Genomic DNA, 46,431 nt, shown 5'->3' on the forward strand with positions numbered 1-46,431 from the left:
AGCGTGCCGGCCAGCACCTCATCGTCGTAAATCTTGTCGTACGGAATCTCGGCGTAAGTCAGCACCATCGTCACGGCATCGTCCCAGGGCTGTTTGCCCTTGGGCGTGTACACCGCTATTTTGGGCACCTTCTCCAGCTTCATCACGTCCATATTGGCATTAGGGTCAGCTATTTCCGACAAAATGCCGGTGTACTGCGCCTCCGAAATGGTTTGAAACGTGATGCCGCGCACCGCTAGCTCGCTTTCTACCGCCGGCTGCGCCTCCAGGGCAAACGCGCCGCCTTTATAATTAAGCAGCCAGTCCACCTCAATCTGCTTGCTCAACGCCCAGTAGCACAGGCCATAGGCCTTGAGATGCTCCTTCTGGGAGTTGTCCATCGGGATAAAAATATGGTTGGCCCAGGCCGGCAGGGTAGGGGCGAGCAGGGCCAGTAGTAGGGCAAGACGCTTTATAAACATACTTTTGAGGGCAGAAGACCAGCCAGGCAAACGAGCCCGCCGCTACCGTAGTTCAAGGTACGGGCGCGACTGGTACAGATAGATGAATCACCCGGAATTTATGCAAACTGTACTATGTATTCCTGGGCCTTGGGCCAACCGGACTGAGCTTTTAACGGCATTGATACAGGCTCGAAAGGGTGAGTACATGTTTGCCGGCGGCATACTTGCCCAACCTTCTGCCAACACGCATTTCCTGCTAGAGCTTGAGGAAGCAGACCCCAACTTGCCCGGTGCTTTTCAGCGGGCTGGCCTCTTTTCGGCCATGCGAGATGAAGCACTAGCCGCCGTGGCCAGCCACCGAATGGTAGTTTATCTGCTCACGCAGCCCGACCAGCCCGCCAGCCTCGCCAGCGCCCGGGCCATAGCGCAAGCCGCGGCTGCCCTGCTCGACGCGGGTGGCCTAGCGGTAAAAGTTGAAACGGCTGGCAAGGCATTTGAGGCCGCCAAGTGGCGAGAATTGCTCGCTTTCGAAGAGGCCGGGCCGCTGTGGGAGTTATTTGTAGCAGTAGCCATCAAGTCGGCGGATGGCGCTTCCTTCACCTGCGGTATGCATAACCTAGGTCTCAAGGACGCCTTGGTGCGCAATCTGCCAACCGCCGAGGCCATTCAGCTGCTACGCGAGTTCACCTATTTTGAGGCCACCGAGCAGCCTAAACTAGCCGTTGGCCATACATTTAGCTTGGCGGTCGATGCACCCGTGTATCACCTAGCCGAGGTGATAGCACAGCCTTATGCCGACCATCCAGATTTTGTAAATCCATACGGAATGTGGGAGCTACTTGCCAAGAAGCCATAGCAAAAGGCTTGGAACAAATGGTTTAGCAAAAATTGATGATATATCTGCGGCACCTATTACAACCTGCAACTCTATGAGCTTTTTAGAAAATATCCGCGAAGCCCTGCGCTCCATCAAGGGCAATTTGCTGCGCACCATCCTCACCGCGCTCATCGTCAGCATTGGGCTGATGGCGCTGGTGGGCATCCTCACGGCCATCGACGCCATGCGCAGCTCCCTAGGTGACACCTTTGCCAGCCTCGGGGCCAATGCCTTTGAGATGAAAGCCAAGGGCTACACTAACCGCTCGCGCCGCGGCGGCGTGCAGGGCAAGCAGTACCCCGCCATCACGTACCTACAGGCCAGCCTCTACAAAGACGAGCTGACCCAGCGCGAGCCCGCCGCCATCGTGGGCGTGTCGGCCTTCATCAGCGGGGCCACCGAGGCCAAGGCCAACGGCCAGAAAACCAACCCCAACATGCAGGTGATTGCCGGCGACGAAAATTACCTGCGCATCCAGAGCTACGCCCTCACCCAAGGCCGCACCTTCTCGCCCGCCGAGCTGCAAACCGGGGCCAACGTGGTCGTCATCGGTGAAGAAATCAAGGACAAGCTCTTCCCTAATTTAAACCCCGTGGGCCAGTACCTCTACGCCCTAGGTCGGCGTTTTCAGGTGGTGGGGCTGTTTGAGAAGAAAGGCAGCAACGCGGGCGGCGGCGGCGCCGACCGCCTGCTGCTGGTGCCCCTCGAAACCGGCAACCAGCTGCCCCGCCAGGCCGCCCTCACTTACGACGTCAAAACCGCCACTACCAACGCCCAGGGCCTGCACTACCTGCAAGACCAGGCCACCGGCGTAATGCGCGCCGTGCGCCACGACCGCCTGGGCCAGGAAGATTCTTTTGAAGTCGAAAGCTCCGACTCAGCCTCCAAAACCCTCGACGAGCTGGCTGGCAAGATGCAGATGGGCGGTGGGCTGGTGGCCTTCATCACGCTGCTCGGGGCCAGCATCGCGCTCATGAATATCATGCTCGTATCAGTAACCGAGCGCACCCGCGAAATCGGAATTCGCAAGGCCCTAGGGGCTACCTCGCGTCAGGTGCGCCAGCAATTCCTGCTCGAAGCCATTGTGATTTGCGTGCTCGGCGGCTCGCTGGGCATCCTGCTCGGCATTGCTATGGGCAACGGCGTGGCGCTGCTCGTAGGCAGCTCGTCGTTTCTGGTGCCGTGGCTGTGGGTAGGGGTGGGGCTGGCCATCTGCGTATCGGTGGGGCTGCTGGCTGGCTCGTACCCGGCGGGTAAGGCCGCGGCGCTCGACCCCATCGAAAGCCTGCGCTACGAATAAATCGCAGATTTAACGGATTTAACTGATTTCGCGGATACGCCTGCTGCGCAGGCTGACTACTTAAGGGGCCGGTCGGATATTTATTCGGCCGGCCCTTTTACATTTGTGTATACTAACATTTGGTGTAATGGAAGATTCATCCGTGGGGCAGCGTTTTATGCAGCTTATTCAGCAGCTGGGCATGAGTAAAAATGCTTTTGCTATGTCGCTGGATAAGACGGCTACGGTCATTCAACATTTGGTTGATGAGCGCAATAAGCCGGGATTTGACCTTATGTGTAAGGTATTTGAAGTGTACCCAAATGTATCTAAGGATTGGTTGCTGATGGGCCAAGGACCCATGATGCAGCATGAGACGCTTGCGCCTGTGCTTGCCGCTGCTACTCCGCCACCCGTGGTTCCGCCAAGTGCCGCCGCTCCGCCGCGTGCAGCCGCTCCAATGCCGGTGCCAGCCACTCCTAATTTTCCTGCACCGCTTTTCGCTGTTTCGGCGGCCAAGCCGGCGGCCCCGGAAGCCTTGCCCACGTCCCCCGCCGAGCCTATGGTGACCGCTCTGCCGCCCGCCCCGCCTGCTAGCCAGCCAGTGCCTGCTCCGGCAGTTGTGCCATCGCCACTGGCAAGCCCATTGCCCGCTGCTCCTTCTGCCATGGTAGCTGCGGCGCCGGCCGCGCCCGATGCTGCTGCGCTCACGGCCGCCCTGCATGCCCAGTACCTCCAGCATCAGCTGGCCCTAGCTGAGCAGCGCAACCAGCACCTGCTAGCCCAACAAGCACTGATGCAGCAGATGCTGGACCTCATGCGCCGGCCTGTCTAACCACGGATTCGTCGGATTCTTCGGATTCGTCGGATTTTGTAGACGTAAAAAAGGCAGCCTTACGGGCTGCCTTTTTTATTAAATCTGATACCTAGGAAGGTATAAAAAACCAACGCTAATCCTTCTTCAGCCAAGCAAACGAAAGCCGTCTACAAAATCCAACCCATCCGAAAAATCCGACGAATCCGTGGTTAGACAAGAATGCCTACTTCCTCGGCTTCCATCAGCCCTAGGGCGTTGACTTGGGTGAGGCGCAGGGGCCGCACCTCGCCCACCAGCAGCGGGTCGTACTTGGCCGCCACCCGGATGTAGTTGGGCGTGTAGCCCTCCACCCGGCCGTCGGTCACGTCGTCCTCGAATAGTACGTTGGTTTCGAAGCCTGCGTGCTGCTCGTAGAAAAAGCGCTTCTTCTTCTCAGATAGGCTGCGCAGTTGCGTGGTGCGCTCGGTGCGCACGCGCTCGGGCACGCGGCCTTTGAGGGTGGGGGCCAGCGTATTGGCCCGCTCCGAGTATGGAAATACGTGTAGGTAGCTGATGGGCAGCTCGTTGAGAAAGTGGTATGTTTCCAAAAAGTCTGCCTCCGTTTCGCCCGGAAAACCTACAATGACATCGACCCCGATGCCCGCGTGCGGCATCAGTTCCTTGATGCGGGCCACGCGGTCGGTGTAAAGCGCGCGGCGGTAGCGGCGGCGCATGAGGCCCAGGATTTTATCGGAGCCGCTTTGCAGCGGCAGGTGAAAGTGCGGCATAAAGCGCCGCGAGGCCGCCACCGTCTGGATGACCTCGTCGGTGAGCAGATTAGGCTCGCAGGAGCTGATGCGGAAGCGCTGCATGCCCGCCACTTTATCTAGGGCTTGTACTAGCTCGGTAAAGTTTTCTATCCGTTGGCGGTCGGGTCCTTGCACCCCAAAGTCGCCTAGGTTAACGCCCGTGAGCACAACCTCTTTCACGCCCTGCGCCGCCAATTTCTCCACGCGCTCGACCACCGAGGCCACGCTGCCCGAGCGGCTCGCGCCCCGCGCCAAGGGAATGGTGCAAAACGAACACGAGTAGTCGCAGCCGTCCTGCACCTTTAAAAAGGTGCGCGTGCGCTCGCCCAGCGACTGCGCCGGGTGAAACTCGGTGGCCTCCGAAATGGGCGAGGCAAACACCCGCCCGGCCGATGGTCGCGCCGCGCCGCCGGCCAGCGCGGCAGTTGGGGTTTCTACTTCCAGCTCGGTTAGAATTTCAGCCAGCCGGAATTTCTCGGCCGCGCCCAGCACCGCGCCCACGCCGGGAATCTGGGCAATCTCCTGGGGCTTGAGCTGCGCGTAGCAGCCCACGATGGCCACGAAGGCCTGCGGGTTGTACTTCAGGGCCTGCTGCACCACCTTCCGACACTTGCGGTCGGCGTGGTCAGTAACGGAGCAGGTATTCACCACGTACAGGTCGGCGCCCTGCTCAAACTCGACGCGGCGCACGCCGCGCTCCTCAAACTGCCGCCCTAGGGCCGATGTTTCGGAGAAGTTGAGCTTGCAGCCCAGCGTATAAAAGGCAACGGTTTGGGGAGTCATAAGCCTGCAAAGGTACGGCCGCGTCCCCGTAGTGCGGCGCCCCTGGCAGCTAACACTAAGTGCGCCGCGCCCGCCAAATCTGGCTACAGCAGCTCGGCCGCCGCGGCCAGCACCCGCACCGGGCTAACGCAGCTGATGTCGGGGTCGCGGTCGGGCGGGCGGAAGTTGCCGGCGGCGAAGCGGGCCTCCATCTCGGGCGGAAACAGGCACTGGCACGGCGACCGCAGCAGCTCGGGGGGGTAGGGGAAAAACTTGCCGTAGTTTTCGCCCATCAGCACCACTAGGCAGGGCGTGCCAAGCTGCGTGGCCAGGTGGGCCGCCACCGTGTCGTTGCTGATGAGCAGCCGGGCCTGGCTGAGCAGCGCGGCCAGCTCGGGCAGCGTGGTTTGGCCGCACCGGTTTTCGAGCGGCACGGCGCCCGCCGCCGCCTGAATACGGCTCGCCAGCGCGGTATCGGCCGGGCTGCCGGCCAGCACCAAGCGGTACCGCCCGCCGTAGCGCTGGTGCAGCCCCAGGGCCAGCGCGGCAAAGTGCACGGCCGGCCACTGCTTCTGGCGGGCGCTGGCCCCCGGAAACAGCACAATGGCGGGCGGCGCGCCCGGTGGCTGAAACCGGGCTGCCTCGTCGGCGCGCACCGGCAGGTGCAGGGGCGGGCGCGGCGGGGCCGGTAGCGCCTGCGCGGCCAGCCAGTTAGTGAAAAACTCGCCGTTGCGGTCGTACTCAAACAACGTAGCCGGCGTGGTAGGCAATAGTAAGGTATAGCTTTGGTCGAGCAGGCTAAACCAGGCATCGGTGCGGTGCTCGCCCTGGCTGGCTACCCGGCGCGGCGCCCGCAAAAACCGAATGAAATTCTCCACCGCCGGCTCGCGCACGTGCAGCGGGTAAATGACCTCGCCGTAGCCGCCCGCGCCGATGGTGCCCAGCACCTCGGTCCGGTACCCTAGGTCGTGCTGAAACCGTCTAAAGTCCACCACTAGCAGCTCGTCAAACAGGTCAGCATCCCAGGCGCGGGCCAGCGGAGCCCACAGCGCATTGGCCGCCAGCGTGAGGCGCTGGCCCCGCCCGCGCACCTGCTGCGCCAGCAGCCGCAGCCACGGCCGGTACAGCAGATAGTCGCCAATGGAGTCGTTGCGCACCACTAGCACCCGGCCAGGGTCAGGAGTGGCTTGCTTAGCTAAAGCAGCTTGGTCAACCTGGCTTAGCCGCGCCAATTGGCGCTGCCGCCGGCGTAGGCGGCTAAACTGACGAACGCGGGCAAACAAAGCTCCAAGCATAACGGCAAAAATACGGTTGCCGGCCAGTGGGCGGGCCGCGCCCCGAGCCATGGCCCGCCCACGGCTCCTAGGTGCTGGGTAGAAGTTGCTGGCTAGTTTACATTTAGCTGACTGCCGCCGCTGCCCAGCGCCCAGCGCTCCTCCCACAAGGCATCCCGATTAAGTTTTAGCTCAATGTTACCGTTAGCTTGACATTCAGGGTACTTCGCCGAGAAAATGGGCTCGTTAGCCCAAGAAAGGCAGTTTTTTAAGGGTAAAATCGCAAAACTCGACGTTACAAGCGTACTTTTGCCCTGAAAACTGACACCCATCTCTTTATTTCATGGCCATTCTACGCTTCAAAGCCCTCGAATTAGTCGACAAGCGTCAGCCACTGACGGTAACGCCCGCCAAGGGCCGTCGGTCCGACTCTTTTGGGCAAAATGTCTTCAATTTGGAGGCAATGCGGGCAAACATGCCCGGCGAGTATTTCAAGAAGCTGCAAGCGGCCATCAAACAAGGCACACCCGTTGAGCGCTCAGTAGCCGATGCCGTAGCGTCGGCCATGAAAACCTGGGCCATGGCCAAGGGTGCCACTCACTACACGCACTGGTTTCAGCCCCTAACCGGCGCCACGGCCGAAAAGCACGACTCATTTTTCGACCTCAACTCCGACGGCCGGCCGATTGAGAACTTCAAAGGCTCGGCGCTGGTGCAGCAGGAGCCCGATGCCTCGTCGTTCCCCAACGGCGGCATCCGCAACACCTTCGAGGCCCGCGGCTACACCGCCTGGGACCCCACTTCGCCCGCTTTTATCATCGAAACGGTAGGCGCTAAAACGCTGTGTATTCCCACAATTTTCGTGGCCTACACCGGCGAAGCGCTCGATTACAAAGCCCCGCTGCTCAAGTCGTTGGCCGTGCTCGAACGGGCTGCTGTCGACGTGTGCCAGTACTTCGACAAGGACGTGCAGCGCGTAAACACGACCCTCGGTATCGAGCAGGAGTACTTCCTGGTTGACAAGGCGCTCTTCGACGCCCGCCCCGACCTCGTAATGACGGGCCGCACGCTCTTCGGCCACGCTTCGGCCAAGGGCCAGCAGCTCGAAGACCATTACTTCGGCTCGATTCCGCCCCGCGTGCACGCCTTTATGCTGGAGTTTGAGGAAGAAGCTAACTCCCTAGGTATCCCGCTGCGCACCCGCCACAACGAGGTGGCGCCCAATCAGTTTGAGTGCGCCCCGACTTTTGAGGACGCCAACCTGGCCATCGACCACAACCAACTCCTGATGGATGTGATGGACCGCGTGGGCCTCAAGCACAACTTCAAGGTGCTGCTGCACGAGAAGCCCTTTGCGGGCGTCAACGGCTCGGGCAAGCACAACAACTGGGCGATGAGCACCGACACCGGCGTAAACCTGCTCGCCCCCGGCCGTCGGCCCAAGGAGAACCTTCAGTTCCTGGCCTTCTTCATCACCACCGTAAAGGCCGTGCACCGCTACGGCGACTTGCTGCGCGCCAGCATCGCCTCGGCCAGCAACGACCACCGCCTAGGTGCCAACGAGGCGCCGCCCGCCATCATGTCGGTGTTCCTCGGCTCGATGCTCGATGGCGTGCTCGACGAGTTGGAGCGCACCGCCAAGCTGCCGCTTGACAAAGGCGACAATATTTACCTGAAGCTCGGGATTGATAAGATTCCGGCCATCCTGCTCGACAACACCGACCGCAACCGCACCTCGCCGTTTGCCTTCACCGGCAACAAGTTTGAGCTGCGCGCCGTGGGCTCCAGCGCCAACTGCTCGTCGGCCATGACCACGCTCAACGCCATCGTGGCCGACCAGCTCATCGACTTCAAAACGCAGGTCGACGCGCTCATCAACCAGGGCAAGAAGAAGGAAGTGGCCATCGTGGACGTGCTGCGCGACTACGTTATCTCGTCCAAGAACATCCGCTTTGAAGGCAACGGCTACTCGGACGAGTGGCGCGACGAGGCCGCCCGCCGCGGCCTGGCCAACGTGCCTACCACGCCCCAGGCCCTCGACGCGCTGGTGCGCGACGACGCGGCCGAGCTGTTTAAGCGCCACGGTATTTTCTCGGAGACCGAGCTGCACGCCCGCCACGAGATTTTGCTGGACGAGTATATCAAGAAGATTCAGATTGAAAGTCGCGTCTTGGGCGACCTCGCCGTCAACCATGTTATCCCCACGGCCGTAGCATACCAAACCAAGCTGATTCAAAACGTGCGCGGCCTGCGCGACCTAGGCCTCGACGACGAGAATAGCCAGGTAACCGTAGAGATGATTAAGTCCATTTCGGGCTACGTTTCAACTATTAAGAGCACGGTAGATGCCATGATTGAAGCCCGCAAAGTGGCTAACCGCGTGGAAGATGCCCGTGAGCGTGCCGTGGCTTACTGCGACACGGTGAAAGAAAAATTTGCGGCTATTCGCCGCGCTGCCGACAAGCTCGAATTGCTTGTGGCGGATGAGGACTGGCCCCTGGTGAAGTACCGCGAATTGTTATTCCGGCATTAACTTTGGGTTGGAGCCACGGACCAGCGCTGGGTGGGAATTCTCGCTGCGTCCGGGTTTGGAAAGGGTCGTGCCGGGTGGCGCGACCTTTTTTTTTGCCCGTTGGGGGCTGACTGGCTCTAAATATGTCCCAGGGCAGTTCCCGCTAGGGCCTTACCCATTAGCCCCAGCCAAGTCCAGTTAGCATGCGGGTCAGTCTGCCCCACAATTTGCCCCCCCCAAAGCTAATTCACTTAGGCGCTCTGCTTGGGTAGGTGCCGGGCCGTCTGCCGGTGCGAGGCAATTAATTCCTCCTAGAGCAGCACCTCGGTAGCACTGGCATTTTCAGTTCGCGCGGCAAACGATAGGTTAGTGAGCTACGTCGTCGGCCGCCGGCCCGGTGCTCAGGCCCAGCTTCTTCACCAGCGGCCCGATGCTAAGGCCCTGCCCAATGATGCTGAAGATAACCACCACGTAGGTGACGCCCACCAGCAGCTCGCGCGGCATCGACTCGGGCAGCGACAGGGCCAGGGCCACCGAAACGCCGCCCCGCAGTCCGCCCCAGGTTAGCACCCGTAAGGTCTGCCGGTCGAAAGGGTAAAAGCGCCGCAGCAGCACTAGCGGTAGGCCCACCGACACCCAACGGGCTACCAGCACCACCCCAATGGCCACCAGGCCCACCAGCAGGGTCGTGCGGCTGATGTCGAGGACCAGCATTTCCAGCCCGATGAGCACGAACAGCACCGCGTTGAATAGCTCATCCAGCAGCTCCCAGAACTTGTCGAGGTACTCGCGGGTAGTGTCCGACATGCCCAGCGCCCGGCCCTTGCTGCCCACAATTAGGCCCGCCACCACAATGGCCAGCGGCCCCGAAGTGTGCAGCGCCGTGGCCAGCGCCGTGCCGCCCATCACCAGGCCCAGGGTTATCATCATTTCTACCTGGTAGTTATCGATGGTGCGCAGGGCCCAGTACGTGGCGTAGCCCAGCGCGAGCCCGAGGCCGACGCCCCCCACTGCCTCCATCAAAAACAGGTGCCCAATAACGCTGGCCGTGGCCTTCTCGGCCCCAAACTGGGCAATCTCCAACAAGCTGATGAACACCACCACCGCAATGCCGTCATTAAACAGTGATTCGCCCACTATTCTAATTTCCAGCGACTTGTCAATGCGAGCGGCCTTGAGAATGCCCAGCACGGCAATGGGGTCGGTGGGCGAGATGAGCACACCAAACAGCAAGCAGTAGAGGTAGTCGATGGGCCGCCCAAATAAGGGCAGCAGGTAATAGAACGCCGTGCCTATCAGGAAGGTAGACAGCAAAATGCCGACCGTGGCCAGCACCCCGATAGCCAGGCCCTGCCGACCTAGGGCGCGCACGTCCACGTGCAGGGCCCCGGCGAAGAGCAAGAAGCTCAGCATCACGTCCATGAGGATGGTGTGGAAGTCGAGGCCGCGCACCAACTGGCCCGCTTTCACAACCCACTCTACGCCGAGCTTGCCTAGCCCAATGGCCCCCAGCGACGACACCAGGGCCAGTACCATGAGCCCGATGACGCCCGGCAGCTTCAGCAGGCGATGATTGAGGTAGCCAAAAATGGCGGCCATCACTACGAGCAGGGCCAGGGTATTATATAATTCCATCGGGGTAACGGGGCTAGTTGGTGCCCGGCCAACTACCGCCTGCAAAGCGCGCTAAGCCGGCTGGTAGCCAGAGGCAGGAATAATAAGCAGGCGCTGCTTGCTGTATGAAATCAAACATTCAAACAAGCCTGTGCTAGTACCAAAGCCGGCATTCTCTAGCAAGCGGCTTTTAGAAAAATAGCGGGCTCACCCCCCGCTTTTTTTGCCCCGTAAGTAACGAGAACCTTTGCATCAGGGTAAGGCAGGCTGGAAACGACACTACCTAGCCTTGTAGCCCCGAGCCGTGTAAGTAACACCTAGGGTCAAGCCCTGGCTGTACTGCACGGCCCGGTCCTGGTCGTAATCGTAAAGTAGAATCCCCGTCAGGGATACGTTGACGAAGCGGTTTACTTTGGCGCTGAGGCTGGCATCGACGCGGTGGTCGACGCGCCGCAGGGCTAAGTCTTGGCCGTAGTTGACAAAGAGCACGTAGCGCGCTTTCAGGTTGACGTTCGTGGCGATATTTTTATCAAATTCGGCCAGAATCTGGGCCGCCAGCACCTCCCAGCGCGTGGTGTGGCCAAGGTGCACGCCGTAGGGCGTATCGCCCAGCGCGGCCACAAAGCGCTCTGGCCGCCCGACAAATGTCAGGCGCGGCGCGAACGGCGCGAGGCGCACCTTGAAATACGTTGTCGGGTGGTATTCAAAGCCATAGGCCATCGTGAGAAAGGCCGGGGCAAACGTGGACGAGAGCAGTTGCGCCTGCTGCTGCCCATTGGCGTCGTCGTTGTACCGGTAGCCGGGCGCGAACTGCGTGAGCAGATTCAGCGACACAAATACGTCCCAGTGGGGGTTGAGCGCCCGCCCGTATTTGGTGTCTAAGAACAGGCGGTCGAGGCTTTTGCGGTAGCCCTGGCCCTGATTGGCTACGAAAGCATAGAGAAAATCCGCTTCGTTGTCCCAGCTGTGAATCCCCTGCCGATAGTTGGCGTGCGCGTTGAGCAGTGCGTTGAGTCCAAAGGAATTGACGCCGCCCCCGCGCCAGTTGGAGGAGAGCGTCGCTTCCTGAAAACTTAGGGCAGTGCTAAGGCTTTTTCGCCAGAGGGTATCTGCCGGCGCCAAAGGGGCGGCGGGGCTTACGGGTAGGGCTTGAGCAGCAGTTCGATAAGAGCCTACCGCGGCGAGTACTAGCAGGAGGGCGGTAACGAATTGTTTCATAGTGAACAAGTTGAAAAATGAGGACGGGCAATACTGCACTCGCCAGGCAGCGCAGGGTAAGCACGCCCTGCGCAATGCAGCGGGGTTATTCTGGTAAGCAGTAAGGAGCGGCCGCAGCAGCAAGGGCAACTGGCTGCCTACCCCTAGCGGTAGCCAAAAGGGAACCCAATGTTGAAATAGGGCAGCAGCTTTTTCGTTGCGTTCGAGTACATCAGGCTCACGTCGATGGGGCCCAGAAACGAATTCAGACCTAGGGTGAGCGAGCCGCCGTAAACCATCCGGGCCGGCTGCGGCCGGGCAGCGTTGGCGATAAAATCGTAGTAGAGGGCGTTGGCCTTGGCGGTGACGAAGATTTTGGGTTTCACCGCGTACTGGTAGCCCACGAGCCCCGCCACTGCGCTACCGGTGTAGAGGCCAGCTTCGGGCAGCCCGGCGAACGTAATCTGGTTACGCAGTCCGCTGGTGAGGCCACCCACCACGAAGTCGTTGGCAATGGCCTGCTGGTAGTTCCAGTTGATACCGGCCTGCGCCTGAACCAGCAGCGTGGCGCGTTGGCTGAGGGGCAGGTACTGCTCCGCATAGAGGCGCGAGTGGCCGTAAGGCCGGAACGAAAAACCCGGCGACTGCTCGGTGCCGATAACGGTGGTATCGCTGAGGACCCGAAAGCTGGGCCGCTGGGCATACGCCACGCCGATTTCGGCATCGATGCGGCGGCCGTGGGTGGGGTAGGCCACCGCGTTAAGCGTGTTTCCTTCGTAAAATAAGTAGCTATTGAGCAGCCGGATGCGGCCATCGAGTTGGAGGCGCGAAGTGATTTCGGGGCTGAAGCGGCCGTACTCGTAGCGCGTGCCCAGGCCCAGCGCCCGGTTGCGGTCGAGCAGGTGAAACAGCTGCGCGTTGGCCAGCACGTAGCTCTGCGTGTAAAGGCCGGCTTTCTTAAAACTCGTGCTGTAAGTGGTGATGCTGACCCGTTCGCCCTGCGCCAGCAGGCGCAGCACCAGGCGCTGGTGCTGCGTGAAGTACTGCACGTGCTTGAGCCGCAGGCGGGGGTTCTCGCCGATGTTGATGGCCACTTGGCTGGTGGAGGCCGACGCCAGCTTGTTTTGCAGCGTCACGCTGCCGATGAGGCCGATGCCAGTCGATGAGTTGTAATTCAGCCCTAGGCCGATGCGCGCGGCCGGGCTGCGCTCGGCGTCGAACACCAGCCGGGCCGAGGAGTCGGAAGCCGGCAGCAGCGAATACGTGATTTTGCGAAACGCCCGCGTGCCAAACGCGTCGCGCACGGCTGCCGACAGCTGCGGGGCCGAGTAGTAGCGCTGGGGCCGCAGCCGCAGCTGCCTCAGCAAGAGCGCCTCGGAGGCCGGGGGCAGGCCCTGCACCTGGTACCCCTCGACGTACACCGAGTCGGCGCGCCGGGCCGCGGGGGGGTAGGGCAGGGCCGGCCCGTACCGCGCATCCAGCGAATCACGCAGGGCTTGCAACTTCGGAAACACGGCCCGGCCTTGCTGCACGCCCAGCGCCGTGATAGGCCCGGCCGCCGAAAAGCTGCCGGCGGAGTAGTCGCCCAGCGGGTAGTCGACGTAGACGTTGCACAAGGCTTTTTGCCCCTTAAAGTCCGCGTTGTCTTTGAACGAGGAAATCTGGAGCAGCACATCTACGGGGCTACGCAGATTGGCTTCGGTGTAGGCCCCGGCCGAAACGTTGCTGCCAATGACGACGCCCGCGCCCATGTCCCGCACTTCCGACACCGGGAAGTTGCGCACCACCCCGCCGTCCACCAGCCGGCGCCCCTGGTAGCGCACCGGCGTGAACACCGACGGAATGGCCATACTCGCCCGGATAGCCGCCACGATTTCGCCCGTGCGCAGCACCTCGGGCTCGCCCGAAATAATGTCCGTGGCCACGCACCGAAACCCCCGCGGAAACTTCGCGAAGTCCTTGGTGCGGTAGTAGGGCAGGAACAACTCGCTGAGCGTGAGCCACAGCTCCTCAGATTCGATGACGCCGCTGGGAAACTGGAGTTGGCCCTTCACCACCGGTAGCTCCAGCAGGTAGTGGCCAAAATCATCCTTGCCCGGCAGCGTAATCGTGCTGAGCTGCGCGGCGTTGGTGAGCAGCGCGTCCCAGTCCAGCCGTTGGGCCACCCGCTCAATCTCGGCCCCGGAGTAGCCGGCCGCGTACAGCGAGCCGACGATGGCGCCCATGCTGGTGCCCGTCACGTAGTCGACCCGCACGCCGGCCGAATCCAGGGCCTTGAGCAGGCCAATATGGGCCAGGCCGCGGGCCCCGCCGCCGCTCAGCGTCAGGCCAATGCGCGGGCGCTGAGCCGGGGTTTGGGCCCCGGCCAGGCCGGTACTGAGCCCTAACGCTAGGAGTAATCCTACCCAGCACAGGTAGGAGAGCGGTTTTGTGGCCGTCGGGTAGTGATACTTCATGAGGAAGAGATTGCGCAGGGGGCCTACCTAGGAGCAGGGATTTTCGGCGCGGCAGGCGCGACCGTCTTATGCTGGTTTCTTATCCTTCTTCCGCTTGGCCGGTCCCTGAATGCCGTGGCTGAGCAGCCCGCGCTGGATTTGCTCGATGAGCGCACCATGGACCGCGTCGTTGTCGCCGGGTAGGGTGTAGGCGCGGCAGGCGACCGTCATGCCGCCGGGCACCAGCGCCACCATGCCAACACTGGGTGCGGGCTCAGCAAGCACCTTGGCTTGGCCCGTTAGCAGGGGCAGCACCAGGGCGCGCAGCTCGTCAAGATTAGTTTGGCCGTCCACGTCCACGAGCACTTCCACCAGCACTTTGTTTTCTGTCGTCTTATTGACCAGGATGTTGTTGGAGAGCGCGCCGTTGGGCAAGATGATGGTGTCGCCCTGGGGCGTACTCAGGATGGTATCGAAGATGTGAATGGCCTTTACTACCCCCGTTTTGCCCTGGCTCTCGATGACGTCGCCCGGTGCGAAGGGCTTAAACATGAGGATGAGCACGCCCCCGGCAAAGTTGGCCAGCGTGCCCTGCAAGGCCAGCCCCACGGCCAGTCCCGCCGCCCCCAGCACCGCCACAAACGAGGTGGTTTGCAAGCCAATCATGCCGGCCACGCTGATAACGAGCAGCACCTTGAGCACCACACTCACCATGCTAGTCAGAAAGCCGCGCAGCGATACTTCCAGCCCCGCCATGGCGCGCGACGCTACCTGGCTCACCAGGCGAATAATCCAGAAGCCCACGACGAGCACCAGCAACGCCATCGCCACGCGCGGCAAGTACAATAAAACCAGTGCCCGCAGTTGCTCCGAGTAAGATGATAAGCGTTCCATAAGCGTTGTAGGGGGTTAGAAATGACTGAGAGAAAGACATCAGGAAGTACTAGTGTCGCCCGGCCGCGAGGCTAGCGCAAGCCGAGCAGCGTCACAGTGACCGGGCTAAACAGCCCAGCCCCACTGCTATACCAGAGGTCGACGCGGCGGATGCGGCGCCCGCCTAGTTGGAGGCTAAGCGGGGCGCTATCCTGGCCCGGCAGCAGGAGGTAGCGCAGCCGCACGCTGCTCGCGGGCCCGTAGTCGTAGCTCACCAGCAGGTGGTCCAGGGTTATGGGTCGGTTGCTGACCCGAAGCTTGAGGTAGCGGAAGCTGTAGGAGGCCCCACTCAGCCCCGCGCCGGCCTGCCCAAACGGCTGCCGCAGCCTAATCGTGGCAATGGGCTGCCACCTGCTCGCGGGCGGGCGCGGCGGCTGAATTACCGGGCGCGGCGGACGCGGCGGGCGTGGGGGGTAGGGCGGTCGCGGTGGTTGCGGGGGCCGAACAGGCGGACGCGGGGGCTGAACAGGCGGACGCGGGGGCTGAACGGGCGGGCGTGGGGGCTGCGGGGGGCGGGTAGCGTAAGGTGGACGCGGCGGCTGAATGGCCGGTTGGGGCGGCCGCGATGGCCGCACCACCTCCTGCGCTACGCCGGGCAGGGAGGCCAGCAGCGTACCTAGCAGCGCGCAAAAACAGAAAAAACGGGGCATAGGCGGGCATATAAGCCAGCGACAGCCGGCGCTAATTAGTTAAAAGCTAACTGATAATCAAAGCTTTGTTTAGTGGCCTGGCTGAGCCAGCGCTACCGCCCTGTTTTCCTTCAGCGCACCCCTTCCCAGGCCCGGAGCTCCTTGGCGTGCGGGTTGGTTTGGAGCTGCGAGCTAGTATTGAACAGCATCGTCTGGCGCTCGGTGGGGGTGTAGGGCGCCCAGCCGGGGCTGCCGGTTTTGGCAAACTCAACCCAAGCGTCCTGCATCTTATCGGCCAGCGCGGCGGGGCCGCCCCCGGCGCCCAGCATGCCGCGCGGCCCCGTTACCAGGGGTAGGTGATTGAAAACGAAGGGCAGCTCCACCCCGTGGTAGGCCCCGTAGGTGCCGCCCGCTACCGAGGAGGGCCACCCGAACTCGTACATGTAGGTGCGGCCGGGTTGGCGGGCGTGGGCGTCGGCTAGGTGCACGGAGGGTACCTGAAACTGAAAGGCCGTGACCATGGCGGAAAGCAGCTCGCCCAGGCCTTTGGTGGGATAAGCCTGCTTGTACACCGTAATCAGGGCCGCGGGTGCGGGGTGGAGCCGCTTGGTGGCCAGAGCCAGAACGAAGTTGGACTTGATTTTCTTCAGCAGCCCGGTCGGTACCAGAAAGTAGTTGGCTTCGTCGGAGTTGTAGCCCACCAGCACATCAACGGCGCTGCCGGCTCCTTGCTGCACGCTGGTCAGAGGTACGGCGGGCACGATGTCGCCGTCGATGACCGGAAAATAGAACACGGTGCCCGAGCCCGGGTCGGCGTAGTCTTTGGTGTCAAGCTTCACCATTTTGGGCGTGACTTTTTGCTGGGCGGCCAGCAGCTGCTCGGGGGTGAAGCGGCGGTAAGCTTCCGCCGTATTTTTGATTTTCAGCACTTTGGCGTACTTGGCCGCTATGCGGTCGGCCTGCTCGCCGCTGAGCACGGCTTGGCCCGAGCCGCTCATTAGGATGGCCCGCCGAAACAGGCCCTGCGCGGCCGGGCTGCCCAGCAGCGTGGCCACGCTCATCCCCCCGGCCGACTCGCCGCAGATGGTCACGTTGGCCGGGTCGCCCCCGAAGCGGGCAATGTTGGCCTGCACCCAGCGCAGGGCGGCCAGCTGGTCGCGAATACCTAGGTTAGACGGCACGCCCTGAATCTTCAGGAAGCCCTCGAGGCCCAGCCGGTAGTTGAGCGACACCAGCACGACGCCTTTTTGGGCGAAGGCCGTGCCATCGAACAGGGGCACGTCGCTGGTCCCCACCACAAAGGCCCCCCCGTGAATGTATACCAGCACGGGCCGGGCGGGGCTGGTCAGGGCGGGCGTCCAGACGTTGGTGGTCAGGTACTCGTCGCCCTTCACCCAGCCCGGCCCGAAGACGGGTTGGTCGTCGATGTCCCCGGCGGGCGGGCGGTTGTAGGGCGCGGTTGGGCCGCTGTGGGTGGCGTCGCGCACGCCGGGCCAGGGTTGGTGCGGGGCCGGGGCCGCAAAACGCAACGCTCCCACGGGCGGGGCGGCGTAGGGGATGCCTTTGAACACCAGCACCTCGCCCACCCGTTGCCCACGCACTTGGCCCGCCTCCGTGGTGGCCACTAGCCCGTCGTCGCTCTGGGCCCTGGCCGGCGGGGTGCGGGCTAGCAGCAGACCTAGGAAGGAAAACAGCGTAAGTAATTCTTTCATAACACGTAAAAGCTAAATGCTAAATGCTAGCGGAGCCTGGCTGGGCAGTCAAGGGTGGGCGGGGGACGTGGGGCGGGGGGCACCGCTCACAAGCCCGCGTCAGCGGCCGCCGAACAAGACGTCCTTGTTGCGTAGCCACAGGGCCCGGTCCACCACTTCAGTAGACTTTTTGCTGAAGCGCAGGCTGCCTATGTTGAGGCCGACGCCGGCCACCAACAAGGCAATGCCGCCGAACTGCTCGTTTTTGCGGAGCACTGCGCTGCCGACAAGCGCCGCCACGGCCCCTACCCCCAGCAAGCGGCTCACGAACCGGTCGTGGCGCCCCTGTTGATACAGGTCGCTCGTTACACCAGGGGCAAATTGCGTCTTCAACTGGCGAAACGGCAGCTGCTTACCACCTAGGATGTATTTGTCGCCGTAGCCATAAATGGTGCGGGTGTCATAAACCCGCATCAGCGAGTCGCGCGATAGCCCCGACCGGGACGGCACCTGCGCGGCGGCGGGCAAACCCCAGCCCAACAGCAGAAAAACCAGCGCGGGCAAGCCAGATTGAAGTAGTCGGTTGCGCATAACTAAAGGGAGTTTAAGGCCGCCAGGGATAGGCCGTTCGAGACCTGGAGCGACTGAGAAAAGGCCCGGTTCACCGGCTCTTTCTAGCGGGAGCGGTGCCGCTCAGCCTCATTATCAGCCGCTTTTGATTGCAATACTAGAAGGGATAAGGTCGGCAGGCAAGCCTAGGGCTCCCCCGTCCTGTTACACTTTGCAAAATGTAACAGCGCGGGGGAGCCTTAGGCTTGTCTTTACACCTAACCTATTGGCTTGCAATGCGCTGTTACTTACCGCCTTTCTTTTCTAACGGACGTTCTTTAATCGGAAGGCCGCAGAAATGCGTTTTTGGTCAGTGCGACTGATTGAAATAGCACATTGAAAAATTATGTTATATCTTTCTTAAAGTCAACAGTACTGTGCGGCCCTGCCCCCCGCCTGCAGTTGGTCTTAGTTAAGACCAGCCTTTCAATGCTCCGCCTGCATGATGCCTGCTCTGCCTCTGTTGCCTCACGCCGAACTGCTGACTGTGTTTCTGTTTTTGAGCGCTTTTGTCGGCACGCTCGTCAGCTTCATCTTAGCGTTCGTTAACACGGTAGAGCGCCACGCCAACCGCTTGCTGGGGGCATCGCTGTTCAGCGTTGCCCTATTTGCGCTCACCAGCGCGCTGCTCATCAACCACGCCATTTTGCTGGTGCCGCACCTGTTTCGGGTGAATATGCCGCTGCACTACCTGGTGGCGCCCTGCGCCTACCTCTACGTGCGGTCGGTGCTCTATGAGGAAAGCCGCTTTCGGCGCTTCGACTGGTTGCTCTTCGTGCCCTTTGGACTGCACACGCTGGAACTGCTGCCTTTTCTGCTGCACAGTGCGGCGTACAAAGTGCACTACTTGCAGCGCCTGTTGGTCAGCGTGGCCGGCGTCACCAAGCAGCAGGAGGGGTTGCTGCCCGCCTATTACCATCCGGTGCTCAAGTTCCTCTTCGGCACCGTCTACGCCCTGCTGCAGTGGCGGCTGCTGGGGTGGTTTAGCCGTGGGGCAAACCCCGCTAGCCGCCACGCCAACCACGCGCTGCTGCACTGGCTGCGCGTGTTCACGTTGCTTAACACGCTGCTCTATCCGCCCGTGCTGCTGGCGATGTTGCTGCCAGTCAGCGGCACTTTCGTGGCCATTTTTACCGTGTGCGTGCTGAGCAGCTACCTGGTGGTTACCTCGCTGCTTCTACTTTTCCAACCCCAGGTACTGTACGGCCTGCGCCACGCGCCGCCCCCCTCAGTAAGTGAACCTGCGGATACCATTAGTTCGCCTGAGCCAGAGCCAGTTGCGGATAAGCCGGAGCAGCCAGCCAGGGCCTATGCGCTAAGCGACGAACGCCGGCAGGCCTACCGCGTGCGTATTGAGGCCCACATGCAAGAGCAGCAGCCTTTCCGGCGCAAGGGATACGGCATCAAAGACCTGGCCGCCGAAACCGATATTCCCCCGCACCAGCTTTCGGCCCTCATCAACCAGGAGTACCAAGTGAATTTCAACGACTTTCTGAATGGCTACCGGGTTGAGTACATCAAGGTGCGCATGGCCCAACTCGCTTGGCGCCAGCTCACACTCGAAGGCCTCGCGCTCGAAGCCGGCTTTGGCAACCGCACCACGTTCTCCCGCGCCTTCGTGAAGCTCACTGGCTGCACCCCCTCTGACTACCAAACCCAGATAGCGGCCTCCGATTGAGCCTTTGTTGTTTGATAAGCCAGGGCCTCAGCGACGGCTTCTTTCTTGCTACATCTTAGAAAGTGTAACGCCTTCGAGTTAGTCGAGGCTTGCCTGCGCGCGGCGGACCGCCTACGTTTGCTACTGGTGTTTCATTCAGGTAATTAGCAGTGGCACATGAAATCGGCGGACGAGACCTGGCACGCCCTCGCGGCGTTCAACCAACTGCTGCCCGCCGCGCAGCTCACCCGGGTCTGGGAGCAGGGCTATTACCTGGCGGCCCGGCCGGCCACTGGGGATGGGCTGGTTCGCTTGTATCAGGTGGAGACGTTTTTCGTGGAAATCCACTTTTATACTTCCGCCGATTTCGAAATCCTGCGGGCCTTTCACGACCCCGCTTACTTACAGCCCTACCTCGACCAGATTGACTTAACGGCTCTGCGCCACTAGTCCCCTCCGCTGCGGGGTAGGTTGGCGAGCGGCTGGTTCCAACTCAGCACGTGGCCGCCTTATTCCTTACGAGCCGCCTTATGACCTTATGAGGAGCCATGCACTTTTAACTGCCCTAGGGTTAGGGCTGGGCGCCTGCGCTTCGGTCCAGCAAGCCAGGGTTGCATCTCCCGCCACTGGCCGAGACCCTGGCGGGTGGCCCGTGCCAGTGCAAACGGCCCCGGCCGCTGCATCGGCCAATCGCTGGGACGCCCAGCGCCGCCGTGGCATCGCCTTCGTAGCGATGGGTACCGAGCCGTTTTGGTCGCTGGAAATAACCGGTCAGGGGCAGCTGCGCTTTCGCACCGCAGCCAGTGGCGACTCCTTACTCGTGCTCTTGCCTACCCCTAGCCAGGCGCAGGATGCCCCCGTGCTGCGCTACCGAGCCCTGACCGAAGCCGGCGAGCTGACCGTGACGCTGGCGCAACGCCCCTGCCCAAACAACGCGTCCGGCGAGGTGCTGCCCTATACCGTTACGGTATCGGCGCGAACAGCCGCCCGGCCAGCTGTCCGCGAGTTTGCGGGCTGCGGGCGCTACCTAGGCGACTACCGGCTGCACGACCTCTGGGCCCTGGAATCCCTGGACGGGCAGGCCGTGGCCGCTGCCCGGTTTGCCCAGGGCAAGCCGTATCTGGAGCTGAACCTGACCACGGAACAGGTCCTGGGCTTCAGCGGCTGCAACAGCCTCGGCGGCCCCCTAACGCCGGAGCGGGACGGCCTCCGGTTTGGCACCCTGAGTGGCCCGCAGCTGGCCTGCCCGGCGCTGGCCTTCGAGCAAAAGCTTCGGGGAGCCCTCTCCGGGCGGTCCTTCACCTACCGGTTCGAAAACGGCCGGCTGACGCTGGAGAATAGAATTAATAAGCTGATTTTCAAAAGATTTGATTGACATGGGACTTGCGCAATGACAACTACTTTTTGCGTAAGTTCTATGCTATATATCCTATTAGTTAGCCAGTGTCTTTACCCCTTGAGAGACTGAGCCGGCGCCATCACTACGGCCCCGACGTGCGCACTCGCCCACCGGATGCGCTGCGGTATACCGGCTAGGGGTAGGAATCGCCTGAATTTCACGCTAAGGCCCGACCAACGGGCGCATACCAATGGGACTACTTCGCACCACGTTCTCTTCCGCGTCCCGCGCCGCGCCGCTTAGCGCGCCGCGCCGTCGAAGAAGTCGACAAAAAAGGCTGTATCGGTTGAGCTACCGCCGGAACCGACCAGGTCCTGACCGGGCGTTGTGGGTGGTGACGGGTGGCATTATCCTCACCCTCGCCCTGCTGGTGCTGCGATACGGCTGGTAGGGACTAAAAACCTCCTGCAATCTATAAATTAATATACTGCAAATCAGTTAATTACGTAGAATCCATGCTCCCCCTGGCAAGTAGCTCTGCGGGCGGCGGTCAACTACTGGCCAGGCAGTAGGACACTTTTCGCCTCGTTAGATTATGAGAATTTCTTTACTAGATACCCTACTTGACCGGGCCACTGCCTGGCGGCTGGCGGCGCAGGCGCTGGTAGGAATATTCCTGTTGCTGCTGGGATTGCGGTGGTCCCAGGCCCTAGGTCCCACTGGCCCTGGGCGGCAGGTAGCCGGGGTAGTGGCCCCCGCCGACACGCTGCGCTGCCCGGATTGCGTGTGCCGCCGCGAGGTGCGCGAACCGGGCCCGCGCGGCCAGGTACTCGACCGCTACGATACCGTGCTGGTCGCCTCCGACTGGCACTACACCCTGACCTTACCTTCCCGGCTGCCCTTGGACTCGGCGCGCCTAAACCGGGTGCTGGGCTGGCGGGCCGGCACCTTGCAACAGCGCGTCCGCAGCGACCAACCCGAAGCGGCGCTACTAGGTCGCCCCGTGCACCTGTCCCTGCGCGCCGCCGAAGCCGAGGCCCTGCGCCGGCAGCTACGCGCGCACCCCCGCGACTGGCTGGGTCTGGCGCTCGCGCAGCAACGCCGCCGCACCTACCGCCAGCCCATTGCGGCGCAGGTGCTGGGCTATTGGCCCGCCGATGCCCCGGGCTTTGGGCAGGATGCCCGCCGCTACCGCCGCGGCCGCTTCGCCCGCCTGCGCAGCGGCGGGGTAGAGAGCTACTACCACGGGGTGTTGGCCGGCCACCGCGGCATTGCCCACCCGCTGCTCGACTCGGCCGGTACCGAGCACGGCAGCTGGGATGCCGACACCGCCTACCAGGCCCCGCAGGCCCTGCACCTAGGTCTCGATGCCGGGCTGCAAGCCTACGCCGAGCAGCTACTGGGCCGTCGCCGGGGCTACATTGTGGCGCTGGAGCCTGCAACCGGCGAAATCCTGTGCTTCGTGTCGGGCCCCACTTACGACCCCACCCAGCTCGCCGACCCTGACCGCCGCCGCCCGGGCCGGGACTTGCTAGCCGATGAGAAAATGCCGCTGCTCAACCGCCCGGCCTTGCAGGCGGGGCCGCCCGGCTCGGTGTTTAAGCTCGTCAACGCGGCGGTGGCCCTGCAGCTAGGGAATATTCTGCCCACTACCGGGTTTGCCTGCAATCAGAAGCTGGTGAACTGTGTGCACCACCATCCCCCTGCCCAAAACTTAACGCTGGCGCTTAAGTACAGCTGCAATCCGTACTTCTACCAGCTGCTGCGGGCGGTGGTGGAGCACCCCACGGGTTACGACGGCTGCGCCGCGCGCCGGGCCAACTTCCGGGCCTGGCGTCGGGTCGCCCGCTCGTTTGGGCTCGATTCGGTGTTGGGCACCGACCTGACCCGCGAGAGCCCTGGCCTGCTGCCCACCCTGGCCCGCTACGACCAGGCCGCGGGTGACTCCTGCGGCTGGGATTTTCGCCGCATCTACTCGCTGAGCCTGGGCCAGGGCGAAATCAATCTTACCGGCCTGCAAACGGCCAACGTGCTGGCAGCCATCGCTAACCGCGGCTGGTACATCACGCCCCACTTCGTGCGCAGCATCGGCGACTCGGGCCAGCCCCTGCCACGCTTTCAGGTGAAGCACCGGGTGCTGGTGGATAGCGCCAACCTGGCCGCGCTGGTGCCCGGCATGGTGGCCGTGCTAACGCGCGCCGGCACCGCCGAGAGCGCCAGCCTGGCCGATGTCGGCATCAGCATAGCTGGCAAAACCGGCACCGTGCAGAACGACCAGGGCGATGACCACGCCTCCTTTGCCGGCTTCGCGCCCGCCGTGGCCCCCCGCATTGTGGTGGCCGTGTACCTGGAAGGGGCCGGCTTTGGCGGCCACGCCGCCGCGCCCTACGCCGCCCTGCTCATCGAGAAGTACTTGCGCGGCACCATCGCCCCCCGCCGCCAGGTGATGGAGCGCTGGGTTCGCACCGGCAACCTGCATCGGCGCATGCGCTAAGCGAGATTTTCCGAGGCGTAGGCCCGAACCTAGGGCCGGGAATTTCGGACTGTTTTTTTCACCCTTGGCAAACAAGGTTTGGCGATGACTGACCTAGGTTAAAAACTTGGGGCAAAGGGTAAGCAGCGCCCGTGAATGGCGCGAGGGCGCACGCACCTAGGGAGGTAGAAAATGGTTCTTGCTGAGCTCGTACCCAGCCAATCAGGGTCGTCTCAGAAAACGGAAAATACAGCCCGTTAAGCTCGAAGAAATGCCGCTGGTTAGATGGGTGTCTTTATGGTAACTAACAGCTGCTACTTCAGCCTCTGGCATGACCCCGAAAGGCATTTCAAACGGAAGCCTCTTTCAGTAGTGCGTGCCACAAGCTGCGCGTTAGGGCACCGGCATCCGGCGGCTGCGAGGTATGAGGCGGCAACGCTTTTCATCTGCCAGGCCCTAGGGCGTCTACTCGTTACTTCTGCGCAGCTGCCTAAGTCCCGGTCAGGCAGGGCTGGCGAAAGAAATCCGTTTCCTCCGCTACTTACTAGGGGCCGAGCTTACTCGTGCCGTTACCTTCGCGTGGGGCGTGGCTTTGCCGGGCCCTGGGCTGGCAATTCTGCTGGTTAAGGTAGTTGTATTCGCTTGTCTATTCCCTCGCTGCTTGTGGCGTCTATTGACAATCCTTTAGAGGTTTTTTTTGACCTGGTGCCCACCGGGGCCGCGCTTTACGCCCCGGTCTACGACGAGTACCAGGAGCTGGTCGATTTCCGCTTTGCCCGCCTCAACCCGGCCGGCCAGCGCCTGCTGGGCTTGCCCGCGCAGCCGCCCCGCACGTTCCGCGAGTACTACCCTGATAGTGTGTCAACGGGCGTTTTTGACCAGTACCGCACCGCTTACCTGACCGGCCAGGCCGCGACCTACGACGTGCCCCACGCCGGCCCCGGCCCTGGCCCCGACACCTACTTCCGGCTGGTAGCCCAGCGCAGCGGCGAGCTGCTGGTAGTCAACTTCACTGACCTAGGCGACCCACCCCGCGCGGAGGTTGAGCAAGCGCTGCGCGAGCGCCTCGCCCACGAGCAGGCGGCCCGCGCCGAAGCCCAGCGCCAGCGCCTGTACACGATGCTGGAGCAGTTTCCGGCCGTGGTGGCCAGCTACCGCGGCCCGGAGCACGTCTTCGAGCTCGTCAGCGAGCGCTTCCAGCAGGATTTTCCTACCCGTACCATCAAGGGCCTGCCCGTGCGCCAGGCCTTACCCGAGCTCGAAAGCCAGCACTACTACGAAATCCTCGACGGGGTTTACCAGACCGGCGAGCCGTTTTACGGCACGGAGCTGGAGACGTGGGTGGACCTCACCGGCACGGGCAAGCTGGAATTGCAGTACTACACCGTGTACTTCCAGGCCACGCGTGACGCGGCGGGGTGCATCGACGGCTGCCTCAAATTTGCTTATAATGTCACGGCCGAAGTAGTTGCCCGCCAGCAGGCAGCGCAACTCACCCACGAGCTGGAAGCGCGGGTGCAGGAGCGTACGAGCCAACTCGAAGCCGCGCAGGCGGCCACCGAGCGCCAGCGGCGGCAGTGGTACGAGCTGTTTCGGCAGGCCCCGGCCGGCATCTGCATTTTCGACGGGCCGGAGTGGGTGTATGAGTTCATTAATCCCGGCTACCAAGCCCTGTTTCCGGGCCGGGCGCTGCTGGGCAAGCGCTTGGTGGATGCCCTGCCCGAGGTGGCCGACCAGCCGCTGATGGCTATCCTGCACCACGTCTACGACACGGGCGAGCCCTTCGAGGCCAGCGAGGTGCTCGTGCCGCTGGCCCGCACCGAGGACGGCCCCGTGGAGGACATTTACTTCGACCTCACCTACCAGGCCCGCCGCGATGAGACGGGGCAGATTGACGGCTTCGTCACCTACGCCTACGACGTGACTGCGCAGGTGCTGGCCCGGCGCGCGCGCGAGGCGCAGCAGGGCGAGCTGCAACGCATTTTTGAGCAGGCGCCGGTGGCCATCGGCCTGTACGCGGGCGACGAGCTCCGCGTCACGGCGCTCAACTCGCGGATGGCCGACCTCTTTGGCCGCCCGCCCGCGCACATGCTGGGCCGCCCCCTGCTGGACGCGCTGCCCGAGCTGCTGGGCCAGGGCTTTGATAACTTGCTGCGGCAGGTGCAGCAAACCCGGGTGCCGTTCGTGGGCCAGGAAATGCCGGTCACCCTCACGCGCAACGGGGAAACGCGGGTCACCTACTACAATTTTGTCTACCAGCCCCTCTACGACGCCGACGGCCAGGTGCTGGGCGTCATCGATGTAACTACCGAGGTGACCGAGCAGGTGCTGGCCCGCCGGCAGGTGCAGGACCTCAACCAAGAGCTAGCCGCCATCAACGAGGAGTTGCAGGCCAGCAATGAGGAGCTCAACGAAAGTAACCGGCAGCTCACGCGCACCAACGTGGACCTGGACACCTTCGTGTACACGGCCTCGCATGATTTGAAAGCGCCGATTACCAACATCGAAAGCATCGTGCTGGCCCTGCGCGACACGCTGCCCGCCGCTGTGCAGCAGGACGAAATCGTGGCGCACCTGCTGGACCTGCTCAACCAGACCGTCGCCCGCTTTCAGCTCACCATCGGCCAGCTGACCGACATTTCCCGGCTGCAACTGGCCCACGCCGGGCCGGCCGAGCCGGTCAACCTGGCCACCGTTGTGGAGGATGTATGCCTGGACCTGGCCCCCGCCATTAGGGCGGCCAACGCCCAGCTTTCGGTCGAGGTCGCCCCCGCGCTACGGGTATCGTTCTCGCCGGCCAACCTGCGCAGCATTGTCTACAACCTGCTCAGCAACGCCGTCAAGTACCGGGCCTTCGACCGCCCCGCGCAGGTGCGGGTGCGCGCCGCGCAAACGCCCCAGGCCGTAGTGCTCACGGTGCAGGACAACGGCCTGGGGATGAGCGCGGTGCAGCAGCGGCAGCTCTTCGGCTTGTTTCAGCGCCTGCACACCCACGTAGAGGGCACGGGCGTGGGCCTCTACATCACCAAGCGCTTGGTGGAGAACGCCGGCGGCACCATTGCCGTGCAAAGCCAGCCCGATGTGGGCACCACCTTCACTGTTAGCTTTCCCGTTTAAGTCCCTCCGCCATGCCCCCCTTAAGCAGTGTGCTGCTGGTCGATGACGACCCCACCACCAACTACCTCAACAAGCTGCTGCTCACGCGCATGGACGTGGCCCAGCAGGTGCTCGTGGCCGAAAATGGCGAGCAGGCCCTGCGCACGCTCGACCAGCTCTGCACTGCCCCAGCGAATCCGACGTGCCCCCGGCTCATCCTGCTCGACATGAATATGCCCGTGCTCAACGGCCTAGCCTTTCTGGAAGCCTACGTGCAGATGCCCCTGGCCCAGCAGCGGGCCATTGTCATCGTCATGCTCACCACCTCGCTGCACGCGCACGACCTAGCGCGGGTGCAGCAGCTGCCCATTGCCGGCTTTCTCAACAAGCCCCTGACCCGCGAGAAAGTCACGGGGCTACTACAGCAGCACTTCGCCCAGTAGCTAAGCAGGGAGCGCCTAGGTTCGGAAGGCAGTGACACGCCCGGCGAACGATTCGGATGCTCGTTACCTAGGGTGCACCGCTTAGCGTGCGGTATTTGCCGGTTCTAAGAGCACCCCAGCAGTACGTGCTGCGCAAAGCGGCCCGCGCCCCATAACCATGCTTGTTTCAGGGGGTAGCCCGGGGAGGGGTAGGCGGATGGGCCATCAGGCGCTGCAAATCCCGGAGGTTGCCATAGTTGGGCCGGATGAGGCCTAGGTCGGGGTTGTCGAGGTCCCGAATGGCTTGCACGGTCAACGCCGAGATAACCACAAACAGCAGCGGCACGAAGTAGTGACGGGTTTCCTGGGCGTTGTTGGTAAAGCCCACCAGCACCCCAATGGCCCACGACGAAATCAGCAACAGCGCAATAATGGTGGGGGGCGTTCCTTCCTGGTAGGAATAGTGCAGCCGGGACGTGGCGGCGCTGAGCTTATCCAGGGCTGGCAGCAGCCGGCGCAGTTCGTCGGGGGTGGGGGCCGCGGCCTGGGTGGAGTTGCGAAGCTGCTGCCAGCCCTGGCGGTAAAGGTTCTCCAGTTGTCGGGCGTGGGCTGGGTCGTGGACTGGGTTAGCTTGGTGCTCAGCTAGTTCCAGCGCCAGAAACTGCAGCAGCAGGTGGCGGACGGCGGGCTCGGTAGCTGGCAGCAATTGACTTTCCCGGTACAGTTCAGCCATGGCCTCCGACGACTGATGAATCAGGGTGGTCCGCTCGCGGAGCAAATTATTGGACGAGAGCAGCGTAAAGGAGAGCAGCAGTCCGAAAATGGTGATGAGCGCATTTTCGATGCCCGATGGTTTCCAAACCCGGCTGCGGCGCCGGTAATTCACCTCGGCAACCAGGTAGCCCACCGCCACCGCCAGCAGCAGCGACACCGGGTAGGCCAGGGTAAACCAAAGAATGTTGAACAGGCTGCGCCACCACATGGCCAAAAGGTAAGGCCTAGGAGCCGAACCGGATGCCAGCGCTTCCCCCAGTGGGGCCGTTCCGCCTGGGTCGAGCGGCGCTCGACTGCCAACGCGTAGGGCCTCGGCCCGGAAGGCGGCGTCGTAGCGCTAACGTTTGGTAGGTGGGGGGCTGTCTTTTAGGACGTTCGACTAAGACTCCATCCTGTTCAGGTTTGCCCGACCACTCCAACCCGAACTGATTCGACAAGAACTAAAATGCCTGTCTTGGTGAGCGCTGCTCCGCGGGTATCCTAGCGAGCGTAAGGAGGCCTGGAAGCTGCTCACCGGAAACGCCTGCGGTTGCCCGGCTAAGGCGGGGGTCCTATGCGGGTTGGCTAGCCGCCGCCTAGGTTACGCCGCAGCATTGGGCCAGCGCCGGCGAAAGCAGCCCCGACTGCGCCGCCCGGAACGCCACGCACTGCGTCAGGGTCACGGGCGCGCCGTTGGCCACGCGCAGCGGGCGCGTAACCACCCGCGGCATCGTGCCCATGTCGAAAAAGGAAGGCACGAAGGCCACGCCGATACCCAGGCCCACGAAGTGCCCTAGGAGCTCCAGCGACGAAGCTTCCTGCACAATGGCCCCCTGCCGGCTGAAGCCGGCGCGCTGGCAAAGCTGCTCGATTTCATCGTAGACGGGGTGCAGGTTGCGGCTGATTTCCACCCACTTCTCGTGCGCCAAATCTTCCAGAAACACCGCCTCGGCGGCGGCCAGCGGGTGCGCGGCCGGCAGGGCCACTACCAGCTCGCCCTGCCCGAAGGGCCGCGCCGTGAGGGACGGGTGCATGAGGGGCAACATGGTGAGGCCCACGGCAATGCGGCCCGCCACCAGCGCCTGCTGCACCGCCTGGTAATTAGGAAACTCGTGCAGCTGAAACTGCACCTCGGGGCAGTGCTGGGCAAAGCACTGCACAATGCCCGCCAGCCGCTCTGGCCGCAGCAGCTGGTAGTAGCCCAGCCCTAGGGTCTGCGGCCGGGCCCCCACCAGCCGCACCGCGTCGATGGCCTCCTGGTGCAGCTGTATCAGCTGTTGGGCTTTGGCCAAAAAGGCCGTTCCGGCCTCGGTGAGCACCACCCGCCGCTGGCGCAGGCGCTGGTGCGGGTCGAAGAGCGCCACCTGCAGCTCCTTTTCCAGCAGCTGAATTTGCTGGCTGAGGGCGGGCTGGGAGACGCACATTTTTTCGGCGGCCCGGCCAAAGTGCAGCTCCGTAGCCACGGCCGTGAAATAGCGCAGCTGTCGGAATTCCATTCCCGAAGGTAATAAGAAATTCTTATTGGCCTCATCACAAACTGATATTGGACAATGCGCTGGGGCGGGCGGTAATATTACGGCCCCTAGCTCACTTCCTTTCCCACCCCTGCCCATGGAACCCCAAGTAGCCCAAGAACTTAAGCAGCGCGCTGCCACCGATTTTCTGCCCCTGCTCGGCACCGACCACCTGGAGCTGTACGTGGGCAATGCCAAGCAGGCGGCCTACTACTATAAGGCTGCGTTTGGCTTCCAGACGGTGGCCTACGCGGGCCCCGAAACGGGCGTGCGCGACCGGGCCAGCTACGTGGTGCAGCAGGGCAAAATCCGCCTGGTGCTCACCACGGCGCTGCACTCCGACCACCTCATTGCCGAGCACGTGCGCCAGCACGGCGACGGCGTTAAAATCTTGGCCCTGCTAGTTGATGATGCCTACGCGAGCTACGAAAAGACCGTGGCCCGCGGCGCCTGCAGCTACCAAGAGCCCCGCACGCTCACCGATGAGCACGGCGAGGTGCGCACGGCCGGCATCTACACCTACGGCGAAACGGTGCACCTGTTTGTGGAGCGTAAGAACTACCGCGGCGCCTTTCTGCCCGGCTACGCCGCCCAAACGTCGGCCTTCAACCCCGAGCCCACGGGCCTGCTCTACGTAGACCATTGCGTGGGCAACGTGGGCTGGAACCGTATGAACGAAGCCGTGAAGTGGTACGAGGACGTGATGGGCTTCACCAACATCCTCAGCTTTGACGACAAGCAGATTACCACCGAGTACTCGGCCCTGATGAGCAAGGTAATGAGTAGCGGCAACGGCTACGTTAAGTTTCCCATCAACGAGCCGGCGGAGGGCAAGAAGAAGTCGCAGATTGAGGAATACCTCACCTTCTACGAAGGCGAAGGCGTGCAGCACATTGCAGTAGCCACCGACGATATTATCCAGACCGTCAGCGCCTTGAAGAGCCGTGGCGTGGAATTTCTGAACACCCCCGACAGCTACTACGACAACCTGCGGGCGCACGTCGGCAACATTGACGAGGACGTGGAGGCCCTGCGCAGCCTGCGCATCATGGCCGACCGCGACGAGGAGGGCTACCTGCTCCAGATATTCACGAAGCCGGTGGAGGACCGGCCCACGGTGTTCTTCGAAATCATCCAGCGCAAGGGCGCCCGCAGCTTCGGGGCGGGCAACTTCAAAGCCCTGTTCGAGAGCCTGGAGCGCGAGCAGGACCGGCGCGGCAATCTGTAGGGAGTTGTGAGTTAAAAGGTTATGAGTTGACTCGTACTCATATCAGTAACTCAAAACTCAAAAATTCTAGCTCACAACTCAAAAAATGCCTATCTATCATAAGCTAGGGCGGGTGGCGGCCACGCGCCACACTGTGTTTGAGAAGCCCGGCGGGGGGCTGCACTACGAGCAGCTCTTCGGCACGATTGGCTTCGAGGGCATGTCGTCGCTGCTCTACCACTTGCGCCCGCCCACGGCGGTGCGGGAGGTGCTGGGCGAAACCGACCTGACGCCCAAAATCGCGGTGGCGAAGAACATTAAGGCGCGGCTGCTCAAAGGCTTCCAGGTACCGCCGCAGGACGACTACCTGGCGGCCCGCACGCCCGTGCTGGTAAATGCCGACGTGCACATCTCGCTGGCCGCGCCGCGCCACTCGCTCACGGCGTACTTCTACAAAAACGCTGATGCCGACGAGCTGCTGTTCATCCACCGGGGCACCGGGCGGCTGCGCACGCAGCTCGGTAACATCGCCTTCGAGCCCGGCGACTATCTGCTGGTACCTAGGGGCATTATTTACCAAATCGAGTTCGATTCGGACGATAACCGGCTGCTCATCACCGAGTCGTTTCACCCGATTTATACGCCCAAAAGCTACCGCAATCACTTCGGCCAGCTGCTCGAGCACGCGCCCTATTCCGAGCGCGATTATAAGCTGCCGGCCGACCTGGAGACGCACGACGAAACCGGCGATTTCTTGCTGAAAATCAAAAAGCAAGGCGTGCTGCACGAACTTGTGTACCCCGCGCACCCGTTCGACGTGGTGGGCTGGGACGGTTACAATTATCCTTACGGCCTGAATATTCGTAATTTTCAGCCGATTACGGGCAAGGTGCACCAGCCGCCGCCCGTGCACCAGCAGTTCGAAACCAAGGCCTTCGTGGTCTGCTCGTTTGTGCCGCGGCTGTTCGATTATCACCCGCAGGCCATCCCCGCGCCCTACTACCACTCCAACATCGACTCGGACGAGCTGCTGTACTACGTGGACGGTGATTTTATGTCGCGCAACAACATCGAGCAGGGCCATATCACGCTGCACCCTGGCGGCATTCCGCACGGCCCCGCGCCGGGCGCCTACGAGCGCAGCATCGGCAAAACCGGCACTAACGAGTGGGCCGTAATGATTGACACCTTCCGCCCCTTGCAGCTCACCGAAGCCGCGCTGGCCCTCGACGACGGCGCCTACTACAAGTCCTGGCTGGAACCGGGGCGCTAGTGCCAGCTACTAATTTACTGCCTCCATTCTCTTCTCGCCCAGCCGAACACCTAGGCTACTTTTCGTATGCAAGACCTCCTCGCTCAGTTTGAGCACAAGCGCCCCGAAATTGTTTTTGAGTGGCAAGATTCTGAAACCGAAGCGGAAGGCTGGGTCGTAATAAATTCCTTGCGGGGTGGGGCGGCCGGCGGGGGCACCCGCATGCGCAAGGGCCTCGATAAGCGGGAAGTCGAGAGCTTGGCCAAAACCATGGAAATCAAGTTCACCGTCTCCGGCCCGGCCATTGGCGGGGCCAAGTCGGGCATCAACTTCGACCCCCAGGACCCGCGCAAGCGCGGCGTGCTGGAGCGCTGGTACAAGGCCGTAATTCCCTTGCTGAAAGCCTACTACGGCACCGGCGGCGACCTCAACGTAGACGAAATCCACGACGTAATCCCCATCACGGAAGAGTACGGCCTCTGGCATCCGCAGGAGGGCGTCGTGAACGGCTACTACCGCGCCACCGAGCCCCAGAAGATTCGCAAGCTGGGCCAGCTCCGGCAAGGCGTCGTGAAGGTGATTGAGGATGCTACGTTTACGCCCAGCTTGGCCCGTAAGTACACGGTGGCTGACCTCATTACGGGCTATGGCGTGGCCGAGGCCGTGCGGCACTACTACGCGCTGTGGGGCGGGGCGCTAGCGGACAAGCGGGTGCTCATTCAGGGCTGGGGCAACGTGGGGGCCGCCGCCGCTTACTACCTGGCGCAGCAGGGCGCGCGCATCGTGGGCATCATCGACCGGGCCGGGGGGCTGCTGCGCCCCGAGGGCCTGCGTCTGGAAGAGGTGCGCGACCTGTTTCTGACCCGCAGTGGCAACGCTCTGGCGGCGCCCGATTTGCTGTCCTTCGAGGAGGTAAACGCGCGCATCTGGCACCTAGGAGCCGAGATTTTTGTGCCCGCGGCCGCCTCGCGGCTGGTTACCCAGCCCCAGGTAGAAGCCCTGGTGGCCAGCGGCCTGGAAGTAATTTCGTGTGGGGCCAACGTGCCCTTCGCCGACCCGGCCATTTTCTTCGGCCCCACCGGCGAATGGGCCGACACCCACTGCGCCCTCATCCCCGATTTTATTGCCAACTGCGGCATGGCCCGCGTCTTCGCCTACCTCATGGAAACGGAGGAGGCCATCACCGACGAAGCCATTTTCAGTGATGTCTCGCGCATTATTGAGGCGGCGCTGGCGCGCACCCACCGCCAAAGCGAGGCGCGCACCGGCATTGCCCAGCGCTCGTTTGAAAGCGCCCTGCGGCAATTGGTGTAGCGAGTAAGGACCGGTGTTGGAGGGGTTGCGCTAGTAATTGGACAAAGAATTGTGGTCGTCGTCTGGCACACGGTCTACGCGCAACTGGCCTTACAACGCCAGCGGGCGCCGGGGCCACCCGTGCTACCCAAGCACCTGGCCCAACTCTCACTGGCTTGTTTCGCCCATCTGAACCGCCTGGGCCGCAGCTCTTTCCGGTTGCCCGCCGACGTATTCCTTCATGGCTTACGCCCTCCTGAGTTCAGCCAGTACGCTGCTTTACACTACGGGTACAGTACCCCCGTCAATCAAATAGTTGGCGCCGGTTAAGTAAGCCGCGGCGGGGGAAACCAGAAAATGAACCAGCGAAGCAACTTCCTCCGGTTCGGCCATGCGCCCCATGGGGATGCCGCCCACCTGAGCCGCCAATTGCTGAAAGGTTTCCTCCGCACTGAGGCCGGAAGTAGCCGCCGCATTCTGAATGAGCCGCTGCATCAGGGGCGTGTTGGTCGCCCCTGGCGAGACGGTCAGCACGCGTACGCCTTGGGGGGCCAGCTCATTCGAGAGGGCTTTGCTATAGGCGTTTAGTCCCGCTTTGGACACGGCATACGCCAAATTGTGAGACCATACGGGCCTTAACCCAGCCATTGACGAAATGTGAATAATCACCCCGTTTTTTTTCGCCAGCATGGGGGGTAACAGCGCCCGGTCCAGCCGAATGGTCGCCAGCAAGTTGAATTGCAACTCCTGCTCCCAGTCTTGGTCCGTTAAGGTGCTAAAGCCCCCGCGGGGCGCCGTCACGCCGCCAATATTGTCGACCAGAATATCAACGCCGCCAAACCTTTCGGTGATGGCGTGGGCTAGCTGGCTTACCTGCTCAGGCTGGGTTACATCGGCTTCCAGGAAATGATGGGCCGAATTGGTCCCTTCAGGATGATGGCGGGCGGTAATGATAACCTGGGCGCCGGCTTGACTTAGTTTGTCGGCAATGGCTTTGCCAATGCCTTTGGTGCCGCCCGTGACCAACGCCGTTTTACCGGCGAGGTCTTGGTTCTGATTGTGGTTGCTTTCCATCTGATTTCTTATCCTGACTAAAATACAGACGCAAAGTTCCGGGCCTTCATCCCCTAGCAGGTAACTGAAATCAATCGAAAAAGTATACAAAACATGCCATACTCCCCCTCCCTACAGCTGCCCCAATTCTACCGGCTTTTGTGCGCCGACGGGTTAGCGGGGGCGCGCGCCTTGCTTAGGCCTGGCGGCGCAGGGAGAGGGGCGTACAGCCGGTGTGCTTTTTAAAGAAGTTGTTGAAGTAGGTAGGATACTCGAAGCCCAGGCAAGTGGCAATGCTGGCCACGCTCCAGTCGGTGTGCTGCAGCAGCGCCTTGGCCTCGTCCAGGATGCGGCCGGCAATGTGGGCACTCGTGGGCTTGCCCGTCGCCTGCTTCACGGCTTTGTTGAGGTGGTTGACCTGCACGGCCAGCCGGTCGGCAAAGTCCTGCGGCGTTTTGAGGGGTAGCTGCTGCGTCGGCAGCTCAATCGGAAACAGGCGCTCGAGCAGCTCCAGAAAGCGCGACGTGAGGCGGGTTGCGGCGTTCTTAGGCTGCCAAAACGTATCCGCCGGCTGCAGGTGCAGCGCCTCGTGAATGAGCAGTTGCACGTACGTGCGAATCAGGTCGCCCTTGAACGGGTAGTCCCCGGCCTGTTCGGTCAGCATTTTTTGAAAGATGCCCCGCACGTAGTCCGCTTGGGGCGCCGCGAGTTTAAAGAGCGGGGTGCTGCCAATGCGAAACAGCGGCGACTGTTGCAGGCTTTCCGACCGGTCGGCAGCTTTCACAAACTCCTCGGTAAACAAGCAGGCGTAGGCGTGCAGCCGGTCGGTACGCAGCTCCAGCGAATACGGAATATGCGGATTGGTAAAGAACAGGTACTGCCCATCTAGCTCCAGGCTTTGGTGCGCGTAGTGAATCAGACACTTGCTCTCCATCAACAGCACTTTATAATAGTCGCGCCGGCTGAATACCTGCGCCGCAAGCTGTGGCTGCTGCGCCTCCTGTAGCGTAAAGTTTTTCTCGTACACCTTAAACCCTTTCAATTTTAAGTCGAGGGGGGGAGAGAGGCTAGGGCTCATGCGGTAAAAAGACAGAAATGGCTAGGATATAAATTGGGGTTGGTCTGGCGGTAGCGGACCGCGAGCTAGGGTAGAAATGCAGCAGGTCGGCTTCAACTTGATGCGCCGGCGCGGGCTGGCGTAGCGTCAGTACCTGCTGCGCAGCTAGCCACCTGCGCCCTGGGCGCTGGGGCCGCTGCCCCTAGGTCACTGGCCCAGCGCGTAGCGCAGGCCGCCGAGCAGGTGGCGTTGAAACAGGGAGTCGGCGTAGTTCTCGTCCAGGTGGCCGCCCGCCGTGTAAAAGGCGCGCCCCCCGCCGTAGGGGTGGCACCAGGCAAAGGGGTGCTGCTGGCCATTTAGGCCCCCGGTGTAGGAGGTTTCGTCCACGGTGGCCAGCACCCGCAAGTCGGGCGCCACGTTGCGAAAGTTGTACCACTCGTCCGTCCGCGCCCAGCGCGCGGGCAGAAAGCTGGTGGCGGGGTGGTGGGCATCGGCCACGCGCACGGTAGCGGGCTGCACCTGGGGGTGATTTTTGAAATAAGCCCCCACCAGCCCTCCGTACCAGGGCCAGTCGTACTCGGTATCGGTGGCCGCGTGCACGCCCATAAACCCGTGGCCCTGCCCGATGTAGCGCTCAAAAGCCACCTGCTGGACTGAGTCGAGCACGTCGCCGGTTGTGTTGAGAAAGACGACGGCGGCGTAGCGGCGCAGCGAGTCGGCCACGAAGCGCGTGGCTAGCCGCGTGGTGTCTACGCGCAGGTTGTTTTCGCGGCCCAGCCGCTGAAAAGCCGCTACCCCGGCCGCTATGGAGGCGTGGCGGAAACCCTGGGTTTTGTAAAAGACCAGCACGGCCGGCCGCTCACCGGCCGGCGCTGACTGGGGGGTGGGGCGGGAGCAGCCGGCGAAAAGGGCGGCCAGCAGTAGCCCGTAGCGAGATGAAAAAAGCATGGTGTACCGGTGGTGGGAAAGGGGAAAGGGTCGGGTGCAAAGTATCCCGTAATCAAGCAGTAAAAGCAATACTTGCCGGTAGCTAGGCCGGCATAATCTTCAGCGCGTAGGCAATGGCGTTGGGTTTTTGGGCGGGTAGCACCACGGCCAGCCCATCCGGGGTGTGCTCAAATTTGAGCTTGCCCGGCGCGCCCAGCAATTCTACCTGCTTGACCTTGCCCAGGTAGTGCGGCCCACCCGCGGCTAGCGACTTAAGCAGCAAGCGCCCGCTTGCGGGCCACCCGAGGGCACTGGTAAACAAGGCGTTGCCCTTCGTGACGTACCGAATATCCTCGGCCCCGAAGGGCTTGCCCTTGCCCTCGTTGAAGCCCTGGGCGCTGAGGGCGGCCGGGGCGGCCAGGGCCAGGTTTTTGAGCAGCTTTCTTCTTTGCATGAGGCAGGGGGAGGGAAATAAGGGTAAGCCGGGACGGTTTGGCGCGGGCTCGAATCAGCTCAAGTAACTACCTGATAGGGCCTGCTTTAGAATATGATGGCCCGGTTGGAGCTGCTTGGCGGCAGTTGCTACTCCGGCGCGGAAGCTGCGCCCGGTGCGTTTTGCACGCGGCAAGGAACACTTTGCAAATTATGGTGTTCAGTGTCTATTGTCATTGGCTCTTTCCCTACCTGGTTGCGATGCACCATATTATTTACATGAGTACGGCCAGCTGGCCAATGACCGATGCGGAGCTGCAAGAGCTGCTGCGGCAGGCGCAGCAGGGCAACGAGCGCCTGGGTATCACGGGCGCGCTGGTTTACGGCGATGGGCAGTTTATGCAAATTATGGAGGGCGAGCAGGCCACGTTGGAAACCTTGTACGCGCACCTCGGCCAGGACCGCCGGCACAAGGGGCTCTTTAAGCTGGCCGACCGCCCCATCATCGAGCGGCGGTTTTCGGAGTGGTCGATGGCCTTTCAGGTGGTTTCCCCGGCCGGGTTCGAGCAGCTGGTGGGGTACGTGGCGCCCGCGCGGCTCACCCAGCAGCTACCCGACCTAGGGGCCGCCGACAGCCTCTTTGTGGAGCGGATGCGCAGCCTGGCCCTGGCCCCGGTGCCTGAGTAAGCGGGCCCCGCGCCCGGCGATAGCTGGCGCCGGCCATACTTTCGCACCCATGAAATCGACCTTCTTTTATTTTATGGGCAGTTTGCTGCTGGTGGGCGGGCTGGCCGCCTGCCACGAGAAAGCCTCTGCGCCGCAGACCCCGCAGGCAGGTTTTTTTGTGCGGGCTACCAAGGATGCTGCTCCCTGGGCTGCCCCGGGTACTGGCACCTACAGCAAAGCGCGCCGGGAGTTTTCCGTGTTGGGGCAGGCTGGGGACGCTGCCAAAGCCGAAGCCTTCGCACTGAATTTTGCGTTGCCCGCCTGGCCGCAGCCCGCGCCCGTGCGGGCGTTGCCCGCCGCCTGGCGGGTGCTGCTCGGCTACGACGCGCTCACCAATAGCTACGCCACGGCCGATGCGGCGAGCTTGCCCAAGGTAGAAATCACGCGCCTCGACACGGTGAGCAAAGTAGTGGAGGGCCGCTTCAGCGCCCCCCTGGTGCGGGAAAAGCAGTGGACCGCCAAAACGGAAACGATGGCTTTAACGGATGGCACCTTTCGGGTGCACTACACCACCGTGCCCTAGGTCCTTGGTTTGGGCTGGGCCCCGGCCAGGGCCGGCCGCGTCGCGCCGGGAGTTCCAAAGCGGCGGGTCGCCGCTCCGTTGCGGGTAGGGGAGGGCGATAGCCAGCGCAGGAGCCTGGGCTTGAAGGCGGGGCTTTTGACTTTGTGAAAATCAGTGGAGTAGCCGATGCCCAGCAGCTACGCCGGCCCTGCTGCGTTGCCTTAGGCTAAAAAGCTGTATTTTGCACGCTCTACCTTTTCCCACCTGCTCTCAATGAATCGGCGCATAGCTCTTAAACACGTGGCGTGGCTGGCCGGAGCGGCCGCCGTGCTGCCCGGTTGCCTCTCCCAAACCAAGGAGCAGGCGCAGGCGGCGCCGCCCTCCCCAGTCGCCGCCCTCACGGCCAGCCAGCGGCAGCTGGTGGCCGAGGTGTGCGAAACCATCATTCCCCGCACCGATACGCCGGGCGCCAAGGACCTAGGGCTGGCCCAGTACGTGCTGAAGATGCTGAAAGACTGCACTCCCGCCAAGGAACAGCAGGTTTTCGTGGCGGGCCTGGGGCATCTCGATGCGGCCGCGCAGCGGCAGCAGGGGCACTCCTTTGTGGCCAGTACCCCGCCCCAGCGGGCGGCGCTGCTGCTGCACCTCGACCAGCAGCCCGCCGACTTTTCGGCGGACCTAGGGGGCTTCTACCGCATCGTGCGGCAGCTGGCCGTGGATGGCTACACCAACAGCAAGTACTTCATGACCAGGGAAGTACTCTATGACCTGGTGCCGGGCCGCTACAATGGGCACTATCCAGTGAGTAAGGTAAATTTAGCAGTTCCGCATCATGGCCAATCTTAATATCGACAGCGTAAAGGAGCGCACCTTCGACGCCATCGTCATTGGTTCGGGCATGAGCGGCGGCTGGGCCGCCAAGGAGCTGACCGGCCACGGTTTGAAGACGCTGGTGGTGGAGCGCGGGCGCCAGGTGGAGCACAACAAAGACTACCCAACCACTAACCTCAACCCCTGGGAATTTCCGCACAACGGCAAGGTGCCACTCGCGGTGCAGGAGGCCAACCCCATCGCGAGCCGCTGCTACGTGTTCAAGGAGGACGCCATGCACTTTGTGGTGAAGGACGCCGAGCACCCCTACGTGCAGGAAAAGCCGTTTGACTGGATTCGGGGCTACCAAGTGGGCGGCAAGTCGCTGCTCTGGGCCCGCCAAACCCAGCGCTGGAGCAAATACGATTTTGAGGGTCCGGCCCGCGACGGCTTTGCCGTGCCGTGGCCCATCGGCTACGACGACCTGGCGCCCTGGTACAGCCACGTGGAGAAATTTGCGGGCATCAGCGGCAACTCCGACGGGCTGCCCGCGCTGCCCGATGGCGAGTTTATGCCGGGCTTCCCGCTCAACGCGGTGGAGGACCATTTTCGGGTGCAGCTCCAGAAAAGCCACCCCGACCGCCACGTCATCAGCGCGCGCTGCGCCCACTTGTCGAAGCCGCAACCCATTCATTATGAGCAGGGCCGAGTGCAGTGCCAGAACCGGACGCTGTGCCAGCGGGGCTGCCCGTTTGGCGGCTATTTCAGCAGCAACTCCTCGACCCTGCCCTGGGCGATGAAGTCGGGCCACCTCACGCTCAAGCCCGATTTGGTGGTGCAAACCATTCTCTACGACGAGCAAAAGAACCGGGCTACGGGCATTCGGGTCATCGACACCCACACCAAAGCCACCACGGAATACTACGCGCCCGTAATTTTTGTAAATGCGGGTGCTTTGAATACCAACCTGTTGCTGCTCAACTCGACCTCGCACCGCTTCCCCAACGGCCTAGGTAACGACAGCGGAGTGCTGGGCAAGTACGTGGCGTTTCACAACTACAGCGCCCGGGTGCATGCCGAGTACGAGGGCCTCAAGGACCTGACCACCGACGGGCGCAACCCGGCGGGCGGCGGCTACCTGCCGCGCTTCCGCAACGTGTTCAAGCAGGAAACCGATTTTTTGCGCGGCTACGCCACCAACTTCGGCGCGTCGCGCGGCTTGGCGCGGCCCGCGCACGGCCTGGGCGCCGGCCTCAAGCAGCAACTCGAGCGCCCGGCCCTAGGTCCCTGGACGGTGCATTCGGGCATGATGGGCGAGACCATCCCGAAGGAAACCAACTACGTGCGCCTCGACCCCACGCGTAAGGATGAGTGGGGGATGCCGTTGCTCTCGGTGTCAATTGATTACGACGACAACGATGCGAAGATGAAGAAAGACTTCTTCGAGCAGTTTACCGATATGTACACGCAGGCGGGCTTCACCAATATTCAGGCCCAGGACTCGCACCAGGCGCCGGGCCTTGATATCCACGAGATGGGCGGCGTGCGCATGGGCCACGACCCCAAAACGTCGCTGCTCAACCGCTGGAACCAGCTCCATGCCTGCCCCAACGTGTACGTGACCGATGGCGCCTGCATGACCTCGACCTCCACCCAAAACCCGTCGCTGACCTACATGGCCCTCACGGCCCGCGCCGTAGACCACGCCGTGCGCGAATCGAAAAAGCAGAACGTGTAATACGCTGCTGGTCAGCGCTTATTTTGCTTCTCTAGGCTGCCCCATACACTCTTTTCTACCTCTTTCACCCCTCTCCCCCAACCATGACTCACCGCCGCGATTTTGTAAAGCAAGTTGGCTTACTGGCCGCCGCCGCTTGCGTGCAGCCCGAATTACTACTCGCCGCGCCCGTGGCCTATAAAGCTGGCATCCAATTGTATAGCCTGCGCGACTACATCGGCCAGGATGCGAAAGGGGTGCTGGCCAAAGTAGCAAAAGCCGGCTATCAGGAAGTGGAAACCTACGGCTACAGCCCCGAAAAGCACTATTGGGGCCTGAAGCCCACCGAGTTCAAGGCCGTGCTTGCGGGCAATGGTCTCACCACGCCCAGCGGGCACTACGACCTGGGCGCCTACCTGCGCGAGGGCAACGAGGCGCTGCTCGACACTACCATTGCGGCGGCCAAAGCCTGCGGCCAGCAGTATGTTATCGTGCCGTATCTGGATGAGAAGCTGCGGGCCACGCCCGCCGACTTCCGGGCCATCGCGGCCAAGCTCAACAAGGCCGGCGCGCGGTGCAAAAGCGCGGGCCTGCGCCTAGGGTACCACAACCACGACTTTGAGTTTAAGCCCATCGGCGGCACCACGCTCTACGACGTGATGCTGAAGGAAACCGACCCTAAACTTGTTGATTTTGAGATGGATATTTACTGGGTGGTGCGCGCTGGCCAAGACCCCATCAAGCTGATGCAGGCCCACCCCAAGCGCTTCCCGCTCTGGCACGTCAAGGACATGGACAAGGCCAAGCCCGACCTGAACACCGAAGTGGGCAGCGGCTCGATTGACTACCGCAAAATAATGGCCTACGCCGGCACCGCCGGGCTCAAGCACGCGGTAATGGAGCAGGAGAATTTCTCCCTCGATGCCTACCAGAGCATCGCGCAGAGCGCGGCCTACATGCGCAAAAACCTGCTTGGCGCACTAAAAAAAGCTTAGCTGGGTCAGGTCCGCGCTTCTCCCTAGGTCAAGAATAGCTCGGTTTTAGCGCTGATAGTCAGTAGTGTAAGCTTTGTAGTTTGCGTCCGTCTGGCTGTTCGCTGGCGGACGCGAACTACAAAGCTTACGCTACGGCTTAGCAACTCTACTAGCTCCGAAACCGCGTTGAGCGACCCGCTATCCGATGCGAAAAATGCTGTCGGCTCAGCTCTAATGCCCTGGGCGGCCGAAAATTACTTAGCTTACTTGTTTATGACAGCTAAATTGCCGGAGGTTCAGTGGCTACAGCAGAAAGTACCGCACGAAATACTGTGGCTGGTGGGCATTTTGGGCGCGTCGGTACCCCTGGCATGGGCGGTGTGGCACTTCCGGGGCGCGTCGCCGTTGTTGACCGAGGCGTGGCAGCAGGTACTGCCCGTGCCGCTTCATCAGCAGGGGCTGCTTTACCTGGCAATAGCCGCGGGCTGCTACCTGGGCAGGCTGGTGGCCAAGGCGCTGACCAAGCTCGGGCCGGCCGTCTAGCCCTCGCTGCCACCTAGGGCAGGTACCGGGGCCGGCGGGGGCAGCCGATGAATACGCCGGCCAGCATTACCCCCAGCCCGACCAGCCAGTACAGCACACTGGTGTAATTATACGGGTGGCGCAGCGCCACCAGGTAAGTGCTGACCAGCGCAAAGAGCAACCCTGTCAGCAAGATAGCCCGGCCCAGCCGCGCCGGAAAGGGTACTATCTGGGGCAGCTGGCCCACTGCCGCCACCACAAAACCCAGTAGCACTGCCCCCAGCAGCACCGCCACCACCGACAGCAGCACCTGCTGCCGCGGCGACAGCCGCAGCCAAGGCAGCGGCGCGGGCTTGGGCGGGGCTTGCACCAGGCCCGCGCTCACCAGGGCGCGGGCCACGCTGCCGGCAGCTACGCCGTAGTCGGGCGCTGGCAGCGCCACGCCCCCCACGCGCTGGCCGGCCCAGTGGTACTGCGCCGCCCGCTCGGCCGAGTCGGCCACCGCAATGGGCGGCAAAAACGTGGCTATCAGGCTATCATGCCGAATGCCGCTGCGTTGATAATAGTGCCGGGCCGTAGTCAGCGTGCTTTGCCAGGCCGTGGGCGAGTCGGCGGAGCTGCCAGCGGGCTTCAGCACGACCAACTGCACCAGCGCCGCCACTTCGCGCAGGTCGGCATACGTGCGGGCGCTGTCGTGGGCGGGCACGCTCAGGGCCACCGTGGCGGCCGGGTTGCCCTGGCGCAGGGCGCTCACCAACAGCTGCACAAAGCTGGACAGCGTGGCCGGTGGGGTCGGAAAAGCGCGTTGGAACGCCTGCTGACGGGCTTTATAAGTAATTTCCTTTTTCTCGAGCGCCTGCTTGCGGCGCGTCACGCCCGCGGCAAACTTGCTAAAGGCTTTCGTGCCCTGCGTATCAAAAACCAGGAGTAGGCTGTCTTTGCGCAGGCTTTCGCGCACCTGGGCTAGGGCCGGGGCCTTGGCCCGCACGGCCGCCAGCTGCGCATAGTAGGCTTGCCGCCGACTCAGGATATCGGCCTGATACCGGGCAAACGCCTCCTTAATATCACCATCTAACTTGGCCAGCAGGTTTTTGAGGGTCATCTTTTGCGGGCCTTTCAACAGCTCCAGGCTGTCGGTGCGCACCTGGTCGTGGGCTTTTAGGGCGGTACCTAGATTGCGGTGGTAGGCCGCTACCTGTTGCCGGTAGCTGGCCCAACCGGTGCCTAGGGCGGCTTTGCGCTGCTTGGGAGTGCCGGCCGGGTCGTTGGGGCCCGGCGCCAGGGTAAACTCCCGGGTTTTGCGGGCGGCCTGCACGGTAGCCAGCAAGGCCTTATCGTCCTGCACGCTTTCTTGCTCCGTGGCCAGGTCGCTGGCCAGCTTTTGCAGCGTGGCCGCCTGCTGCTGCTTGGTGCCGGCCGGGGCGGCAGCGGCGGGAAGCGACCCCGCCGGGCGGGCTGCCGTACGGGAGGCCGCCCGGCGAGCGGGCGCCTTCACGGCCCCCGAGCGAGCGGGCGTTATCATCGCCGAGGGGCGAGCAACGGCGGCGCGAAAGGCAAAATCTAGGTTTACGCCATCGGCCCCGGCGGCTTTTACCTGCGCCACAATGGCGCTCACTAGCTGGCGGCGGGCATCCTGGCGGGCACTGTCGAAAAGCACTGGCCCCGCCGCGGGCTGCCGGTAACTGACGCTGAGCAGCACCTGGCAGCGCTTATTGGCCTGGTGAACGGTTTTGACCAGGGCGGCCGGCTGGCTGGCGGGTAGCTCCAGCAAGCCCTCGTCGGTGGCCCGGCTGCCGGTGTAGACCAGGTGCGAAAGCAAGGAATAATTATACTGCCCGTAGGTGCTGGCGGGCAGCGAGTACGGAAACCAGCCCACCACGAGCCGGCCCGGCCGCAGGGTGTAGCGCGGGGCCGTGGTCAGGGCGGGGCTGCCGGGCCGGGCCGGCGGGGCCGCCGCGGCCGGTGGCCCCGCCTGGCAGCCCATAAAAGCCAGGCTCCCGAACAGCGGCAGCAAAAAAAAGTAACGTGTTCTCATAGTAAGGAAGAAGTAAGAGCAGGGCTGCCGCGGTCCGAAAACCGCCGCAGTCCGGTAAATAACGGCAGAAGTTGCGGTAAGCCCAAGCTGGTGTAATAGCCAGCTTAGCAAAGGGTTCAGAAGGCTGGTTTAGTGCTTGCTGGGCGTAGGTAGCAGCCGGTTTGGTACCCGGCCGCTAGGTGGTTTTGCCCTCCTTGGCCAGTTCGCGCTGAATCCCGAGCTGCAGCTCGCCTAGGGTGATGGGGCGGCGGTGGCGCAAGCCCAGCAGTACGCAGTAGCGCAGCACGTTGAGGATGGCGCCGCCGGTGAGCTGATATTTCTCGGCAAGCTCTTCGAACTGCACGTCAGCGGCCAGGCTGAATGTTGCCTCCGGGGCGGCCTCGGGCGAGGGGGCGAAAGCGGCCTGCCACAGGCGCAGGCGCTCGGCCGGGCCCGGCAGGGGAAAGCGCACCATAGCCTGAAAGCGCCGCGCGAAGGCCTCGTCCAGGTTGCCTTTGAGGTTGGAGGCCAAGATGATAACGCCCGGAAAATCCTCGATGCGCTGGAGCAGGTAGGCCACTTCCTGGTTGGCGTGGCGGTCGTTGGCGGTGCTGCCGGTGCTGCGCTTGCCAAAGAGGGCATCGGCTTCGTCAAAAAACAGAATCCAGCGGCGGCGCTCGGCCGTGTCAAACACGTGGGCCAGGTTCTTCTCCGTCTCGCCGATGTACTTGGATACCAGCATCGAACTATCGACCCGGTACACCTGGTGCCGCGGCCGGGTACTCTTGCCCAGAAGGCAGGCGGTGAGGGTTTTGCCGGTGCCGGGCGGGCCGTAGAACAAGGCCCGGTAGCCGGGCTTGAGGTGGCGGCGCAGGTGCGGGTGCTGCAAAATCTCATCCTGGTGCCGGAGCCAGGTTTTTAGCTCCGCCAGCTGCTCCAGCACCGGGTGGTCGAGCACCAGGTCGGCCCACTTGAGGGGCGTGCTGATGCGCTGGGCCGGAAAATCGGCGCGGTACTGGGGCCGCAGGCGCTTGCCGGTGGTGAGGTGGGCCAGGGCCTCAGGCGGCACCGTGAGGGCCCCGCTCAGGGCGGGCTCGCCGGGCTCGGCGGCTTCGAGCTGCACCAGGCGGGCCTTGGCCAGCCGCGAGCTGCTCCAGAGGCGGGCCTGGTAGCGCTGGCGGCGGGCTAGGTCGCTGCCCGCCAGCACAAACAAAGCCGTTTCGCCCGAGGGCAAAAAGCCCGGGTGGTGCTTGCCCTTGAGGCCCCCAAACTCAGTGAATGGCCGGTCGTAGGCACTGTTGCGGGTAAAAAACAAGTCCAGCGCCTGCGGGCGCAGGTGCGGGGCCAGGGCCAGGGCCAGCACCAGGCGCTCGGGCCAGCTCAGGTGCCGGGTGTGCTCGGCATAGGCATTGGTGGCCTGGTGCAGGTCGGGGGCAGGCAGCGCCTTTTTGCTGAGCGCGGCCACCGCGTCGCCCAGCCCAAAATGCAGGTTGAAGCGGGCCTCGAGCACCGCCGCGAGCCAGTCTAGTTCGGCGGCCAGCGTTTCGCCGAGGGTGGGGTTGACTATCTCCATGTTACGTACAGCGGCAGGGCCATCCAGGGTAGTTTGATGAGGGCGATAGACCACGGGCACTGGTCGAGCAGGATGTCCACGGTTTTAGTTTCGACGGTGAGCGCTACCCGGTCGGGGTGCCAGGTAAGCTTGCCGGGGCGCTGCAAAAACGTTTCGCGCAGCCCCGCGATGCTGGTGTTTTTTAGCACTGCCCACTGCCCTAGGGCGGCCCCGAGTAGGCCTTCGCCGGTGGTTTTCTCCGCCGCCGTGAGGGGCACGGCGCGGGGCAGCGGGTGCGCCGGCGCCACCCCGCACAGCAGCTTGTTCAGCACCAGGTGATATTCGGGAGAGTTTTCTTCGCTCGTCACGAGAAATTGCAGCAGGTGCGCCGCCCGGTCGGCCGTGGCCGCCTCCCCAAACTGCCGCTGCACCAGGTAGCCTAGCCGCTCAAACAGCATGGTAAAAAATGGCCACAGCAGCACCAGCCCGGCATTGGCGATATAGGCCGTTTCGTCGGGCTCGGGCTCGGGGGGAAGGGGTCTGGGGCGCAAGGAAGTGGGCGTGACATTAGGTGTGGTAGTTGTAGTCGGCCGGGAGCCGGGGGCGGTGTCGCTAGCGGCCTTGGTGGGCGGGCGGGTGCTGGGCCGGCCAGCTGGGGGCGCGGCCAGCGGCAGTTGCGTGGCCAGCAGCGCGAGCAATGGCCTGCGGTGGGGGCCGAGCTGCCGGGCTGCGGATTGTATTAGGCGCCGCACGGTTTGGGCAGCCGGCTGCTTGGTCAGCGCGCTTTCCAGCTGTAACAGGCGCTGGGCCAGGGCCAGGGGCTGGGCGGCGCCCGTCGGGGTAGCGGCCACGGCCAGCACCTCCGCCCAGAGGCCGCCCGGCCCGGTGCCGGCCTGCACCAGCCCGAGGGCGAGCAGGCGCTGCCAGTCGCGGGCCGCCGCGGCTAGTGGCGGGTAGCCAGTGGGCCGCAACTGCCGCAGCAAGCTCCAAAACTGCTTTTGCGATAAGCTGTCCACCAGCCGCTGCCGCGCGGTGGGCACGCTCAGGTAGGGCCGCAGCCGCGCCAGCGCCGCCGCGTGGGCCGGCCGCAGCAGCGTACTGAGGGCCGCAGCCAACTGGCCGGCCGGGGCGGCCAGCCCCGTTTGTAGGTACTGCGCCATCAGCTGCCCGGCCGCTTCGCCAGCCAGCGGAGCAGCAGCGGGAGCGCCGGGGGCCGCCTGCCGCGGCCGCCGGGCGGGCTCGCTTAGCGCCAGCGCATCGGCCAGTAAGGCCCCAAAAA

General features: G+C 63.0%; 38 protein-coding genes (1 of these 38 running past the window's edge). 19 read left to right on the forward strand and 19 right to left on the reverse strand.

The genetic code is table 11. From position 1 onward, the window contains the following. Positions 1-461, reverse strand: partial view of an asparagine synthetase B gene (locus ACFSDX_RS09365; RefSeq protein WP_382313081.1) — the 5' portion only. 805 nt of this gene lie to the left of the window's left edge; 461 of the gene's 1,266 nt are visible here — the first part of the coding sequence; it begins with the start codon at positions 459-461; its stop codon lies off the left edge, out of view. Between the two features lie 304 nt (positions 462-765). On the opposite strand from ACFSDX_RS09365, the gene ACFSDX_RS09370 reads away from it, so the two are divergent. The 3 genes from ACFSDX_RS09370 to ACFSDX_RS09380 all read left to right on the forward strand — a co-directional run bounded on the left by ACFSDX_RS09370 (position 766) and on the right by ACFSDX_RS09380 (position 3,434). Then, positions 766-1,299, forward strand: a complete 534-nt coding sequence (locus ACFSDX_RS09370) for a hypothetical protein (protein ID WP_382313082.1) — start codon at positions 766-768, stop codon at positions 1,297-1,299. A 73-nt stretch (positions 1,300-1,372) separates the two neighbouring features. Then, positions 1,373-2,620: an ABC transporter permease gene (locus ACFSDX_RS09375; protein WP_382313083.1), complete on the forward strand. Its 1,248-nt coding sequence runs from the start codon at positions 1,373-1,375 to the stop codon at positions 2,618-2,620. Between the two features lie 646 nt (positions 2,621-3,266). Continuing rightward, positions 3,267-3,434 carry a hypothetical protein gene (locus tag ACFSDX_RS09380; RefSeq protein WP_382313084.1) on the forward strand — a complete coding sequence of 56 codons (168 nt, stop codon included), beginning with the start codon at positions 3,267-3,269 and terminating at the stop codon, positions 3,432-3,434. 191 nt (positions 3,435-3,625) lie between these two features. Here the strand turns inward: ACFSDX_RS09380 and mtaB are convergent, their stop codons facing one another. Next, positions 3,626-4,987: a tRNA (N(6)-L-threonylcarbamoyladenosine(37)-C(2))-methylthiotransferase MtaB gene (gene mtaB, locus ACFSDX_RS09385; protein WP_382313086.1), complete on the reverse strand. Its 1,362-nt coding sequence runs from the start codon at positions 4,985-4,987 to the stop codon at positions 3,626-3,628. Positions 4,988-5,070: 83 nt separating this feature from the next. After that, on the reverse strand, positions 5,071-6,261 hold the full coding sequence (locus ACFSDX_RS09390; RefSeq protein ID WP_382313087.1) for a glycosyltransferase family 9 protein: 1,191 nt from the start codon (positions 6,259-6,261) through the stop codon (positions 5,071-5,073). Positions 6,262-6,583: 322 nt separating this feature from the next. Between ACFSDX_RS09390 and ACFSDX_RS09395 the strand changes: the two genes are divergently transcribed. Continuing rightward, the gene (locus ACFSDX_RS09395) at positions 6,584-8,773 is read left to right on the forward strand and encodes a glutamine synthetase III family protein (RefSeq protein WP_382313088.1); all 2,190 of its coding nucleotides are present in this window, start codon (positions 6,584-6,586) and stop codon (positions 8,771-8,773) included. A gap of 345 nt (positions 8,774-9,118) precedes the next feature. On the opposite strand, the gene ACFSDX_RS09400 is transcribed toward ACFSDX_RS09395, so the two are convergent. The 7 genes from ACFSDX_RS09400 to ACFSDX_RS09430 all read right to left on the reverse strand — a co-directional run bounded on the left by ACFSDX_RS09400 (position 9,119) and on the right by ACFSDX_RS09430 (position 17,842). Next, positions 9,119-10,387, reverse strand: coding sequence for a cation:proton antiporter (locus ACFSDX_RS09400; protein WP_382313089.1), 1,269 nt, complete (start codon positions 10,385-10,387; stop codon positions 9,119-9,121). Positions 10,388-10,645: 258 nt separating this feature from the next. Beyond that, positions 10,646-11,584 carry a DUF3078 domain-containing protein gene (locus tag ACFSDX_RS09405; protein ID WP_382313090.1) on the reverse strand — a complete coding sequence of 313 codons (939 nt, stop codon included), beginning with the start codon at positions 11,582-11,584 and terminating at the stop codon, positions 10,646-10,648. Positions 11,585-11,727: 143 nt separating this feature from the next. Next, the gene (locus tag ACFSDX_RS09410) at positions 11,728-14,019 is read right to left on the reverse strand and encodes a patatin-like phospholipase family protein (RefSeq protein WP_382313092.1); all 2,292 of its coding nucleotides are present in this window, start codon (positions 14,017-14,019) and stop codon (positions 11,728-11,730) included. A gap of 66 nt (positions 14,020-14,085) precedes the next feature. Then, positions 14,086-14,892, reverse strand: a complete 807-nt coding sequence (locus ACFSDX_RS09415; RefSeq protein WP_382313093.1) for a mechanosensitive ion channel family protein — start codon at positions 14,890-14,892, stop codon at positions 14,086-14,088. Between the two features lie 71 nt (positions 14,893-14,963). After that, the gene (locus ACFSDX_RS09420; protein ID WP_382313094.1) at positions 14,964-15,581 is read right to left on the reverse strand and encodes a hypothetical protein; all 618 of its coding nucleotides are present in this window, start codon (positions 15,579-15,581) and stop codon (positions 14,964-14,966) included. 110 nt (positions 15,582-15,691) lie between these two features. Beyond that, complete coding sequence (locus tag ACFSDX_RS09425; RefSeq protein ID WP_382313095.1) at positions 15,692-17,272, reverse strand: carboxylesterase/lipase family protein; 1,581 nt, start codon at positions 17,270-17,272, stop codon at positions 15,692-15,694. Positions 17,273-17,371: 99 nt separating this feature from the next. Then, on the reverse strand, positions 17,372-17,842 hold the full coding sequence (locus ACFSDX_RS09430) for a hypothetical protein (RefSeq protein WP_382313096.1): 471 nt from the start codon (positions 17,840-17,842) through the stop codon (positions 17,372-17,374). A 460-nt stretch (positions 17,843-18,302) separates the two neighbouring features. On the opposite strand from ACFSDX_RS09430, the gene ACFSDX_RS09435 reads away from it, so the two are divergent. From ACFSDX_RS09435 to ACFSDX_RS09460, 6 genes are all read left to right on the forward strand, one after another. After that, a complete protein-coding gene (locus ACFSDX_RS09435) occupies positions 18,303-19,538 on the forward strand; it encodes an AraC family transcriptional regulator (protein ID WP_382313097.1) in 1,236 nt (411 codons plus the stop codon). Positions 19,539-19,694: 156 nt separating this feature from the next. Further along, a complete protein-coding gene (locus tag ACFSDX_RS09440) occupies positions 19,695-19,967 on the forward strand; it encodes a hypothetical protein (RefSeq protein ID WP_382313098.1) in 273 nt (90 codons plus the stop codon). 202 nt (positions 19,968-20,169) lie between these two features. Beyond that, positions 20,170-20,892, forward strand: coding sequence for an META domain-containing protein (locus ACFSDX_RS09445; RefSeq protein WP_382313099.1), 723 nt, complete (start codon positions 20,170-20,172; stop codon positions 20,890-20,892). A gap of 559 nt (positions 20,893-21,451) precedes the next feature. Beyond that, entirely contained in the window at positions 21,452-23,350 is a 1,899-nt protein-coding gene (locus ACFSDX_RS09450) for a peptidoglycan D,D-transpeptidase FtsI family protein (RefSeq protein ID WP_382313100.1), read from the forward strand. A gap of 621 nt (positions 23,351-23,971) precedes the next feature. After that, a complete protein-coding gene (locus ACFSDX_RS09455; RefSeq protein ID WP_382313101.1) occupies positions 23,972-26,446 on the forward strand; it encodes a PAS domain-containing sensor histidine kinase in 2,475 nt (824 codons plus the stop codon). Between the two features lie 11 nt (positions 26,447-26,457). Then, positions 26,458-26,868, forward strand: coding sequence for a response regulator (locus tag ACFSDX_RS09460; RefSeq protein ID WP_382313102.1), 411 nt, complete (start codon positions 26,458-26,460; stop codon positions 26,866-26,868). A gap of 166 nt (positions 26,869-27,034) precedes the next feature. On the opposite strand, the gene ACFSDX_RS09465 is transcribed toward ACFSDX_RS09460, so the two are convergent. Both ACFSDX_RS09465 and ACFSDX_RS09470 read right to left on the reverse strand, forming a co-directional pair. Next, positions 27,035-27,829: a bestrophin-like domain gene (locus tag ACFSDX_RS09465; RefSeq protein WP_382313103.1), complete on the reverse strand. Its 795-nt coding sequence runs from the start codon at positions 27,827-27,829 to the stop codon at positions 27,035-27,037. Between the two features lie 367 nt (positions 27,830-28,196). Further along, positions 28,197-29,096: a LysR family transcriptional regulator gene (locus tag ACFSDX_RS09470; protein WP_382313105.1), complete on the reverse strand. Its 900-nt coding sequence runs from the start codon at positions 29,094-29,096 to the stop codon at positions 28,197-28,199. Between the two features lie 115 nt (positions 29,097-29,211). Between ACFSDX_RS09470 and hppD the strand changes: the two genes are divergently transcribed. The 3 genes from hppD (at position 29,212) to ACFSDX_RS09485 (ending at position 32,887) form a co-directional block, all read left to right on the forward strand. After that, the gene (gene hppD, locus ACFSDX_RS09475) at positions 29,212-30,342 is read left to right on the forward strand and encodes a 4-hydroxyphenylpyruvate dioxygenase (protein WP_382313106.1); all 1,131 of its coding nucleotides are present in this window, start codon (positions 29,212-29,214) and stop codon (positions 30,340-30,342) included. Between the two features lie 85 nt (positions 30,343-30,427). Then, positions 30,428-31,594 carry a homogentisate 1,2-dioxygenase gene (locus tag ACFSDX_RS09480; protein WP_382313107.1) on the forward strand — a complete coding sequence of 389 codons (1,167 nt, stop codon included), beginning with the start codon at positions 30,428-30,430 and terminating at the stop codon, positions 31,592-31,594. Between the two features lie 66 nt (positions 31,595-31,660). After that, positions 31,661-32,887 (forward strand): Glu/Leu/Phe/Val dehydrogenase dimerization domain-containing protein, encoded by a 1,227-nt coding sequence (locus ACFSDX_RS09485; RefSeq protein WP_382313108.1) that lies wholly within the window; start codon positions 31,661-31,663, stop codon positions 32,885-32,887. Between the two features lie 258 nt (positions 32,888-33,145). On the opposite strand, the gene ACFSDX_RS09490 is transcribed toward ACFSDX_RS09485, so the two are convergent. The 4 genes from ACFSDX_RS09490 to ACFSDX_RS09505 all read right to left on the reverse strand — a co-directional run bounded on the left by ACFSDX_RS09490 (position 33,146) and on the right by ACFSDX_RS09505 (position 36,357). Further along, a complete protein-coding gene (locus ACFSDX_RS09490) occupies positions 33,146-34,030 on the reverse strand; it encodes an SDR family oxidoreductase (RefSeq protein ID WP_382313110.1) in 885 nt (294 codons plus the stop codon). A gap of 85 nt (positions 34,031-34,115) precedes the next feature. Next, positions 34,116-34,997, reverse strand: coding sequence for a helix-turn-helix domain-containing protein (locus ACFSDX_RS09495; RefSeq protein ID WP_382313111.1), 882 nt, complete (start codon positions 34,995-34,997; stop codon positions 34,116-34,118). A 186-nt stretch (positions 34,998-35,183) separates the two neighbouring features. Continuing rightward, positions 35,184-35,924, reverse strand: coding sequence for a ThuA domain-containing protein (locus ACFSDX_RS09500; RefSeq protein WP_382313112.1), 741 nt, complete (start codon positions 35,922-35,924; stop codon positions 35,184-35,186). 82 nt (positions 35,925-36,006) lie between these two features. After that, complete coding sequence (locus ACFSDX_RS09505) at positions 36,007-36,357, reverse strand: alpha-L-fucosidase C-terminal domain-containing protein (RefSeq protein WP_382313113.1); 351 nt, start codon at positions 36,355-36,357, stop codon at positions 36,007-36,009. Between the two features lie 239 nt (positions 36,358-36,596). On the opposite strand from ACFSDX_RS09505, the gene ACFSDX_RS09510 reads away from it, so the two are divergent. The 6 genes from ACFSDX_RS09510 to ACFSDX_RS09535 all read left to right on the forward strand — a co-directional run bounded on the left by ACFSDX_RS09510 (position 36,597) and on the right by ACFSDX_RS09535 (position 41,607). Further along, positions 36,597-37,022, forward strand: a complete 426-nt coding sequence (locus ACFSDX_RS09510) for a BLUF domain-containing protein (protein WP_382313114.1) — start codon at positions 36,597-36,599, stop codon at positions 37,020-37,022. Between the two features lie 49 nt (positions 37,023-37,071). Then, positions 37,072-37,584, forward strand: a complete 513-nt coding sequence (locus tag ACFSDX_RS09515; protein WP_382313115.1) for a hypothetical protein — start codon at positions 37,072-37,074, stop codon at positions 37,582-37,584. A gap of 252 nt (positions 37,585-37,836) precedes the next feature. Beyond that, entirely contained in the window at positions 37,837-38,409 is a 573-nt protein-coding gene (locus tag ACFSDX_RS09520) for a gluconate 2-dehydrogenase subunit 3 family protein (protein WP_382313116.1), read from the forward strand. After that, on the forward strand, positions 38,396-40,111 hold the full coding sequence (locus tag ACFSDX_RS09525) for a GMC oxidoreductase (protein ID WP_382313118.1): 1,716 nt from the start codon (positions 38,396-38,398) through the stop codon (positions 40,109-40,111). Before ACFSDX_RS09520 ends, ACFSDX_RS09525 begins: the two co-directional genes overlap by 14 nt. A gap of 83 nt (positions 40,112-40,194) precedes the next feature. After that, positions 40,195-41,085 (forward strand): sugar phosphate isomerase/epimerase family protein, encoded by an 891-nt coding sequence (locus ACFSDX_RS09530; protein ID WP_382313119.1) that lies wholly within the window; start codon positions 40,195-40,197, stop codon positions 41,083-41,085. A 252-nt stretch (positions 41,086-41,337) separates the two neighbouring features. Beyond that, positions 41,338-41,607 (forward strand): hypothetical protein, encoded by a 270-nt coding sequence (locus tag ACFSDX_RS09535; protein ID WP_382313120.1) that lies wholly within the window; start codon positions 41,338-41,340, stop codon positions 41,605-41,607. A 13-nt stretch (positions 41,608-41,620) separates the two neighbouring features. On the opposite strand, the gene ACFSDX_RS09540 is transcribed toward ACFSDX_RS09535, so the two are convergent. From ACFSDX_RS09540 to ACFSDX_RS09550, 3 genes are all read right to left on the reverse strand, one after another. After that, entirely contained in the window at positions 41,621-43,621 is a 2,001-nt protein-coding gene (locus tag ACFSDX_RS09540) for a hypothetical protein (protein WP_382313121.1), read from the reverse strand. A 175-nt stretch (positions 43,622-43,796) separates the two neighbouring features. Next, positions 43,797-45,173, reverse strand: coding sequence for an ATP-binding protein (locus tag ACFSDX_RS09545; RefSeq protein WP_382313122.1), 1,377 nt, complete (start codon positions 45,171-45,173; stop codon positions 43,797-43,799). Next, positions 45,164-46,431 (reverse strand): contractile injection system tape measure protein (locus ACFSDX_RS09550; protein ID WP_382313123.1); only part of this gene is annotated, 1,268 nt, incomplete at its 5' end. The genes ACFSDX_RS09550 and ACFSDX_RS09545, both read right to left, overlap by 10 nt.

The organism is Hymenobacter bucti (assembly GCF_042681145.1).
Taxonomy (GTDB): domain Bacteria; phylum Bacteroidota; class Bacteroidia; order Cytophagales; family Hymenobacteraceae; genus Hymenobacter; species Hymenobacter bucti.

Coding starts and splice junctions, on each gene's coding strand:
- ACFSDX_RS09525 (WP_382313118.1), top strand. CDS start 38,396: ATGGCCAATCTTAATATCGACAGCGTAAAGGAGCGCACCTTCGACGCC.
- ACFSDX_RS09395 (WP_382313088.1), top strand. CDS start 6,584: ATGGCCATTCTACGCTTCAAAGCCCTCGAATTAGTCGACAAGCGTCAG.
- ACFSDX_RS09410 (WP_382313092.1), bottom strand. CDS start 14,019: ATGAAGTATCACTACCCGACGGCCACAAAACCGCTCTCCTACCTGTGC.
- ACFSDX_RS09520 (WP_382313116.1), top strand. CDS start 37,837: ATGAATCGGCGCATAGCTCTTAAACACGTGGCGTGGCTGGCCGGAGCG.
- ACFSDX_RS09500 (WP_382313112.1), bottom strand. CDS start 35,924: ATGCTTTTTTCATCTCGCTACGGGCTACTGCTGGCCGCCCTTTTCGCC.
- ACFSDX_RS09405 (WP_382313090.1), bottom strand. CDS start 11,584: ATGAAACAATTCGTTACCGCCCTCCTGCTAGTACTCGCCGCGGTAGGC.
- ACFSDX_RS09470 (WP_382313105.1), bottom strand. CDS start 29,096: ATGGAATTCCGACAGCTGCGCTATTTCACGGCCGTGGCTACGGAGCTG.
- ACFSDX_RS09425 (WP_382313095.1), bottom strand. CDS start 17,272: ATGAAAGAATTACTTACGCTGTTTTCCTTCCTAGGTCTGCTGCTAGCC.
- ACFSDX_RS09460 (WP_382313102.1), top strand. CDS start 26,458: ATGCCCCCCTTAAGCAGTGTGCTGCTGGTCGATGACGACCCCACCACC.
- ACFSDX_RS09380 (WP_382313084.1), top strand. CDS start 3,267: ATGGTAGCTGCGGCGCCGGCCGCGCCCGATGCTGCTGCGCTCACGGCC.
- ACFSDX_RS09435 (WP_382313097.1), top strand. CDS start 18,303: ATGATGCCTGCTCTGCCTCTGTTGCCTCACGCCGAACTGCTGACTGTG.
- ACFSDX_RS09375 (WP_382313083.1), top strand. CDS start 1,373: ATGAGCTTTTTAGAAAATATCCGCGAAGCCCTGCGCTCCATCAAGGGC.
- ACFSDX_RS09495 (WP_382313111.1), bottom strand. CDS start 34,997: ATGAGCCCTAGCCTCTCTCCCCCCCTCGACTTAAAATTGAAAGGGTTT.
- ACFSDX_RS09545 (WP_382313122.1), bottom strand. CDS start 45,173: ATGGAGATAGTCAACCCCACCCTCGGCGAAACGCTGGCCGCCGAACTA.
- mtaB (WP_382313086.1), bottom strand. CDS start 4,987: ATGACTCCCCAAACCGTTGCCTTTTATACGCTGGGCTGCAAGCTCAAC.
- ACFSDX_RS09485 (WP_382313108.1), top strand. CDS start 31,661: ATGCAAGACCTCCTCGCTCAGTTTGAGCACAAGCGCCCCGAAATTGTT.
- ACFSDX_RS09510 (WP_382313114.1), top strand. CDS start 36,597: ATGCACCATATTATTTACATGAGTACGGCCAGCTGGCCAATGACCGAT.
- ACFSDX_RS09540 (WP_382313121.1), bottom strand. CDS start 43,621: ATGAGAACACGTTACTTTTTTTTGCTGCCGCTGTTCGGGAGCCTGGCT.
- ACFSDX_RS09440 (WP_382313098.1), top strand. CDS start 19,695: ATGAAATCGGCGGACGAGACCTGGCACGCCCTCGCGGCGTTCAACCAA.
- ACFSDX_RS09515 (WP_382313115.1), top strand. CDS start 37,072: ATGAAATCGACCTTCTTTTATTTTATGGGCAGTTTGCTGCTGGTGGGC.
- hppD (WP_382313106.1), top strand. CDS start 29,212: ATGGAACCCCAAGTAGCCCAAGAACTTAAGCAGCGCGCTGCCACCGAT.
- ACFSDX_RS09465 (WP_382313103.1), bottom strand. CDS start 27,829: ATGTGGTGGCGCAGCCTGTTCAACATTCTTTGGTTTACCCTGGCCTAC.
- ACFSDX_RS09415 (WP_382313093.1), bottom strand. CDS start 14,892: ATGGAACGCTTATCATCTTACTCGGAGCAACTGCGGGCACTGGTTTTA.
- ACFSDX_RS09420 (WP_382313094.1), bottom strand. CDS start 15,581: ATGCCCCGTTTTTTCTGTTTTTGCGCGCTGCTAGGTACGCTGCTGGCC.
- ACFSDX_RS09535 (WP_382313120.1), top strand. CDS start 41,338: ATGACAGCTAAATTGCCGGAGGTTCAGTGGCTACAGCAGAAAGTACCG.
- ACFSDX_RS09370 (WP_382313082.1), top strand. CDS start 766: ATGCGAGATGAAGCACTAGCCGCCGTGGCCAGCCACCGAATGGTAGTT.
- ACFSDX_RS09400 (WP_382313089.1), bottom strand. CDS start 10,387: ATGGAATTATATAATACCCTGGCCCTGCTCGTAGTGATGGCCGCCATT.
- ACFSDX_RS09390 (WP_382313087.1), bottom strand. CDS start 6,261: ATGCTTGGAGCTTTGTTTGCCCGCGTTCGTCAGTTTAGCCGCCTACGC.
- ACFSDX_RS09450 (WP_382313100.1), top strand. CDS start 21,452: ATGAGAATTTCTTTACTAGATACCCTACTTGACCGGGCCACTGCCTGG.
- ACFSDX_RS09505 (WP_382313113.1), bottom strand. CDS start 36,357: ATGCAAAGAAGAAAGCTGCTCAAAAACCTGGCCCTGGCCGCCCCGGCC.
- ACFSDX_RS09480 (WP_382313107.1), top strand. CDS start 30,428: ATGCCTATCTATCATAAGCTAGGGCGGGTGGCGGCCACGCGCCACACT.
- ACFSDX_RS09530 (WP_382313119.1), top strand. CDS start 40,195: ATGACTCACCGCCGCGATTTTGTAAAGCAAGTTGGCTTACTGGCCGCC.
- ACFSDX_RS09430 (WP_382313096.1), bottom strand. CDS start 17,842: ATGCGCAACCGACTACTTCAATCTGGCTTGCCCGCGCTGGTTTTTCTG.